Genomic DNA, 56819 nt, shown 5'->3' on the forward strand with positions numbered 1-56819 from the left:
TCAAGGCGCTGGAAGATATCGTCAACCGCGAAGTGCGCAAGAACACGCCGGTGGAAACTGAAGTTACCGATATCGAAACCGCCAAGCGCAAGGGCGCGATGGCCCTGTTCGGCGAGAAGTACGGCGATACCGTGCGCGTGCTGAGCATGGGTGGCGATTTCTCCGTCGAGCTGTGCGGCGGTATCCACGCCAAGCGCACCGGTGATATCAGCCTGTTCAAGATCATCAGCGAAGGCGGCGTGGCCTCTGGCGTGCGCCGTATCGAAGCGGTGACCGGCGCTGCTGCACTGGCCTACCTGAACGCTGCCGAAGAGCAGGTCAAGGAAGCCGCGCAGCTGGTCAAGGGCAACCGTGACAACCTGATCGACAAGCTGTCGGCTGTGCTCGAGCGCAACCGTCAGCTTGAGAAGCAGCTGGAACAGCTGCAGGCCAAGGCCGCCAGCGCCGCAGGGGACGATCTCTCCAATGCGGCTGTTGAGGTCAAGGGTGCCAAGGTCCTCGCCGCCCGCCTGGATGGGCAGGATGGCAAGGCCCTGTTGGCCCTGGTCGATCAGTTGAAGAACAAGCTCGGCCACGCAGTGATCCTGCTGGGCAGCGAGCATGAGGGCAAGGTCGTGCTGGTGGCCGGCGTGACCAAAGACCTCTCCAGCCAACTCAAGGCTGGTGACCTGATGAAACAAGCCGCTGCGGCAGTGGGTGGCAAGGGCGGTGGCCGTCCGGACATGGCTCAGGGCGGTGGCGTCGACGTCGCTGCGCTGGACCAGGCCCTGGCGCTGGCCGTGCCGTTCGCAGAGCAGGGACTTTGAGATGGAGGGGCCGATGGTCTAGTCATCGGCCCCTCCATGTTGGATGGTTTTTTTGAGGCCCGGTATGGGCTGAGGCACCATTGAAATGGCGTTGATCGTACAGAAATTTGGCGGTACCTCTGTCGGTTCCATCGAGCGGATCGAGCAGGTTGCCGACAAGGTCAAGAAACACCGTGAAGCGGGCGACGACCTGGTGGTTGTGCTGTCGGCCATGAGTGGCGAAACCAATCGCCTGATCGACCTGGCCAAGCAGATCACCGATCAGCCGGTTCCGCGTGAGCTGGACGTGATCGTGTCCACCGGCGAGCAGGTCACCATTGCCCTGCTGGCCATGGCCTTGATCAAGCGTGGTGTGCCGGCGGTGTCCTACACCGGCAACCAGGTGCGCATCCTCACCGACAGCGCGCACAATAAAGCACGCATCCTGCAGATCGACGACCAGAAGATTCGCGCCGACCTCAAGGCCGGGCGCGTGGTGGTTGTAGCCGGTTTCCAGGGCGTCGACGAGCACGGCAGCATCACCACCCTGGGCCGCGGCGGCTCCGATACCACGGGCGTGGCCCTGGCGGCCGCGCTCAAGGCTGACGAGTGCCAGATCTACACCGACGTCGATGGCGTTTACACCACCGACCCGCGCGTCGTGCCACAGGCGCGCCGCCTGGAGAAGATCACCTTCGAAGAGATGCTGGAAATGGCCAGCCTCGGCTCCAAGGTGCTGCAGATCCGCTCGGTGGAGTTCGCCGGCAAGTACAACGTTCCGCTGCGCGTGCTGCACAGCTTCAAGGAGGGTCCAGGTACCCTCATTACCATTGATGAAGAGGAATCCATGGAACAGCCGATCATTTCCGGTATCGCCTTCAACCGTGATGAAGCCAAGCTGACCATTCGCGGCGTGCCGGACACCCCGGGCGTCGCTTACAAGATCCTCGGCCCGATCAGCGCTTCGAACATCGAAGTGGACATGATCGTGCAGAACGTTTCGCACGATAACACCACCGACTTCACCTTCACCGTGCACCGCAACGAGTACGAGAAGGCTCACAGCGTGCTGGAAAACACCGCACGTGAAATCGGTGCCCGCGAAGTGATCGGTGATACCAAGATCGCCAAGGTGTCGATCGTCGGTGTTGGCATGCGTTCCCATGCTGGTGTTGCCAGCCGCATGTTCGAAGCCCTGGCCAAGGAGAGCATCAACATCCAGATGATCTCCACGTCCGAGATCAAGGTGTCGGTCGTCATCGAAGAGAAGTACCTGGAGCTGGCCGTTCGCGCGCTGCATACCGCGTTCGAGCTTGACGCTCCGGCCCGACAGGGCGAGTAAGGCGTTGCCTTGAGGGGCGCGGCTTGCCGCGCCCTTCGCGTTTCTGCGCGTCACGCAGGCCCTGTCCTGCCAGCGTGACGCGCTCCGGAGCCCTGTGTCGTCGTCCACGGCCAGGCCCTGTTGTTCCCAGACTGTTATCCCTGAATGTCTTGCGTAAGGAGAAAGCTATGTTGATTCTGACTCGTCGGTGCGCCGAGAGCCTGATCATTGGAGATGGCGAGATCACCGTGACGGTGCTCGGCGTCAAAGGAAACCAGGTGCGTATCGGCGTCAGCGCGCCCAAGGAAGTGGCCGTTCACCGCGAGGAAATCTACCTGCGGATCAAGAAAGAGAAGGATGAGGAGCCAAGCCTTTAATTTTTTTGAAGTTTTTTTCAAAAAAAGGGTTGCAAACGAGGAAGAGCCTGTTTAATATTCGCCTCGTGTTGCGGTGAGGTGGCCGAGTGGCCGAAGGCGCTCCCCTGCTAAGGGAGTATACCTCATAAGGGTATCGGGGGTTCGAATCCCCCCTTCACCGCCATTATTCGCTTAGGGCGCTGTAATCGGTAAGAACGCTAAGTCGTTGAATTTAAACGAAAAAGTTCTTGCAAAAATGTTTCAGCGACCTATAATGCGCGGCAAGACACGGACTCATAGCTCAGCTGGATAGAGTACTCGGCTACGAACCGAGCGGTCGGAGGTTCGAATCCTCCTGAGTCCGCCACTTTTGAAGTGGCTTTGCTTACAAAGCTGCTTCAAGCAACCAGTGGTAATCTGGTCTAAAACTACCAACTACGGACTCATAGCTCAGCTGGATAGAGTACTCGGCTACGAACCGAGCGGTCGGAGGTTCGAATCCTCCTGAGTCCGCCACTTTTGAAGTGGCTTTGCTTACAAAGCTGCTTCAAGCAACCAGTGGTAATCTGGCCTAAAACTACCAACCACGGACTCATAGCTCAGCTGGATAGAGTACTCGGCTACGAACCGAGCGGTCGGAGGTTCGAATCCTCCTGAGTCCGCCACATATCAAGAAGCCCGCTCAATTGAGCGGGCTTTTTGTTGTGCGCCGTTCACTGATTTATCAGTGATGCCCGCTAGACTGAAAATCAACCCGCCCGACACTTCTTTGCGCCGCATGTGTTTTTTCGCTGGCTCGTGCCGTCGCACACATGGCTTCGAGCGTTGTCATAGCTTTATCGCGCAAACGATTGTTCTGGCCAAAAATTTAAGCGATCTGACAGCTTAGGCAGTGTATGATTGCGCCCGTCAGCCCCGCCGGGGCTTGTGGAATACCACCATGGACTTACCCAGTAGTTACTCGTTAACAAGATTCTTACAGCCTGATCTGACCGATTGATTCCCCCGGCGTGCTCCGCTGCTGGGAGTGGAGTTCGCCTATGACTGAAGTAGAAGTAAAGAAAGCGCAAGAGAGCCTGCAGGATCGCCTGGCCCAGGTGGTCGAGCTGTTGCAGCGCCAGCGCGTCGTTGAAGACCTGACCCATCGTCAGGAAGGTCATCACCACGACCTGGTGGAAAACCTCGTCCACCGTCAAAACCTCGTCGAGTTGCAGCGTAAGCTCGACGACCTGCACCCCGCAGATATCGCCTATATCCTCGAAGCTTTGCCCCTGGAAGACCGCCTGACGGTCTGGCAGCTGGTGCGCTCGGATCGTGACGGCGACATCTTGCTTGAGGTTTCCGACTCGGTTCGTCAATCGCTGATCGCTGACATGGACGATCACGAGATCCTCGCTGCGGCCAAGGAAATGGACGCCGACGAGCTGGCGGACCTGGCGCCGGAATTGCCGCGTGATGTCGTCCACGAGCTTATGGAAAGCCTCGATGCCCAACAGCGTGAGCGCGTGCGCTCGGCGTTGAGCTACGACGAGGAGCAGGTCGGTGCGCTGATGGACTTCGAGATGGTGACCATCCGTGAAGACGTCAGCCTGGAAGTGGTTCTGCGTTACCTGCGCCGCCTCAAAGAGCTGCCCAACCACACTGACAAACTCTTCGTGGTCGACTACGACGGCATCCTCAAAGGTGTGTTGCCGATCAAGCGCCTGTTGGTCAACGACCCGGACAAGAAGGTCGCGGAGGTCATGGCGGTTGATCCGGTGTCCTTCCACCCCGACGAAGATGCCTACGACGCTGCGCAGGCTTTCGAGCGTTACGACCTGGTTTCGGCGCCAGTTGTGGACAAGAGCGACCGCCTGATCGGCCGTTTGACCATCGATGAGATGGTCGACCTGATTCGTGAAGAGAGCGAGAGCGAAGTGCTCAACATGGCGGGTCTGCGCGAGGAGGAAGACATCTTCGCCTCGGTCTGGCGTTCATTGCGCAACCGTTGGGCCTGGCTGGCGATCAACCTGATAACTGCGTTTCTGGCCTCGCGGGTGATCGGCCTGTTCGAGGGCTCGATCGAGAAGCTCGTGGCCCTGGCGGCGCTGATGCCGATCGTGGCGGGTATTGGCGGCAACTCCGGCAACCAGACCATTACCATGATCGTTCGCGCCATGGCGTTGGACCAAGTGTCGCCAGGCAATACCAGCCGCCTTATGCGCAAAGAGCTGGCGGTGTCGCTGCTCAATGGCCTGATCTGGGGTGGGGTGATCGGTGCTGTGGCGTTCTGGCTGTATGACAGCTGGTCACTGGGGTTGGTCATGACTGCGGCCATGACATTGAACCTGTTGCTGGCAGCGCTCATGGGGGTATTGATCCCGATGACCCTGACGCGCCTGGGGCGCGACCCTGCCATGGGGTCCAGCGTGATGATCACGGCCGTGACCGACAGTGGTGGCTTCTTCATCTTCCTGGGGCTGGCTACGCTGTTCCTGCTGTGATGGTGCAGGTGTATGCGCCGCCCGTGCGGCGCTGGATACCCAGGCCGCCAGGGCGATCAAGGCATGTGCCCGGCCGGATCGCCACCGACCAGTGAACAACCCAAAAAAAAGCCAGCTTACGCTGGCTTTTTTATTTTTGCTGCGCGCCTCAGGAGGCGTCGGCTGCCATTTCCACATCGTGAGCGATGAGGGCGACCAGCGCGTTCTGCTGTCGGTGGGACAACTGGCGGAAGCGTTGCAGCAACTCGCGCTCATGCAGGGACAGTTCGGGGCTGTCCAGGCGCATGCTCAGCTCGTCGCCCAGCGCACCTTCCTGGATAAGACTCTGCTCCAGGCGTGCGATGATCTCGGAGTTCATGCTGCGGTGATGATTGCGCGCTACCTCGGCAATGCGCTCACGCATTCCGTCTGGCAGGCGGACGACAAACTTGTCAGCGGTGCGGCTCGAATAAATAGCCTGTTTCATTGGGCGCATATAAATTAACCGGTTTTTGGTTCAGGGGAAGCGGTTCACAAATTGGCCGCACGGGATGCTGGTACGACCGTGGCGACGACAAAATGTTCAACCGCCTGGAAAATTTGGTGCTCATCTTGCCTCAAGGTCGCCGTTTCCTTGGCGTCAATTCTGTGACAAATAGTGATCTCGGTAAAGGCTTTTTGCCAGTACCAATTATCAGAAATGAGTACTGGTTGGAAAAGTTTTGCATTTCCAGGATCGCCTTACCGTCAGCCCTCTGCCGTCAAAAACCCGTAAAACGCGGCAAAGGGTAGAGAAAACCCTTAAAATGCGCGGGTTTCCTTCCATAGAGCATAGTGGCTATGCAACATGACGCAAGCTCCCACGATAAAGCCTCGGGTCGCCTGATTTATTTGATAGGCCCTTCCGGTTCGGGAAAAGATTCTCTGATCGAGGCCGCTCGCTCACAACTGGCTGCCGCCGGTGTGGAAATCGCCCGGCGAGTGATCACACGCTCTGCAGAGGCCACCGGTGAGGCGGCGCAGAGCGTCACGCCACAGCGCTTCGAAGCGATGCGTGCGGCAGGCGAGTTTGCCATGCATTGGCAAGCTAACGGCCTGGAGTACGGCATACCCAAGCAAGTGGACATTTGGCTCGCGCAAGGGCGATCGGTGCTGGTCAACGGTTCCCGTGGCTATCTGCCCGAGGCGCGCAGGCGCTACCCCAGCCTGCTGGCAGTGCGCCTGGAGGTTGACCCAGCGGTGTTGCGCGCGCGCCTGGTTGCCCGGGGCAGGGAGGCAGCGCAAGAGATCGATCAGCGCCTGGCGCGCAGCGCCAGGCTCCAGTCCTGCCCCGATCCCCGCGTGCATGTGCTGGACAATTCAGGGCCACTGGCCACGGCGGTCAGCACATTGATGGACCTGCTGCGTCAGCACGGGGTGCCCGTTTGACACAAGCCTCCGAAAAGCCCTACGTGCAAAAAGCCCGATAGATGCATGACAAACGGCTGCCCGCTGGTTAACATGCTCGCCGTCCAGCTGTGCAGCGTTCGCTGCCGGTTCTCGTGTCTCAGTAGCTCAATTGGATAGAGCATCCCCCTCCTAAGGGGAAGGTTGCAGGTTCAAATCCTGCCTGGGACGCCATATCTTCTCTCGCTCCATACGCCTACTTGCAGTTCCCTGCCTTGCGGTATCCTGCACGCTGCGCTTCTGCTTCACTGCCAAAGGCTACCTGGTTTTTCTGAGCGACCTGGCTGTAGCTGGGGCAACCGCTGGCCAGGTGGTACACGTGACTGTTACGGTTGCCAATGATCGCACCGTCAGCTGGCGCATTCGCCAGGGTCGGCTTGCCGACATCTCTCCCAGCCGTTTTCGCGGGAGCCGAAGCTACCACGTCCATCGCCCCGACAGGCTTGTAGCCCAGCGTCCATTTACGCTCGCCGGTGACGAAGGGGTTCGAGTGCCCCATGATCGCGGCGATGCGCTGATTGCGCTGCTTTTCCCATGCCGACACCGGGTGCTGTTTATCCCAGGCCATGAGCACCTGCTGCTGCTGGCGCGACATGCTCAACTTGTACCGGTCGAACATGTAGAACGTGGTACGCGCAACCAGGCCTTTGACTTCGTCACGCGGCTCGGCGGTTTTTTGCTGGAAGTCGACCTTGGTGGTGCACTGTCCATACTGGCGCTCAACGCCGGAAACCATGCCGTAGTTGAAATTGCTGCGGTCACCGTTCACTTCACCCACAGACGGGTAAAGGTTGAACAGGTCCGCCTCCATGGCGCGGAAGGTCGGGTCTTCATTGACGCAATGCTCGCGACCACCGTTCTGCCAGCATTTGCGCTGGTGGCCAAACGTCCAGGCCGGCACGATGTGCTCCCATTCGGTACGTTCGGCGCGGGTCTGCACTTTGCGGGTTTCGTAGCCGCAGGACTTGGCGTCGACACGGCCACCGGACTTGCCGACCCACTTCCATTTGCAGCCACAGTACAGTTCGCCCATTGGGCTGTTTGCCTGGTCGAGGAAGATCTTCTGTTTGGCGACAACCTTGGCTTCGGTAAACGTTGCGGGGGGATTGGCGAAGGCGGCGGGGATGGCAGCGAGGGCGAGGGTTACGACGTACAGCAGTTTCTTCATGAGAAAGCATCATCGGATTTCTGGGAGGCGCGATTATACGGCGTGCCAGCGTCGATTGATGCCCTATCATTTTGGCACCACGCCTACAGACCCAGATACTTCAACACCCATAGCGTCGCCATGCCAACGCCCAGGGTCAGCAACGTGCTGCGCGTGCGCCAGGCCACCAGGCCGGCGACGACTGCGGCGGGTATTTGCGGGTTGCTCCAGTCGACCCCGGCCTGCGCGTCCGGCAACACTCCGAGCCGCGCCGAGGCTTCGAGCGGGTGGTGGCAATCGGTCAGCCGGTGCCGCTCGGCTTGACCATCGCGGCATCGCGGCATCGCGGCATGGCGGCAGCCGGGTGCGGTGGGCAACCCACGGGTGGTTGCGGTGGAAGAGGCGCTGTTGCTGCTGGCGTGAGGCCACCCCGGTCACGGGTGGCCTTGTACTCAGCGTTGGACGGCCTCCAAGGCCTTCTCGCGTTCATCCTTGCCCTGTGAAGCGGCAATGTCCGTGCCCTGGCGAACCTGCTGGGCACGCACTGCCTGTTCCTCCACTTTAGCCTGGGTCTTTAGCGCGATATCTTCCTTGATGCGCTGCGCTATTTGCGCGATGACTTTTTCTTTCTGTTCCGGTGGCAGCGCCTCGAATTCCTCTGGCGTCATGCCCAGTTCAGCGAGCACTTTTTCCTGCATTTTCTGCTCGGGGGTCTTGGCCATGTAGTCGCGGAAGTCCTGCGTGGCGCTGCTGGTTTCCTGGGTGCTGGCGCCGGCCTGCTGGCGTGCGGCAAGGTCAGGGTTCTGTAGCAGCACCTTGAGCTTGGCGAAGGCTTCTTCGCGGGCGTCCTCGGCATTCTGCTGTGACGTGCTGCCTTGGCTGTTCTGTTGCGACGTGGTGTTGCTGGCGGCCAGCGGCGCACGCAGGGGCAGCACCTGCGCCAGAGGCTGTTCAATGTTGATACGGTTCTGCTGCTGGAGCGCGGGCCCCCAGCCTGAGCCATTGAGTGTGATCACGGTGTTTCCTCCTTCTCCCTGGAAGTCTTGAAAGCGCCAGGGACAGGGGCAAAAGCCATGCCAGTCAACTAAACCGGGAAAATAGGGCGTCTGGGCTATTCCGGTAACCGGGCGCACGGCATAAGCTCGCCCGGCAGGGGAACGATCTTGCCGCTTACGGCAATTACGAGCACAGTCGGCAGCACCTTGACCGGGGCGCAGTTGCTGGACACCAGGGAGAGCGTCCATGAGTCAGGAATCAAGGCCGGTGCCGCCCGGCTTCAGTGAGCAACAGTTGCACATGCTGTTCGAATTGATCAGCGATGGTATCTGGGACTGGAATGCCAATACCGGCTACGTCTATCGCAACCCCGGCTGGTACGCCATGCTCGGCTACGCCAGCCATTCCATGGCCAACAGCGTGCTGACCTGGGAGAGCGTGATCCACCCCGAGGATTACCCGCGGGTGATGGCGCATTTCGAGGCTTACATCAACCAGCGCAATGAGCGCTACCTCATCGAATACCGTTGCCGCTGCCAGGATGGCAGCTACCTGTGGATCGAGGACAGCGGCCACATCATCGCCCGCAACGAAGATGGCTCGGTGGCGCGCATGCTGGGTGCGCACCGCAACATCGATGCCGGCAAGCGCCTGGTGGCCCAGCTCGAGCAGAAGAACCAGTCGCTGGAGGCCCAGGTGGCCGAGCGCACGCGCGAGCTGTCCTGGGTCAACCAGCAGCTACAGCGCCAGCTGGACGAAAACCGCGAGCTGGCCGAGCGTGATGCATTGACCCGTATCGCCAATCGCTACCGGCTGGAAAAGGCGCTGCAACAGGAGTGCAGGCGTGCCCAGCGCTTCCGTGAGCCGTTGGCGGTGATCGCCATGGACGTAGATGACTTCAAGCCGATCAACGATCGGTTTGGCCACGCTCAGGGCGATGCGGCCCTGGTTCACGTCGTCGAGTGCTTGCGTACGTGCCTGCGCGACCAGGACCTGCTGGCGCGCTGGGGCGGTGACGAGTTCGTCATGGTGTTGCCGCAGACCACACTGGGTGAGGCACTGGAAGTGGCAGCCCGGTTGCGCCAGGCGATGGTGCAGGTCGAGCAGGTTGGCGCGTGCCGCCTGACCCTGAGCTACGGCGTGGTGCAGTGGCAGGAGGGTGAAGATCCGCATGACCTGCTGGGGCGTGCTGACCAGGCCTTGTACCGAGCCAAGGGGGCGGGCAAGAACAGCATCTGCGAGTGAGCCGGTAGCGGCGCTGAATGAAAAAAGACCCGTGGCGCCTTGGGGGCGCGACGGGCCAAATCGGCCTTGGCCGCTTCAGTGTCAGATGTGCAGGGCGTGGCCCAGCGCCCGCAATGCCGCTTCCTGCACCGCTTCGCCCAGGGTCGGGTGGGCATGGATGGTGCCCGCGATATCTTCCAGGCGTGCGCCCATTTCCAGAGACTGGGCAAAGGCCGTGGACAGTTCCGAAACCGCCACGCCCACCGCCTGCCAACCCACGATCAGATGGTTGTCACGGCGTGCCACCACGCGCACGAAGCCGGTTTTCGACTCCAGGCTCATGGCCCGCCCGTTGGCGGCGAACGGGAACTGCGCGACGATGCAGTCCAACCCTTGCTCACTGGCCTGTTCCGGCGTGGTGCCGGCCACCACCACTTCCGGGTCGGTGAAACACACTGCGGCAATTGCACTGGGCTCGAAGCGCCGCGCCTTGCCGGCAATGATTTCGGCGACCATCTCGCCTTGCGCCATCGCGCGGTGGGCCAGCATCGGTTCGCCGGCCACATCACCGATGGCCCAGACGTTGCGCATGCTGGTCTGGCAGCGTTCGTCGATGGCGATGGCGGCACCGTTCATTTTCAGTTCCAGGCTTTCCAGGTTGTAGCCCTGCGTGCGCGGGCGACGCCCCACCGCTACCAGAACCCGGTCGGCCTCCAGCCGCAACTGCCCGCCCTGGCCGTCGCGGGCCAGCAGGCAGCCGTTGTCATAGCCCTCGACGCTGTGCCCCAGGTGCAGGGCGATGCCCAGCTTCTTCAGCGATTCGGCCACCGGTGCGGTCAGCTCGCTGTCATAGGTCGGCAGGATGCGCTCGCGCGCTTCCACCACGCTGACCCGCGCGCCCAGCTTGCGATAGGCGATGCCCAGTTCCAGGCCGATGTAGCCGCCGCCCACCACCACCAGGTGCTTGGGCAGCGTCTGCGGGGCAAGGGCTTCGGTGGAGGAGATGATCGGGCCGCCCAGCGGCAGCATCGGCAGTTCGACGCTGTTCGAGCCGGTGGCCAGCAGCAGGTGTTCGCACTGGATGCGCTGGCCGTCGACGTCGACATGCTTGCCGTCGATGATCTTCGCCCAGCCGTGGATCACCTTGACCCCGTGCTTTTTCAGCAGCGCGGCGACGCCGGTGGTCAGGCGATCGACGATACCGTCCTTCCAGGCCACGCTCTGGCCGATGTCCAGGCGCGGCGAGGCGACGCTGATGCCCAGGGGCGAGGGTTCGGTAAAGCGCGAAGCCTGGTGGAACTGCTCAGCCACATGGATCAGCGCCTTGGACGGAATGCAGCCGATGTTCAGGCAGGTGCCGCCCAGCGCCTGGCCTTCCACCAGTACGGTGGGGATGCCCAGTTGCCCGGCGCGGATGGCGGCCACGTAGCCACCGGGGCCGCCACCGATGATCAGCAGGGTGGTGTCGATAGTCTGTTGCATGCTTACTCCACGAACAGGCAGGCGGGTTGTTCAAGCAGGCCACGTACAGCCTGGATGAACAGCGCGGCATCCATGCCATCGACCACCCGGTGGTCGAACGAGCTGGACAGGTTCATCATCTTGCGGATCACGATCTGGCCGTCGACCACCATTGGCCGCTCGACCATGCGGTTGACGCCGACGATCGCTACCTCCGGGGTGTTGACCACCGGTGTGCTGACGATACCGCCCAACGCACCGAGGCTGGTCAGGGTGATGGTCGAGCCGGACAGTTCCTCGCGGCTGGCCTTGTTGTTGCGCGCTGCATTGGCCAGGCGGCCAATCTCGCTGGCATTGCCCCACAGGCTGCCGGCCTCGGCGTGGCGCAGCACCGGCACCATCAGGCCGTTGTCGCCTTGGGTGGCGATGCCCACGTGCACCGCGCCATGGCGGGTGATGACCTGGGCTTCATCGTCATAGGTGGCGTTGATCTGCGGGAAGTCGCGCAGCGCCACGACCAGGGCGCGCACCAGGAACGGCAACAGGGTCAGCTTGCCGCGGCTGTCGCCGTGCTTGCTGTTGAGTTGCTGGCGCAGGGCTTCCAGCGCCGTGACGTCGATTTCCTCGACATAACTGAAGTGCGCCACGCGGCGCTTGGCATCCTGCATGCGCTGGGCGATCTTGCGGCGCAGGCCGATCACCTGCACCTGCTCGCTGTCGGTGCGCTTGGCATAACCGCCAGGTGCCTGGCCGGCAGGGCTCTGCGGTTTGCTGATGAAGGCATCGAGGTCTTCGTGCAGGATGCGCCCGGCCGGGCCGCTGCCATGCACGTAACGCAATTCGATACCAGCATCCAGGGCGCGCTTGCGCACAGCGGGGGAGGCCAGCGGCTTTTCGTCGGCCTGGCGCGGCACGATAGGGGCGGCACTGTGCGACGTGGTGGCCGGGCAGGCAACCGGTTGTGCGTCGACACGGGGTTCCGGCTTGGCGGCGACCGGTGCGGCCTGCGGCTCGACCGGCTTGGCCTGCGGCACATCCACGTGGTTGCCGCTACCTTCCACTTCGATGCGGATCAGCTCGCTGCCGACCGCCATCACTTCACCCGGCTGGCCACCCAGGGCCAGCACCTTGCCACTGACCGGCGAAGGGATTTCCACGGTGGCCTTGTCAGTCATGACATCGGCGACCACCTGGTCTTCGGCGATCACATCGCCGACCTTGACGAACCATTCGACCAGCTCGACTTGCGCGATGCCTTCGCCAATGTCCGGCATCTTGATGACGTGCGTGCCCATTCAGACCTCCATGACCCGTTTCAATGCCGCACCAACACGAGAAGGGCCTGGGAAATAAGCCCACTCCTGTGCGTGAGGGTAGGGCGTGTCCCAGCCGGTGACGCGCTCGATGGGCGCTTCGAGGTGATGGAAGCAATGCTCCTGCACCAGCGCTACCAGTTCGGCGCCGAAGCCGCAGGTCCGTGTGGCTTCATGCACGACCACGCAGCGGCCGGTCTTCTTCACCGACGCGACGATGGTGTCCAGGTCCAGCGGCCAGAGGCTGCGCAGGTCGATCACTTCAGCATCCACACCGGTTTCCTCGGCGGCCACCTGGGCCACGTAGACCGTGGTGCCGTAGGTCAATACGGTGACGTCGTTGCCTGGGCGAGTGATGGCCGCTTTGTCCAGCGGCACGGTGTAGTAACCGTCCGGCACGGCACTTTGCGGGTGCTTGGACCACGGGGTCACCGGGCGGTCGTGATGGCCGTCGAACGGGCCGTTGTACAGGCGCTTGGGCTCGAGGAAGATCACCGGGTCATCGCATTCGATCGAGGCGATCAGCAGGCCTTTGGCATCGTACGGGTTAGAGGGCATCACCGTGCGCAGACCGCACACCTGAGTGAACATCGCTTCGGGGCTCTGGCTGTGGGTCTGGCCACCGTAGATGCCGCCACCGCAGGGCATGCGCAGGGTCAGTGGGGAGATGAATTCGCCGGCCGAGCGGTAGCGCAGGCGCGCCATTTCCGAAACGATCTGGTCGGAGGCAGGATAGAAATAGTCGGCGAACTGGATTTCCACCACAGGCCGCAGGCCATAGGCACCCATGCCCACGGCGGTGCCGACGATACCGCTCTCGGAGATCGGTGCGTCGAACACGCGCGATTTGCCGTACTTGGTCTGCAGGCCCTCGGTGCAGCGGAACACGCCGCCGAAGTAGCCCACGTCCTGGCCGTAGATCACCACGTTGTCGTCGCGCTCAAGCATGACATCCATGGCCGAGCGCAGGGCCTGGATCATGGTCATGGTAGTGGTGGCCATGGCGGTTTCCGGTTTGATGCTGTTGTTGTGGTCGTTCATCTCAAACCCCCAGTTCCTGGCGCTGACGGCGCAGGTGGTCGGGCATTTCCTTGTACACATCCTCGAACATCGAGGCTGCACTCGGGATGTGGCCGTTGGCCAGGGTGCCGTATTGTTCGGCTTCCTTTTGCGCGGCGATGACGGCCGCTTCGAACTCGGCGGTGACGGCCTGGTGTTCTTCCTCGGACCAGTGGCCGATCTGGATCAGGTGCTGTTTCAGGCGGGCGATCGGGTCGCCCAGCGGGAAGTGGCTCCAGTCGTCGGCAGGGCGGTATTTGGACGGGTCGTCGGAAGTGGAGTGGGGGCCTGCGCGGTAGGTGACCCACTCGATCAGGCACGGGCCCAGGCCGCGGCGGGCGCGTTCGGCGGCCCAGCGCGAGGCGGCATAGACAGCGACGAAATCGTTGCCGTCCACCCGCAGAGACGCGATACCGCAACCCACGCCACGGCCGGCGAAGGTGGTCGATTCACCGCCGGCGATGGCCTGGAAGGTGGAGATCGCCCACTGGTTGTTGACCACGTTGAGGATCACCGGGGCGCGGTATACGTGGGCGAAGGTCAGTGCGGTGTGGAAGTCTGACTCGGCCGTGGCGCCGTCGCCGATCCAGGCCGAGGCGATCTTGGTATCGCCCTTGATCGCCGAGGCCATGGCCCAGCCGACCGCTTGCACGAACTGCGTCGCCAGGTTGCCGCTGATGGTGAAAAAGCCGGCTTCGCGCACCGAATACATGATCGGTAGCTGGCGGCCCTTGAGCGGGTCGCGCTCGTTGGACAACAACTGGCAGATCATTTCCACCAGCGACACGTCGCGGGCCATCAGGATGCTTTGCTGGCGGTAGGTGGGGAAGCACATGTCGGTGCGGTTCAGCGCCAGCGCCTGGGCGCTGCCGATCGCTTCTTCGCCCAGGCTCTGCATGTAGAAGGACATCTTCTTCTGGCGCTGGGCAAGCACCATGCGGCTGTCGAAAATCCGCGTCTTGAGCATGGCGCGCATGCCTTGGCGCAGCAGTTGCGGATCGATGTCTTCGGCCCATGGGCCAAGAGCATCGCCATGCTCGTCGAGCACGCGGACCAGGCTGTTGGACAGGTCGGCAGTGTCGGCAGCATCGACATCGATGGGCGGTTTACGGACTTGACCCGCGTCGTTCAGGCGCAGGTAGGAAAAATCGGTCTGGCAGCCTGGCCGGCCGGTAGGCTCGGGCACATGCAAACGCAGGGGGGCGTACTCGTTCATGCTTTTTACGCTCGCTCGGATGTTGTTTTTGTGAGCTTTGAAGCGGCCGCCGCTGACTACCGGCTTGTGACTGGCAGGTCAGCGTCAATTACATAGTAGTGACACCCTGGGAGAATTTTTCTCTCAAGTTGATTGCCTTTAGCGAGCGGGCCGGATAAACATTCTGCATAAACACAAAAAACCGGTGAATTTGTCTCATGCGCAAACTCGATCGTACCGATATCGGCATTCTCAACAGCCTTCAGGACAACGCCCGCATCACCAACGCAGAACTGGCGCGGTCGGTGAACCTGTCGCCCACCCCTTGCTTCAACCGGGTCAAGGCCATGGAAGAGCTGGGTGTGATCCGTCAGCAGGTGACCCTGCTGTCGCCGGAGGTGCTGGGGCTGGATGTCAATGTGTTCATCCATGTCAGCCTGGAGAAGCAGGTAGAGCAAGCGCTGCACCGCTTCGAGGAAGAAATCGCCGAGCGCCCGGAGGTGATGGAGTGCTACCTGATGACTGGCGACCCCGACTATTTGCTACGGGTGCTGTTGCCGAGCATTCAGGCGCTGGAGCGGTTTCTCGATTACCTGACGCGACTGCCGGGGGTAGCGAACATACGCTCGAGTTTTGCCTTGAAGCAGGTCCGGTACAAAACGGCGCTGCCATTGCCTGCCAACGGCATGACCCTGCGCGAGTGAGGGGCAAGAACTACGTAGTCGTGGATGCAGGTGCTTGATATTTTAAACACCCCCAGCCTATGTTGTTGCCAGCCCATAACAACAAGGACAAGCGTCATGACCACCGCAGCCCCGCGCTCGCTCGCCGAGCATCTTCAGGGCATCGACCAGATCGAATGTGTCACTCCCGACCTTAACGGCGTTCCCCGTGGCAAGGTCATGACTGCCGATGGCTTCCTCGAAGGCCGGCGCCTGCAGATGGCACGTGGCGTCTTGTTGCAGTGCATCATGGGCGGCTACCCGCCAGCGAAATACTACGGCAGCGACGATGGTGACCTGGCCTTGGTCGCGGAGCCTGCGCAGATCCACCGCTTGCCCTGGAGCGAGGAGGGCCTGGCGCTGGCGATCTGTGATGCCAATGAGCTCGATGGCCGCCCGTCAGGGCTGTCCACCCGCGGGCTACTCAAAGGGGTGATCGCCCGCTATGCCGCGCTGGGCCTGGCGCCGGTGGTGGCCACCGAGCTGGAATTCTTCGTCTTTGCGCCCAACAGTGACCCTGTACAACCGTTTGTGCCGCCGCTGGGCAAGGACGGCCGCCGTGAGCTCGGCCACTCGGCATTCAGTGTCAGCTCCAACAACGGCCTGCGGCCGTTCTTTCAGGAGGTTTACCGGTGCATGGCAGCGCTTGGCCTGCCGCGCGACACCTTCATGCATGAAATGGGCGTCAGCCAGTTCGAAATCAATCTGCTGCACGGCGACCCCTTGCTGCTGGCCGACCAGACGTTCCTGTTCAAGCACTTGCTCAAGGAAGTCGCGCTCAAGCATGGCCTGACGGTGGTGTGCATGGCCAAGCCCCTGGCGCATACGCCGGGCAGCTCGATGCATATCCACCAGAGCCTGGTAGAGACAGCCACGGGGCGGAACGTGTTCAGCGATAACCAGGGGCAGCCGAGCGAGACCTTCCATCATTTCATTGGCGGCCTGCAGGCGTGCATGGCCGATTTCACTGCGCTGTTCGCGCCCAATGTCAACTCGTACCAGCGGCTGTGCCATCCCTATGCGTCGCCGAACAATGCCTGCTGGTCGCATGACAACCGCGCTGCCGGGCTGCGTATTCCGGCCAGCGGCCCCGCGGCGCGGCGCGTCGAGAACCGCCTGCCGGGCGCGGATGCAAACCCCTACCTGGCCATTGCCGCCAGCCTGGCAGCTGGCCTGCACGGCATCGAGCAACGCCTGGCGCCTGCACCGGCCATCCAGGGTGAGTTCCAGGTCCCTGAGCACCTGAGCCTGCCCTGCACCCTGCATGCGGCGCTGGAACGTCTCAAGCGCAGCGCCTTGGCCCGGGAACTGTTCGGGGCTGAGTTCATCGAAGGTTACGCTGCCAGCAAGACGCTTGAGTTGACTGATTTCTACAACGAGATCACGCCGTGGGAGCGGCGCGTGTTGGCGGCACAAGCCTGATCGCGACACGAACGCTACTGCATGCGCCCCTGTTCTGCTATTTCGCAGGCAGGGGACTGCGCCGCGGCTGATTTGCTTTTATGCTTGCCAGCAAGCCAACGCCACCAGACCAGGGAGCCCTACGGGACGTATGCGAAACATCTGGAAGCCGTTTCAGTCGTTGTATTTCGCTGCCTTGATGATGCTTATCGGCTCGGGTCTGCTCAGTACTTACCTGGCTTTGCGCCTGGCGGCCGACAATGTCGACAGCCTGTGGGTCGGTGCGTTGATGGCGGCCAACTATTTCGGCCTGGCTGTCGGCGGCAAGGTTGGCCACCGACTGATCGGTCGGGTAGGGCACATCCGGGCCTATACCACCTGCGCCGGCATCGTCTGTGCGGCGGTGCTGGGCCATGGCATGACCAACTGGCTGCCAGTCTGGGTCGGGCTGCGGATGCTCGTTGGCCTGGGCATGATGTGCCAGTACATGGTCATTGAGAGCTGGCTGAACGAGCAGGCTGACGCCAAGCACCGCGGCGCTGTGTTTGGCGGGTACATGATCGCCTCTTACCTGGGGCTGGTGCTCGGTCAGCTGATTCTGGTGGTGCATCCCGAACTTGGCCCTGAACTGTTGATGCTGGTCGCGATGTGCTTCGCCCTGTGCCTGGTGCCGGTGGCGATGACCCGGCGCATTCACCCGGCGCCGCTGCGCCCGGCACCGATGGAGCCGAAATTCTTCATCAAGCGCGTGCCGCAGTCGCTGAGCACGGTGCTGGGGTCGGGGTTGATCGTCGGCTCTTTCTACGGCCTGGCGCCGCTGTATGCGTCCAGCCAGGGGCTCTCCACCGAGCAGATCGGCTTGTTCATGGGCAGCTGCATCTTTGCCGGGCTGCTGGTGCAGTGGCCGTTGGGCTGGTTGTCCGACCGCTATGACCGGGCCGTGCTGATCCGCAGCGTGGCTGTGGGGCTGGCGCTGGCGGCGGCGCCGCTGGCGGTTCTGCCCAATGTGCCGTTGGAGTTGCTGTTCGGCATCGGCTTTCTGATTTCGCTGTTGCAGTTCTGCCTTTATCCGCTGGCTGTGGCATTTTCCAACGACCACGTGGAAAGCGAGCGGCGTGTCTCGTTGACCGCCATGCTGCTGGTCACCTACGGCGTGGGGGCGTGCATCGGGCCGCTGGCGGCGGGGGTACTGATGAAGGTGCTGGGCGCGCAGATGCTGTATGCCTTCTTCGTGTTCTTCGCCCTGGTGCTGGTGTGGCGGATTCGGCCGAAGGCGGTCACCGGGTTGCACCAGGTACAGGACGCGCCGTTGGGTCACGTGGCCATGCCGGCGGCGGGCTCGCCATTGTCGGCGGCGCTCGACCCGCGGGTGGATGAACAGACCGTGCAGGAGGTAATGCAGGCGCCTGTGGCGGCTGAGGATACCGAGGCTGAAGAGAAGGCCGAACCGGCTGATCCGGGCGAGGTCAGCAAGCCGGTTTGAGGCGGGCCCAGGGTAGGCACAAACGAATAGCCAGTCTCAGGTCAATGCCCGTGAGTACGCTTCATCAGGGCTTCATTAGGGCCGCAAAGCGGCCCTGATCGTTCAAAAGACTGGCATCAGCCTTCAGGGGGGCGTTCTAAGCAGACGATCAATAATCGTCTTTATCGAACCGCCGCGCTTCGCGCTGCAGCTGGTACACGAAGCTCTCTATCTTGCGTTGCGCCTGGCCATTGAGGTTATGGAAGCGTACGCCGGCAAAGGTGGTGTTGATCCGCTCTTCGTAATGCAGGTGGCGCAACTCGACCATCATGTCCACCAGGCCCAGCGGGTTGCTGGCCTTGAAGCGCTCGTAAACCTGGCCCAGTTGCAGACGCGCCTCGACGTCGCCGTCGAACCGCAGCTTGCAGCCAGTGGCGGAGATGTCGAGCAACTTGCCGCGCAAGGCGCCATTACCCTTGAGATGGGTGCCGTCGAGAATCACATCGACCAGCTGCGACAGCTTCAGCGCAGCGCGAAATGCATTGCGCCGCTGGTGGTAGGTCACCTCGTCCGGCAAGGCACCGCGGTAGGAGCGATGGCCATCGACCTCGGTGATCCTCAGTTCGTGGTTGCACTCCCACGCAATGCGTACGCCGTCGTGAAACCCTTCAACGCGGAACGGCTCGCCGTTCTCGATGAATTTTTCGCCATCGCGCGGGATCATCTCGTCCAGCGCCAAAGTATTGCTGTCACGGTCCACATGAACCACGTAGCTCTGGAAACGCTGGCTGCGCTCATGGAAGGTGATGATCAAAGGATCATGGCTCTCCAGCAACTGGCGCAGGTTGGCCGCAATCTCCAAAGGAGTGTTCAGCACCTTTGGCGGTTGCGGAGCATCGGTTTCATTGAACACGGGTTATCAATCTCCAGGCAAAAACGACACACGCAAGTAAAGGCATTTTGCCAGTATGTTCCGTGCCTTGATAGAACTAATCACACTTGGCTGAGCGCCCGAGGCTTGGCCAGTGGCGAAGTGGCGCCACGGCTGTCGTAGAGCGACGGAGAATCGCCGCCCATGAGGATTCTGATCTGGTTGGCCGTGACGTGCTGCTGTACCTGGATGATCCGGCCATTGGTCTCGTTGACCTTCTGGCAGGCGTCCATCAGCTGGGTCAGCACATTGAGCTGCTGCATGATCACTTCACCGTTTGGCGACTGCGCAGCGACGGCCTGAACCCCAGCACGGTCGGCGCTCAGGCCTAGGCTGGTGAGCAGGTGATTGCGCCGCAGGCCTTGCTGCTCGAGCAGAACGATCAGCGATTGCTTGCGGGCCAGGATGCCCTCCAGCGGTGCCATATCGCGCCCATGCAGGGCGACTGCCTCCTGCTGAAGCAGGTCGAGCAGCTCCTGGGTGGGGGCGATGTCGTCTTCGATCAGTTGCAGCAATGTGATGTCGTGCATGGCTAACTCTTGGCTTTTCAAGCGTCCGTGAAGTCAGCGCGCCGAACGGTCAGCGCTGGGCTTCGAAATCGAGCAGTTTGCTGGCGACCCGGCCGGCATCGACCTGGTAGCTGCCATCTGCGATCGCCTGTTTCAACTGTGCCACGCGGGCATTGTCGACAACGGGCTGGTCGCGCAGCTTGTCGCTGACCTTTTGCAACTGCTGGGCCTCTTGGCTGAGGTGTACCGCTTCTCCGCTGGCGCTTGCGCTATTCGGCGCGGTGGTTTCGCCGGACTTGTCGGCGTTGCCGGGCGCGGCATTGCCGCGAACGCCGCCCGTGATGGACGGAGAGTTATTCAAACGACTGAAGTCGATGACCATGATCAGAAACCCCTGGGTATTTGGACGCTTGCCATGTTTTCGGCCATTGCGAAAGAAACTTTAGGCGTAAATGCTCAGCCGCCTCTCGGCAAGCCCGCGAACCCGTTCCTGATACAGTTTAGAAAAAGCGGTAATACACTGCCAGCCCAATCTACATGGCGACCTCCACCTGGCCGGGGGCCGTGACCCGGGCCTTCACTATCCTCTGCGAGTTCAGGTTGCGCACCCGGATCTGTTCGCCCTGGCCGCCTTTGCTGAGGGCCTCGCCGGGCATGCGTACGGCCAGGCTGCCGCTGCGGGCGATGATCACCACATGGTCGCCCTTGCGTACCACCTCGGCCTGCTCCAGGTGCTGTGGGGTCAAAACCTGGTCGATCACCGTCGGGCGCAGCATCTTCATGCCAACCACCTGATCAAGGTCGGTGAGAAAACCTTGGGTGAGGGTGCCAACGTCACGTTCGCGCAGGGCCACGTCACCTTCACCCACGATATTCTGGCGCTTCAGCGGGCGGGTAACCACCACCACATCGCGGAACAGCCGCACCGTGGCCGGCACGAAGACGGTCCACGGCGCGGCGCCGTCGCAGCGTACACGTACCGTGACACGCCCCAATGGCTGCGCCGGGCTTTCCAGCGAAGCGTCCAGTTGCTGGCTGCACAGCGGCATGCGCAGGCGCGGGTCGAGCGAGTTGACCTGTATTTCGTAGCGGCCCGGTGTCTGCGTCGTGGCCAGGTAATCCTCTACGGTGAATTCAAGAAACCCTTGGGTGACACCGATAAGCTGTTCAGGCAAGGTAACCGCGTCCGCCAGCGTTCGAGTGCCGGGTGCCAGCAGGCACAGTGCAGCCAGCGAGCCGCTCAGCAGGTGCGTCAGTCGTCGGAAAATTGTCGTTTTCGTGTACATGACGCTCAAAAAAGCAAAGCCCGTGCCGACTCGCTGTAGGAGTGGCTACGATATGGCAGAAAGAAAAAGGAGTCAGGCATGGCGGGGGTTATGGATTCAGTCAACCAGCGCACACAGCTGGTTGGGCAGAATCGCCTGGAATTGCTGTTGTTCCGCCTCAATGGCGCGCAGCTTTACGGCATCAATGTGTTCAAGGTCCGCGAGGTGCTGCAATGCCCTGAGCTGACCGTGCTGCCCAAGTCCCACCCAGTGGTGCGTGGTGTGGCCAACATTCGTGGGGCGACCATTCCGATTCTCGACCTGTCGATGGCCACCGGCTTGCCCGGGCTGCAGGAAGAGACTCGCAACAGCTTCGTGATCATCACCGAGTACAACACCAAGACCCAAGGTTTTCTGGTGCACTCGGTCGAGCGCATCGTCAACATGAACTGGGAAGAAATCCACCCGCCACCCAAGGGCACCGGCCGCGACCATTACCTGACTGCGGTTACCCGGGTGGACAACCGCATGGTTGAAATCATCGACGTGGAAAAGGTACTGGCCGAGGTGGCGCCGTCGTCCGAGTCGGTGTCAGCCGGTGTGGTCGATGCCGACACCCAGGACAAGGCCGTGCTGCTGCGTGTGCTGACCGTTGACGATTCGTCGGTGGCGCGCAAGCAGGTCAGCCGCTGCCTGCAGACGGTCGGTGTCGAGGTGGTGGCGCTCAATGACGGGCGCCAGGCCTTGGACTACCTGCGCAAACTGGTGGAGGAGGGCAAGCGGCCGGAAGAAGAGTTCCTGATGATGATTTCGGACATCGAGATGCCGGAGATGGACGGTTATACGCTGACCGCCGAAATCCGCAGTGACCCGCGCATGCAAAAGCTGCATATCTGCCTGCATACTTCGCTGTCCGGGGTGTTCAACCAGGCGATGGTCAAGAAGGTCGGTGCCGATGACTTCCTGGCCAAGTTCAGGCCGGACGACCTGGCCCAGCGCGTGGTCGACCGGATCAAGGCAACGCATTGAAGTAGCCGGGAGGCGACTCCCGGTACCTGTGATTGAAAAGAGGCCGCAGTAGTGTCTACGGGTAATTTGGATTTCGAACAGTTCCGGGTATTCCTGGAGAAAGCCTGTGGCATCCTGCTGGGTGAGAACAAGCAGTACCTGGTCTCCAGCCGTCTTAACAAGCTGATGGAGCAGCAGGGCATCAAGAGCCTGGGCGAACTGGTGCAGCGCATCCAGGCTCAGCCGCGTGGAGGGCTGCGCGAGCAGGTGGTGGATGCGATGACCACCAACGAAACCTTGTGGTTTCGCGATACCTACCCATTCGAAGTGCTGAAGAACAAGGTCATTCCCGAGTTCATCAAGAACAACCCCGGCCAGCGCCTGCGCATGTGGTCGGCGGCCTGCTCGTCGGGCCAGGAGCCGTACTCCATTTCGATGGCCATCGATGAGTTCGAGCGCAGCAACCTGGGCCAGTTGAAGATGGGCGCGCAGATCGTTGCCACCGACCTGTCCGGGTCGATGCTGAACAACTGCAAGACCGGTGAATACGACAGCCTGGCGATCGCCCGCGGCTTGTCCCAGGAGCGCCTGCAGCGCTACTTCGACACCAAGGGGCCGGGGCGCTGGGCGGTCAAGCCGGCGATTCGCAGCCGTGTCGAGTTCCGCTCGTTCAACCTGCTCGACAGCTACGCGGCGTTGGGCAAGTTCGACATCGTGTTCTGCCGGAATGTGTTGATCTATTTCTCGGCTCAGGTGAAGAAAGACATCCTGCTGCGTATTCACAGCACCCTGAAGCCAGGTGGGTACCTGTTCCTGGGGGCGTCCGAGGCGCTCAATGGGTTGCCGGACCACTACCAGATGGTGCAGTGCAGCCCCGGGATCATTTACCAGGCCAAGTGACCGGCTGCGAGCGCCCGCCGGTCTGTTTCGGGCAGGCCTGAGCGCGAACGCCGCCCACGCGGCGCTCGCGCTCAAAAGGCTGATGTTCCAAGCAGCGTGTTGCCCCCCCCCAGCGCCACCCCCGCCTGTTGACGTCAATTTTTTGTTTTGCCGCTTTTGCCGCCCGGCAATTGCCGCTTTGCGTTGTTCAGGCGGAAGCCTTTTGCCGCTTTTCTGGCATCGCGCCATCAGCCATCTCCGCCCCAGCCCAGTGTTTCTGGCCTTTCCGAACATTGGCACAGCCCTTGCTATAGCTTGGCCAACGATATTCCGGTCAACCTTCGAAGGTTTCCCCGACATGAGCATCAGTTTCGACAAGGCGCTTGGCATCCATGAAAAGGCACTGGGCTTCCGCGCCCAGCGCGCCGAAGTGCTGGCCAACAACATCGCCAACGCTGACACGCCCAATTACAAGGCGCGTGACATGGACTTCTCTTCGGTGCTCGCCGCCGAAAGCCAGAAGCAGCAGAGCGGTGGCCGCTTTGCCATGGACCGAACCAACAGCCGTCACATCGAGGCCGAAGGCCTGGCCATGGCCGACGACACGCTGCAGTACCGCACACCGACGCAGCCGTCGATCGACCAGAACACCGTGGACGCCCAGATCGAGCAATCGAACTACACGGAAAACGCCATTGGCTTCCAGGCCAGCTTCACCCTGCTCAACAGTAAATTCAAAGGGCTGGTTTCTGCCCTGCGAGGAGAATGACCATGTCCCTGTCCAGTGTCTTCAACATTGCCGGTAGCGGCATGAGCGCGCAGAACACCCGCCTCAACACCGTTGCTTCCAACATTGCCAACGCCGAGACGGTTTCGTCGAGTATCGATCAGACCTACCGCGCGCGGCACCCGGTGTTCGCCACCACCTTCCAGAATGCGCAGGCCGGCGGCAGCCAGTCGCTGTTCGAAGACCAGGGCGAGGCAGGGCAGGGTGTGCAGGTCAAGGGCATCATCGAAGACCAAAGCAACCTCGAGGCACGCTACGAGCCCAACCACCCGGCGGCGAACAAGGACGGTTACGTCTACTACCCGAACGTCAATGTGGTCGAGGAGATGGCTGACATGATCTCCGCCAGCCGCGCGTTCCAGACCAACGCCGAGCTGATGAACACCGCCAAGAACATGATGCAGAAAGTGCTGACCCTGGGTCAGTGATAAGGAATCCGGACCATGGCAGTCGATAGCACCAGCGGTGTGAACCTCAATGATGTCCTGACAGCGTCGGGCGTCGGTGGTACCACCAAGAAAACCACCGATACCGTGTCCAAGACCGGTACCGATACGCTTGGCAAGGACGCGTTCCTGCAGTTGCTGGTTACCCAGATGCAGCACCAGAACCCGCTGGATCCGCAGGAGAACGGTGAGTTCGTGGCCCAGCTGGCGCAGTTCAGCAGCCTGGAAGGCATCACCTCCCTGAACGAATCGGTCAGCAGCATTACCAATGCCATGGCGTCGTCCCAGGCCCTGCAGGCCTCCTCGCTGGTCGGCCGTTCGGTGGTGGTGCAGAACGACAAGGCGGTGGTCGATACCACTGAAAGCTTCAATGCACAGTTCGTCGTGCCGCAGGCAATCAGTGAAGCGAAGATCACCATCAAGGACAAGGACGGCAATACCGTCAAGACCATCGAGCTGGGCGAGCAGAAAGCCGGCTATGCCGACTTCATCTGGGACGGCACCAACGACAGCGGCGAGAAGGTCGACCCGGGCACCTACACCTTCGCCGCCAGCACCACCGTGGATGGCCAGTCAGTGCAGATGAGCACGCTGCTGCCGGCCAAGGTGACCAGCGTCAGCTTCAATGCCACCGGCGAAATGGTGCTCAACCTTGCTGGCGTCGGCAAGGTCTCCCTCTCTGACATACAAACCATCGGTATCTAAGGCCCGCCAGCGCGGCGCAGGAGCGAATTCATGTCTTTCAATATCGGCCTTAGCGGTCTGTACGCAGCCAACAAACAGCTGGACGTTACCGGCAACAACATCGCCAACGTCAATACCACAGGCTTCAAATCCTCGCGTGCCGAGTTCGCCGACGTCTATGCCGGTGCCAACCGCCTGGGTGTGGGCAAGAACCAAGTCGGCAACGGCGTGCGCCTGGCGGCGATCTCGCAGCAATTCACCCAGGGTGATGTCAACAACACGGGTAATGTGCTGGACATGGGTATCCAGGGCCAGGGCTTCTTCGTCCTGTCCGACAACGGTTCGCGGGTCTACACCCGTGCCGGTGCGTTCCAGGCCGACAAGAACAACTTCGTGGTCACCTCGGACGGCCTGCGCCTGCAAGGCTACGCGGCCGATGCGAACGGTAAGATCCAGAAGGGTGTGCTGACTGACCTGCAGATCGACACCTCGGCGCTGCAGCCAAAAGCCACCTCGCTGATTGACCAAGGCATCAACCTGAACTCCTCGGCCACCGATATTCCACTGGAAATCGATGATGGCACGGGTGCGATGGTGCCTAATCTGCCGTTCGACCCTACCGACGAGACGACCTACACCAAGTCGTTCCCGACCAAGGTGTACGACAGCCAGGGTAACGAGCACACCATGGAGCAGTTCTACCGCAAGACCGGTACGAACGAATGGACCATGTACACGTTGGTCGACGGTCGAAACCCGTTCGATCCTGCTTCCACCACCCCGCTGACCGGCACCATCAGTTTCAGCAGCGATGGTTCTGTGAGCAGCATGACTGCCGATAACACGGGCCATCCGGCGGGTGCGTCGTTCACCGTGACCAACAACACCTTCACCATGACCGGTTGGGTGCCAGCGGTCGAGGATTCGGCAGGCAACTGGGCGTCCAATGGCGCTGCGGGTAACGCCGATGGCATGAAGCTGTCGATGAACAGCACCACGTCCTACAACACCGAGACCGCGCGCATGTCGCAGTCCCAGGATGGTTACGCCACCGGTATCCTGTCGAGCCTGAGCATCGACTCCACCGGCGTGATGTTCGCCAGCTTCAGCAACCAGCAGTCGCGCGCCATTGGCCAGGTGGCGCTGGCCAGCTTCGCCAATGAGCAGGGCTTGCAGCAGATCGGCGGCACCCGCTGGACCGAAACCTTCTCTTCCGGAATTCCCGGCATCGACGAGCCCAAGACCGGTACTCTGGGTAGCGTCGAGTCCAATGCCCTGGAGGCTTCGAACGTCAACCTGACCCAGGAGTTGGTCGAGCTGATCAAGGCGCAGAGCAACTATCAGGCGAACGCCAAGACCATCTCCACCGAAAGCACCATCATGCAGACCATCATCCAGATGACCTGATGGTCGCGGGTTGATTGTGTGAAGACGAACCCCTTTGCCATGAAGGGGTTCGTCGTTTTTGTGGGAGGGCTTATGAAAAAGTGGCTTGTCGCCGCGCTTGCCGTGTTCTGCCTATATCAGGCTCATGCGGGTACTGCGCCCTGGTGGCGCTGGGAAAGCCAGGTGGATGGGCGCCTGGTGTGCTCGCAGTGGTCGCCGGGGGAGGGCTGGAAGCGTTTTGCCGGGCCCTACAACAATGGCGGTTGCCGCGATCGGTGATTGCCTGCGCCGGCTTTGCCGCTACCGGCAACCCCGCGCCGGATAACCGGCGTTCTCCTGCCTGGTAGCACCCTTCAAAGCCCGTATTTACGGGCTTTTTCAGCATTTCAAAAAGTTGGTTCGGAACTTGCTTTAGTGCCTGCACAGCAACGGCGAGCGGCAAACGATCGCCAGTGCAGCGGAGGATGACTGTGGACAAGATGCTTTACGTGGCCATGACCGGCGCCAGCCAGAACGCGCTGGCGCAGAAGGCCCACGCCAACAACCTGGCGAACATTTCCACCAATGGTTTCCAGCGTGACCTGGAGCAGGCGCGCTCGATGCCGGTGTTCGGTGACAGCTTTCCGTCGCGGGCGTTTGCCATGACCGAGCGTCCGGCCACCGACTTCAGTGAAGGGCCCATGGTCGAGACCGGGCGTGACCTGGACGTGGCGGTGGCGGGGCAGGGCTTCATTGCCGTGCAGGCCCCCGATGGCAGCGAAGCCTACGTACGTACCGGTAGCCTGAACATCGATGCACTCGGCGTGCTGCGCGCCGGTAATGGCATGCCGGTGATCGGCAACGGCGGGCCTATCGCCATTCCGCCAGAGCAGAAAGTCGAAGTCGGCGCTGACGGCACCATCAGCATCCGCTCCATGGGTGAAGACCCGCGGGTAATGGCTGAGGTCGACCGGATCAAGCTGGTCAACCCGGACACCAAGGGCCTGACCAAGGGCCTGGACGGGCTGATCCACACCACCAGCGGCCAGCCGGCAGCTGCCGATGTCAACGTCAAGGTCGTATCTGGCTTCCTCGAAGGCAGCAACGTCAATGCCGTCGAAGAAATGACGTCGGTGCTGGCGCTGTCTCGCCAATTCGAACTGCACGTGAAGATGATGAACGCGGCCAAGGAAGGCGATGAAGCCATGGCGCGTGTTTTGCAACTCGGCTAACCACACTTGAACGGGTGCCGTAAAACAGGCGCACGAGGAGAATACTGATGCTTCCGGCTCTTTGGGTCGCTAAAACCGGCCTGTCCGCCCAGGACACCAACCTGACGGTCATTTCCAACAACCTGGCCAACGTTTCGACCACTGGCTTCAAGCGCGACCGCGCCGAATTCCAGGACCTGCTGTACCAGATCAAACGCCAGCCAGGCGCGCAGTCCACCCAGGACAGCGAACTGCCGTCGGGCCTGCAGGTCGGTACCGGTGTGCGCATCGTCGGCACCCAGAAAAACTTCCAGACCGGCAGCCTGCAGACCACCGAAAACCCGCTGGACATGGCGGTCAACGGCCGTGGTTTCTTCCAGGTGTTGCAGCCGGACGGTACGGTTTCGTACACCCGTGACGGTACCTTCCACCTGAACTCCGACGGCCAGATCGTCACCGCCAACGGCTTCGCGCTGGAGCCTGCGGTGGTCGTGCCGAACGACGCCCAGACCTTCACCGTAGGCCAGGACGGCACCGTGTCGATCACCACCGCTGGCAACCCGGCAGCGCAGGTGATCGGCAACATCCAGACCGCCGACTTCATCAACCCGGCCGGCCTGCAGGCGATCGGCGACAACCTGTTCCTGGAAACCGCTGCCAGTGGTGCCCCACAGGTCGGTACCCCAGGCCTGAACGGCTTCGGCACCACCCTGCAACAGACCCTGGAAAACTCCAACGTCAGCACCGTGGAAGAGCTGGTGAACATGATCACCACGCAGCGCGCCTACGAGATGAACTCCAAGGTCATCTCCACTGCTGACCAGATGCTGTCGTTCGTCACTCAGCAGCTGTAAGCCCAAGTCCCTGTTACACCGTGAGGTAAGCGTCATGAATCGTCTGTTGTCCCTGTTCGCCCTGGGGGGGGCGGTGTTGCTGGCTGGTTGCGTCGCGCCGACGCCCAAGCCCAACGACCCGTACTACGCGCCGGTTTTGCCGCGCACCCCGTTGCCGGCAGCGGCCAACAACGGTTCGATCTACCAGGCCGGCTTCGAGCAGAACCTGTACAGCGACCGCAAGGCGTTCCGCGTGGGTGACATCATCACCATCACGCTCAACGAACGTACCTCGGCCAGCAAGAATGCCGGTTCGCAGATCCAGAAGGACAGCAGCGCCAACATCGGCCTGACCTCGCTGTTCGGTGCCACGCCGAACACCAACAACCCGTTCGGCGGCGGCGACCTGTCGCTGGAGGCGGGCTACAGCGGTGAGCGTGCCACCAAGGGTGACAGCAAGGCCACCCAGGGCAACACGTTGACCGGCTCGATCACCGTCACCGTCGCCGAAGTGCTGCCCAACGGCATCATCGCCGTGCGGGGTGAGAAGTGGATGACCCTGAACACCGGCGAAGAGCTGGTGCGCATCGCCGGGCTGATCCGCGCCGACGACATCGCCACCGACAACACCGTGCCGTCCACCCGTGTGGCCGACGCGCGCATCACCTATTCGGGTACCGGTTCCTTCGCCGACGCCAGCCAGCCTGGCTGGCTGGACCGTTTCTTCCTCAGCCCGCTTTGGCCCTTCTGAGTACGGATGAACATGTTCAACGTCAGGCAACTGATTGCCGCAACCTTGCTTCTGTCCTGTGCGTTCGGCGCCCATGCCGAGCGCCTGAAGGACATCGCCAGTATCTCGGGCGTGCGTTCCAACCAGTTGATCGGTTACGGCCTGGTGGTGGGCCTCAACGGCACGGGTGACCAGACCACCCAGACGCCGTTCACGCTGCAGACGTTCAACAACATGCTGTCGCAGTTCGGCATCAAAGTGCCCGCCGGCTCCGGCAACGTGCAGTTGAAGAACGTCGCCGCAGTGTCGGTGCATGCCGACTTGCCGCCCTTCGCCAAGCCGGGCCAGGTGGTGGACATTACCGTGTCCTCGATCGGCAACTCCAAGAGCCTGCGCGGCGGTAGCCTGCTGATGACCCCGCTCAAGGGTATCGACGGCAACGTCTACGCCATTGCCCAGGGCAACCTGGTGGTCGGCGGCTTCGATGCCGAAGGCCGCGATGGCTCGAAAATCACCGTCAACGTTCCGTCGGCGGGTCGTATTCCAGGTGGCGCTTCGGTGGAACGTGCAGTACCGAGCGGGTTCAACCAGGGCAATACCCTGACGTTGAACCTCAACCGGCCCGACTTCACCACCGCCAAGCGTATCGTCGACAAGGTCAACGAACTGCTCGGCCCAGGCGTCGCCCAGGCGGTGGACGGCGGCTCGGTGCGCGTCAGCGCGCCGATGGACCCGACCCAGCGTGTGGACTACCTGTCGATTCTCGAAAACCTCGAGATCGACCCGGGCCAGGCCGTTGCCAAGGTCATCATCAACTCGCGTACCGGCACCATCGTGATCGGCCAGAACGTCAAGGTTTCGCCGGCGGCGGTGACCCACGGCAGCCTCACCGTGACCATCACCGAAGACCCGATCGTCAGCCAGCCGGGGCCGTTCTCCAATGGCGAGACCGCCGTAGTGCCACGCTCGCGGGTCAACGCGCAACAGGAAGCCAAGCCAATGTTCAAGTTCGGCCCGGGCACCACACTGGATGAAATCGTCCGTGCGGTGAACCAGGTGGGCGCAGCGCCCAGCGACCTGATGGCCATCCTCGAAGCCCTGAAACAGGCCGGCGCCTTGCAGGCCGACCTGATCGTGATCTGAGGACGCCACGCATGAACTCGAAAAGCCTGGTTTCCAGCGCGGCCGACAGCGGCGCCTACACCGACCTCAATCGCCTGAGCTCGCTCAAGCACGGTGATCGCGACAGCGATGCCAACGTGCGCAAGGTGGCCCAGGAATTCGAGTCGCTGTTCATCAGCGAAATGCTCAAGGCCTCGCGCAAGGCCAGTGACGTACTGGCCGACGACAACCCGATGAACAGCGCGACGGTCAAGCAGTACCGCGACATGTACGACCAGCAGCTGGCTGTGAGCATGTCCCGCGAGGGGGGCGGTATCGGCCTGCAGGACGTGCTGGTGCGCCAGCTGTCGAAGAACAAGAGCGCGCCGGTCAACACCAGCCCGTTCCCCCGTAGCGAAGGCAATGCGCCGGCGCTGTGGGGCAACAAGGTAGCCGACCCGGTACATGCCGTGCAGTCGACTGCCACCCGCAATGACGTTGCCGCGCTCAATTCAAGGCGCCTGGCGTTGCCAGGCAAGCTGACCGACCGCTTGCTGGCCGGTATCGTGCCCTCGGCGGGCAACCCGGCGGCAGCCACCAATACCGCCGCCGTACCGGCCCGCGATGGGCAGCAGGTGGCGCAGAGCTTCGCCGTGCCCGAGCGCGGGCTGCGCATCACCGGCCGTGCCGTGGCGCAGCCGCCTCTGGCGCCGAAAAAAGCGTTCACCGACAGCGACGCATTCGTCGCCACCATGCTGCCGATGGCCGAGCAGGCCGCCAAGCGCATCGGTGTCGACCCGCGTTATCTGGTGGCCCAGGCAGCCCTTGAAACCGGCTGGGGCAAGTCGGTCATGCGCAACAGCGATGGCAGCAGCAGCCACAACCTGTTCGGCATCAAAGCCACGGGCAATTGGGAAGGCGATTCGGCGCGGGCGATCACCAGCGAGTTCCGTGACGGCCAGTTCGTCAAGGAGACCGCAGCGTTCCGCTCCTACGACTCCTATCAGGACAGCTTCCACGACCTGGTCAGCCTGCTGCAGAACAATTCCCGCTATCAAGAAGCGGTGAAGGCGGCCGATAAGCCAGAACAGTTCGTGCAAGAGTTGCAAAAGGCCGGGTACGCCACCGACCCGAATTACGCCAGCAAGATCTCGCAGATCGCAAGACAGATGAAGTCGTACGAGAGCTATGCATCGCTCGGTACTACAACGAAACTTTAAGGGCATGGAACCATGGCGAGTCTGATCAACATTGGTATGTCGGGGCTTGGCGCCGCGCAGTCGGGGATGTACACCCTCGGTAACAACATCTCCAACGCCGACGTCGATAGCTACTCGCGCCAGCAGAACGTGCAGAAGACCAAAGGCGGCCAGCAGGTCGGCCAGGTCTTCATCGGCAGCGGCACCACGCTGGCCGATGTGCGCCGTGTCTACAACGCGTTCCTCGAGAACCAGTTGCGTACCACCACCTCGCTGAGCAGCGAAGCTTCCTCGTACCTGAATCAGATCACGCCGCTGGATACCGCCCTTTCCAGCAGCGACACCGGCATCACCGCGGCCCTGCAGAGCTTCTTCAGCGCCATGCAGGACGCCGCCGCCAAGCCGACCGAAGACGCCTCGCGCCAACTGCTGCTGACCAGCGCCCAGTCCCTGGCCAAGCGCTTCAATACCCTGTCGTCGCAGCTCAATCAGCAGAACAGCAACATCAACAGCAACATGGCCTCGCTGGCTGAACAGGTCAACAGCCTGACCAAGACCATTGCCGACCTCAACGATCAGATTTCCCGCGTCGCCTCCATCTCCGGCCAGCCCAATGACCTGCTCGACCAGCGCGACGGTGCGGTGCGTGAGCTGAGTGCTTTGATCGGCACCGATGTGGTCGAGCGTGACGGCAACTACGACATCTACCTGAAGAACGGCCAGGCGCTGGTGCTGGGCAAGACCACCCAGACCCTGGGCGTGGAGCCCAGTGCCACCGACCCGACCCGCATGAGCCTGATCCTCAACCGCGGTTCGACCAAGATGGACATCACCAACAGCACCACCGGTGGTGAGATGGGCGGCCTGATCCGCTACCGCAAGGAAACCCTCGACCCTGCGCTCAACGAGCTGGGCCGTGTGGCGCTGGTGGTGGCCGACGCGATCAACAGCCAGCTGGCCCAGGGCATCGACAAGAATGGTGAGTTCGGCAGCAACCTGTTCGCCGACATCAACAGCGCCAAGGCCATCAGCGAGCGCAGCATCGCCAAGTCGGGCAACAGTGCCGGGTCCGGCAACCTGGATGTGACCATCAAGGACACTGGCAAGCTGTCTACCAGCGACTACCAGGTGACCTTCACCAGCGCCACCGGCTACAACGTGCGCAAGCTGCCTGAAGGCACCGACATGGGCAGCTTCGATCTGACCGACACCCCGCCACCGGTGATCGACGGTTTCACCCTGTCGCTCAATGGCGGCGCGCTGAGTGCCGGCGACAGCTTCAAGATCACCCCGACGCGCAATGCAGCGGCTGGCATCGAGGCGACGCTGACCGACCCCAAGCGTCTGGCCATGGCCTCGCCACTGACCGGTACCAGCGGTTCGGGCAACAAGGGCACCGGCACCATCACCCAGCCGACCCTGACATCCCAGCTGGACATCTACGACGCTGCCCAGCGCGCCGACCTGCAGACTGGCCTGAAGTATTCCACGCCGGTCAAGCTGGTGTTCGGTGACGACACCGCCTCGCCCCAGGCGTACACCCTGTACGACGCCAAGGGCAACTCCATTGGCAGTGGCACCATCGTGCCCGGCCAGGACAACAAGTTGCAGCTGTCGGTGCCGATGGTCGATGCCAGTGGCAACCCGATCATGGATGGCGCGACCCAGAAGACCTTCACGTTCGAAATGGATGTCTCGGGTGCACCTAAAAATGGCGACAGCTTCACCGTCGGGCTGACTGCAGCCGGCTCTGCCGACAACCGCAACGCCCAGTCGGTGATTGATCTGCAGACCAAGTCGACTGTCGAAGTAGGTGCCGACGGCAAGGGCATCAGTTTTAGCGACGCCTACGCCAAGCTGGTATCGAACGTCGGCGGTAAGGCTGGCCAGGCACAGATGGACAGCGATGCCACTACCGCGCTGCAAACCTCGGCGCTGGACAGCCGTAACGGCTTGTCCGGCGTGTCGATCGACGAAGAGACTGGCAACCTGATCAAGTTCCAGCAGTACTACACCGCGTCGTCGCAGATCATCAAGGCGGCCCAGGAAACTTTCGCCACCCTGATCAACAGTCTTTAAGGAGCCGTAGATCGTGAGCGTACGCATCTCAACTTCGCAGTTCTACAACACCAACAGTGCCAACTATCAGCGCAACTTCGCCAACACGGTGAAGACTCAGCAGGAAGCCACCGATGGTATCCGCGTGCGCACGGCCAAGGACGACCCGGTAGGCGCATCGCGCCTGCTGCAGCTCGAACAGCAGCAGAACATGATCGACCAGTTCAACGGCAACACCACCAGCGTGCGCAACGCACTGGGCACGGCCGAGAGCACGCTGAACGCTATCGGCAACATCCTGCAGCGGGTCAACGAGCTGGCGGTCAGTTCCGGTAACGCAAGTTTCACCGACGAAGACCGCAAGGCCAACGCCGCCGAGCTGGATTCGCTGGAGCAACAGCTGTTCACCTTGATGAACAGCAAGGATGAGAACGGCAAGTACATCTTCTCCGGCTCCAAAGGTGACACCCAGCCGTACGTGCGCAACGCCGATGGTACCTACACCTACCAGGGCGACCAGAGCCAGCTGAAGCTGCAGGTCGGCGACATGCTCAGCCTGGCGGCCAACGAAACCGGTTATGACGCCTTCGAGCAGGCCCTGAACACCAGCCGCAGCGAGACACGCCTGACCAGCCCGGCGGTCGATGATGGCCGTGTCACCCTGTCCAATGGCCAGGTGTCTGGCAGCTCCACCTACAATGATCGTTTCCGCAGTGGTGAGCCCTACAGCATCGAATTCACCAGCAGCACGGAATTCAAGATCACCGACGCCAGTGGCAATGACGTGACTCTGGAAGCTACACAGGGCGGCAAGTTCGACCCCAATGGCGAGAACACCTCGATCAGCTTCCGCGGCGTGGACCTGCGCCTGGATATCACCTTCCAGACCGGTGACGAAGCCGATCCGGATGCTGCCATCGCCGGCCATACCTTCAGCCTCAGCTCCAAGGCCGATGAGATTTCCGGTACCCGCAGCCCGGGTAACCCCTCGTCGACCCAGGTGACCGGCGCGACGATCACCGACCAGGCCGCCTACAAGGCTGCGTTCCCCGAAGGCGCAGTGCTGAAGTTCACCAGTGCCACCGACTTCGAGCTGTATGCTTCGCCGGTCAGCGCCAACAGTCGGCCGATTTCCACCGGCACCCTCAGCGGCACCACCGCGACCGCGATGGGCGTGGAGTTCGAGCTGTCGGGCGCACCGAGTGCCGGTGATTCGTTCGCCATCAAGGTCGATACGCACCAGACGCAGAACGTCCTGGACACCATCAGCCAGCTGCGCGCTGCACTCAGCACGCCGATCGATGGTGACCCGGCGGCGGCGCAGGCGTTCAAGTCGGCGCTGGATTCGGCGATTGGCAATATCGGCAGCGCGACCAACCAGGTGACCTCGTCGATCGCCTCGATTGGCGGCCGTGGCCAGGCACTGGACGTTCAGGCTGAAACCAATGCTGCGCTGAGTGCGGAAAACACCAAGACCCAGAGCTCGATCCGCGAGAGCGACCCGGCCGAGGTGATGATCCGCCTGCAGATGCAGACCAACATGCTGCAGGCTTCGCTGCAGGCGTATGCCAAGGTCGCCGGCCTGTCGCTGGTCAATTACATCTGATAACGCCCTGTGCGTAGTCAAACGTGCGCCGCCACCGTCAGGTGCGGCGCACTTTTTTTTCCAAGGTCGTCAACGTGAACGAAAAGCCTCTCGTCAGTATTGTCATCCCTGCGTACAACCCTCGCTTTTTCGCCCTGGCGTTGCACAGTGCCTTGAGCCAGACCTGCGAAGACCTCGAAGTGCTGGTCTGCGACGATAGCGGCGGCGATGAGATCGAGGCAATCGTTCGGGCGGCCCAGACGGAGCAGGGGCCGCAGCTGCGCTACCTGCGCAACGTGCAGCGCAAGGGGTTCATCGACAACCTGTTGCACGGCCTGACGCAGGCGAACGGGACGCTGGTCAAGGTGCTGTGCGACGACGATCGCCTGTTCCCCCAGTGCGTCCAGCGCCAGGCAGAGGTGTTGCTGGCGCACGACGAAGTCGGGCTGGTGTTGTCGCAGCGTGTGCTGGCCGACGAGAACAACTTCATTCTGCCGATGCGCCTGTGCAATGCCCGTTTTGCCAACGTCGACAGCTTGTTCAAGGGCGAGGACATGCTGGCGTTGCTCGACGGGCGGCCCGTCAATTTCCTTGGAAACTTCTCGGCCGCGCTGATGCGTCGCGAGCAGGCATTGCAGTGGATGCAGGCGTTGACTGCTGAAGGGCAGAGTTTTGTCGCGCTGCTGGACCTTGCGCTGTTCGCCTGCCTGATGCGCCGTGCCAACATGGTGATGCTGAGCGAGCCCGGCCTGCTCGAACGCCTGCACCCCGAGCGCCTGAGCAAGCAACCGGCGCAGGTGCTGGGGGCACCGCAGGAGTGGCGCTGGTTGTTGCAGATGATTGCCGCGCGCAGCGGTGAAGCGGCGCCGGCCAGTGGCTGGGTGCGCTATGTGCCGCTGGCTGATGTCGAGCAGCAGCCGCGCCAGTGGCAGGAGCTATGCGTGGCGCGCATCCTCAGCAACTGGGCCACGCGCTTGAGTGGCCGGGTTGGCAGTGACAGTGAAAGCTATGCCGAGCTGTACCAGCAGTGGTTGGCGGCCCGTCAGTTCAGTGCAGTGCAGCGGCGCTTGTTGCCGCAGACCGTGGCCGCCTGGCCGCGCCAGCCGCGTGTCGTACCGGTGGTGCTGGACACCGAAGGCGATGCCCAGGCAGTGCGTCAGACATTCGACAGTTTGGCCGGCCAGCTGTATCCGGCGCATGCCTGCGTACTGTTGGGCGACCAAGTGCCGCAGACCGACATCCCGCTGGTCAATCAGCCGCTGCAGGCAGACTGGCCACGCCAGCTCAACCAACTGCTGGCGTCGTTGCACGACGCCGACTGGATCTACCTGCTGCGCGCGGGTGATCACTTGAGCGAGTCGGCATTGCTGCTGCTCGCCGAGCGCGTGGCGGTGTTCCCCGATGTGGCCTGTGCCTACAGCGATGAAGGCGCCTGGCTCGATGGCAAGCCGGGCGAGCCGGTGTTCAAGCCTGGATTCAACCTGGACTTGTTGCGCAGCTATCCCTATGTCGGCCGCACGCTGGCGTTCGCCCGTGAGGCCATGCTCGACCTTGGCGGGCTGGACTCAACGTTCGCCGAGCTGGCGCCGCACGATCTGCTGTGGCGCCTGGTCGAAAGCCGCGGGCCCCAGGTCATCGAGCATATTGCCGAGATCCAGGTGCAATCGGCGCTGAGCTTTGCCCAGTGGCTGTCGTTGCCGCAGGTGATCGCGCAGAGCGAGCCGGTGCTGGCCGCCCACTTGAATCGTCTCGGGGTTGCTCACCGGATTCGTCACGATGAGCTGGCACTGCTCAATCGGGTCGACTATGTGCACCACGGTCAACCGCTGGTGTCGATCATCCTCCCGGTGGGAGAAGACCTCGAGCAGTTGCAGCGCTGTGTCCAAGGGCTGATCGAGCGCACTGCCAACAGCCACTATGAGTTGCTTCTGGTCGCCGGCGCGCGGGTCGAGGCTGGCATCGCGCAATGGCTGCAGGGCATGGCCGAGCTGGGCGCCGGCATGCTGCGGGTGCTGCGACAGGGCGATAGCCAGCGCGCACAACTGATCGATGCGGCGGCGGCCCAGGCCCGCGGCGAATACCTGCTGCTGCTCGATGCATCGCTGCAAGTGCTCGACGGCCAGTGGCTCAACGAGCTGCTGCAGCACGCCCAGCGCCCGGAAGTGGCCGTGGTCGGTGCCAAGCTGGTCGATGCCCAAGGGCGTGTGGTCGAAGCCGGGCGCGTGCTGGGTGTGTCCAGTGGCGCCGGGCCTGCGTTCGCCGGGGAAGAGGCGCACGCGCGCGGTTACCTGCAACGCTTGCAGGTGGTGCAGGACTGGAGCGCCGTTGGTGGTGATTGCCTGATGGTGCGCAAAGCGGTGTTCGAGGATGTTGGCGGGCTGGCGGCACAGCCGCTTGGGCAAGGGCTGGCAGAACTTGACCTGTGCCTGCGGGCCGGCCGTCAGGGCTATCTGGTGGTCGGCACGCCCTATGCAGTGATGCTCAAGGCCGAAGGCGTGCAGGCCCAGCCAGAGTTCAGCCATGAACAGCTGCTGGAGCAGCAACAGCTGTTCTGCGACCGTTGGTTGAGCAAGGTGATTCGCGACCCGGCCTACAACCCAAGCCTGAGCCTGGCCAGTGCCGACTTCAGCCTCGAGCCTAGCCTGCGGGGTAGCTGGAACCCTTTGTGCGCCCGGGCGCTACCTGCGGTACTGGGGCTGCCGTTGAACGACACTGCGGTGGGCCATTACCGGGTCAGCGAGCCGTTCAGGCAGCTGGAAGCTGCCGGGCGAGTGGTCGGGCGCATTGCCTTCGAGTCGCCCAGCGTGGTCCAGCTGGCGCGCATGGACCCGGACGTGATCATTCTGCAGTTGCGCCACGCCGAAGATTCGGTGCGTGATATCGAGCGCATCAAGCGTTTCTCCAATGCCCGTCGGGTATTCGAGATCGACGATTACGTGCTCAGTGCGCCGAAGAAGAATACCCACGCACGCAACAAGCCAGCCGATATCGAACAGCACCTGCGCCGTGGCATCGGTCTGTGCGACCGCCTGGTGGTGACCACCCAGGCCTTGGCCAATGCGCTGTCGGACATGCACCACGACATTCGTGTCGTGCCAAACATGCTCGCACCGCGCATGTGGGGCGATCTGCCGAAAAGCCGTCGCGGCACCTCCAGCAAACCGCGGGTCGGCTGGGGTGGGGGCACCAGCCACAGTGGTGACCTGGAAATCATTGCCGAGGTGGTGCGTGAGCTTGCCAACGAGGTGGAGTGGGTGTTCTTCGGCATGTGCCCCGAAGCGCTCAAGCCTTACATTCATGAATACCATCCGGGCGTTCCGCTGCACCTGTATCCCGCGAAGCTGGCAAGCCTGAACCTCGACCTTGCCCTGGCGCCGCTGGAGTTCCATATCTTCAACGACTGCAAGAGCAACCTGCGGCTGCTGGAGTACGGCGCGTGCGGCTACCCGACCATCTGCACGGATACCGAAGCCTACCGGGGTTACCTGCCGTGCACGCGCGTGTACAGCAACAGCACCGAGGAATGGTTGTCGGCGATCCGGTCGCACCTGGCCGACCCGGCTGCGAGTTACCGCATGGGTGACCAATTGCGCGAAGCGGTGATGCGGGACTTCGTGTTGCGTGACGACAACCTGCGGCACTGGGAGTGGGGCTGGCTGGCGGACTGACGTCAGCTTGTACGTGACTGGGGCCGCTTCGCGGCCCTTGTTTTTTCTGGCTCGCACAGATTGGCGCATTTCCTGCAATGCCCCCTGCATATCGCCATAAATCCTTCACCCTGGCGGTTACCGGGGGGCGAAGTACATGAGGAAATCGATGAAGGCAGTCATTCTGGCGGGTGGGCTCGGCACCCGCATCAGCGAAGAGTCGCACCTCAAGCCAAAACCGATGATCGAAATCGGCGGCAAGCCAATTCTTTGGCACATCATGAAGCAGTATTCGGCGCACGGTATCCACGACTTCGTGATCTGCCTGGGCTACAAGGGATACGCGATCAAGGACTTCTTCGCCAACTACTTCCTGCACACCTCGGACGTGACGTTCGACATGCGCGCCAACCGCATGGACGTGCATCAGAACTACAGCGAGCCGTGGCGTGTCACCCTGGTCGATACCGGTGACGAGAGCATGACCGGCGGCCGCCTGCGCCGGGTCGCCCGTTATCTGGAAGACGACGAGGCATTCTGCTTCACCTACGGTGATGGTGTTTCAGACATCAATATCGGTGCGTTGGTCGATTTCCATCTTGGCCACGGCAAGCTGGCCACCGTGACTGCCGTACAGCCACCCGGGCGCTATGGCGCCTTGCAGCGCGAAGGCAGCCTGGTGCATGGCTTCAGCGAGAAACCGCGTGGTGATGGTGGCTGGATCAATGGCGGTTTCTTCGTGCTGTCGCCCAAGGTCATCCCCTACATCGCCAACGATGCCACGCCATGGGAGTCGGAGCCCCTGACCACCCTGGCCGAGCAAGGGCAGCTGATGTCGTTCGAGCATGACGGCTTCTGGCACCCGATGGATACGCTGCGTGACAAGAACCACCTTGAGCAGCTCTGGGCCAGCGGGGAGGCACCATGGAAGCAATGGGACTGAGCCCGGCATTCTGGGCCGGCAAGCGGGTACTGGTCACCGGCCATACCGGGTTCAAAGGCAGCTGGCTGGTGCTCTGGCTACAGCAGCTGGGCGCCCAGGTCACAGGCTTCGCCCTCGATCCATCCACCGAGCCCAGCCTGTTCGAACTGGCCCGTGCTGGTGAGGGTATCGATGACCGCCGTGGCGATGTGCGTGACCTGGGCGTGCTGTTGGAGCTGATCGCTGAAGTGCAGCCTGAAATCGTTCTGCACCTGGCGGCCCAGCCGCTGGTACGCGAGGGTTACCGTGACCCGCTGGGTACTTACTCGAGCAACGTCATGGGCACGCTCAACCTGCTCGAGGCGATGCGCCTGGTGGGTGGCGTGCGTGCCTGTGTGGTGGTCACCACGGACAAGGTCTATGCCAACCAGGAGTGGGCCTGGCCCTATCGTGAGAATGAAGCACTGGGCGGGCATGACCCGTACAGCAGCAGCAAGGCGTGCTGCGAGCTCCTCGCACAATCCTACGCAGCGTCCTTTTTCCCGGCCGAACGCTTTGCCGAACATGGCCTGAGCCTGGCCACGGCCCGTGCCGGCAATGTTTTGGGTGGCGGCGATTTTTCACCGGAGCGCCTGATCCCCGACGTACTCAAGGCGTGGTCCGCAGGCGAGCCGGTGACCCTGCGCCTGCCCCAGGCCGTACGCCCCTGGCAGCATGCGCTGGAGCCCTTGGCGGGCTACCTGCAACTGGCTGCCGGCTTGTATGAGCAGGGCCAGCGTTTTGCCGGCGCCTGGAACTTCGGGCCTGGTGAGGACGACATGTGCAGCGTCGGTGAAGTGGTGCAGTTGCTCGCCGACCAGTGGCCGCAAAGCCCCGGGGTGGAGTTTCAGAAGAGTGACATGCACGAAGCAGGGCTGTTGCGTCTGGACAGCTCGCGCGCGCGCCATCTGCTCGGCTGGCGCCCGCGCTGGTCACTGCACGAGTGCCTGGAGCGGACCTTGGGTTGGCACCTGGCCTGGCGCAAGGGCATGGACATGCGCGCGGTCAGCCTGACGCAGCTGAGCCTGTACCAGGAGTCGCTGTGAGCCAGTATGCCTTGCACCCCTTGCCGCTACCGGGCCTTGCCCGGGTCGAGCACCGTCGCCACGCGGATGCACGCGGCGCCTTCTCGCGGTTGTATTGCGAAGACAGCCTGACGCGCTTTGGCGCGCCGTTTCACATCCGTCAGATCAATCGCTCGCTGACCCGTGAGCGCGGTAGCGTGCGTGGCCTGCATTACCAGGCCGGGCCGCAACCGGAAAGCAAGTACATCACCTGCCTGCGGGGTGAGGTGTGGGACGTGGTGGTCGACCTGCGTGCCGATTCCCCGACCTTTCTGCAATGGCACGGCGAACGGCTCAAGGCCGGAGACGGCAGCAGCCTGCTGGTGCCTGCCGGGTTTGCCCATGGTTTCCAGGCGCTGAGCGACGACGCCGAATTGCTCTACCTGCACAGCGCCGATTACGCGCCGGAGCACGAGGGTGGCCTGTTCGTTCGCGATCCGCGCCTGGCAATCGACTGGCCATTGCCTGTGATCAACCTCTCGGCCCGGGATGAGCTGCATCCTTGGCTGGATGACCGTTTTACCGGAGTGACCCTATGAATTGCCGAGGCTGTGGCAGTGCCGTGCACCTGCCGTTGATCGACCTGGGAACCTCGCCGCCCTCCAATGCCTACCTGGTGCCCGCGCAATTGGCCGAGGCCGAGCAGTGGGTGCCACTGAAAGTGGCGGTGTGCGAGCAGTGCTGGTTGGTGCAGACCGAAGACTACACCCGTGCCGAGCAGTTGTTCGATGCCGACTATGCCTATTTCAGCTCCTACTCCAGCTCCTGGCTGGCCCATGCCCAGGCCTATGTGGCGAGCATGGTAGAGCGCTTCGGCCTGAACACCGAAAGCCGAGTGGTGGAGATTGCCGCCAACGACGGCTATCTGCTGCAGTATGTCGCGCAGCGTGGCATTCCTTGCCTGGGCATCGAGCCGACCCGCAGCACCGCAGACGCGGCGCGTGCCAAAGGCCTGGACATCCGCGAGGTATTCTTCGGCCGGCAAGTGGCAGCGGGCCTGGTGGATGAAGGCTGGAGTGCCGACCTGATGGCGGCGAACAACGTGTTGGCCCACGTGCCGGACATCAATGACTTCCTCGGTGGCTTCGCCACCTTGCTCAAGCCGGGCGGCGTCGCGACGTTCGAGTTCCCCCATCTGCTCACCCTGATGGCCGAGCACCAGTTCGACACGCTGTATCACGAGCATTACTCGTACCTGTCGCTGACAGCCGTGCAGACGCTCTGCCAGCGCAACGGCCTGGAGATCTTCGATGTGCAGCAGCTGCCGACCCACGGTGGTTCGCTGCGGGTCTTCGTGCAGCGTGCCGACGGCGAGCGCCGCGCGACAAGCCCTGCGGTGGAGGAGCTGCTGGCCATCGAAAACGGTGTTGGCGTGCGCACTGCGGCGTTCTATTCGACCCTGGCCCCAGCCGCCGAGCGCATCAAGCTGCAATTGCTGCGCTTCTTGCTCGACGCCAAGGCTGCCGGCAAGCGCGTGGTCGGCTACGGCGCAGCCGCCAAAGGCAACACCTTGCTCAACTACGCCGGGGTCAAGGCCGACCTGCTGGCTTGGGTAGCCGATGCCAACCCGCACAAGCAAGGCAAGTTTCTCCCGGGCAGTCGCATTCCGGTGGTGGCGCCCGAGCGCCTGGCCATGGAGCAGCCCGACTATGTGCTGGTGTTGCCGTGGAACCTGCTGCGCGAGGTCAGCGAACAGCAGGCGGGGATCCGTGAGTGGGGCGGGCGGTTCGTCATTGCCGTGCCCGAGTTGACCATACTGTGAGCGCGCCGCATGTGCTGGTGACCGGCGCCACCGGTTTCGTCGGCCGCCATCTGGTGGCTGAACTGCTGGCGCGTGGCTGCCGTGTGCGAGCCCTGGCGCGTGATGCGCAGCGGGCCCAGCTGATGCCCTGGTTCGATCAGGTACAGTTCGTGGCCGCCGACCTGCAGCAGGCCACGCCCGAGCAGGTTGCCATCTGGGTCGAAGGCATCGATGCATTGGCTCACCTGGCATGGCCAGGGTTGCCCAACTATCAGGCGCTGTTCCATCTAGAGCAGAACCTGATGGCCGACTACCGCTTCATCAAGCAGGTGGTGCTGGCTGGGGTGCCCCAGGTGCTGGTGACCGGTACCTGTTTCGAGTACGGCATGCAGAGCGGCCCTCTGGACGAGCAGGCCCCGTCACGCCCCGCCAACCCTTACGGGTTGGCCAAGCACAGCCTGCACCAGTTTCTCCAGGCACTGCAGCAGCATCACCCGTTTGCATTGCAATGGGCGCGGCTGTTCTACCTGCATGGCGAGGGGCAGAACCCTAACAGCCTGCTGGCCGCGCTCGACCGTGCCATCGACATCGGTGCGGCCACTTTCGACATGTCCGGCGGCGAGCAGTTGCGCGACTTCCAGCCGGCCACCCAAGCCGCGCGCCAGCTTGCAGCAGTGCTGCACTGCCGGCGTTTCTCGGGCGTGGTCAACTGCGCAAGCGGCCAGCCAGTCGCTGTGCGCAGCCTGGTCGAGCAACGCCTGCGCGAGCGCGGTGCCAGCCTGCAGCTCAATCTTGGCCATTACCCTTATCCGACCCACGAGCCCATGGCGTTCTGGGCGGTTACCGACCGTTTGCAACACCTACTGCAATCCACTACCGAGCCTGTGCGCCGCTAGGGCGGCCGGGTCAACACTTTCAAGAGGCTTCACATGAGCGACAAGACGCCAGAGCAGGTATTTGCCGAAGAGTGCCAGGCCGAGATCCGCGACCAAGGCAACAATACCGAACTGTGCAATCTGGCCCAGACCTTCTACAACGAGTCGGCCAAGCATAAGTACACCTACCATTTCAGCTGGATGGGCCGCCCGATCATCCAGTTGCCGCAAGACATGGTGGCCATGCAGGAGCTGATCTGGAAGATCAAGCCCGACCTGATCATCGAGTGCGGCATCGCCCACGGCGGCTCGATCATCTACTACGCGTCGATGATGGAGCTGGTGGGCCATGGTGAGGTGCTTGGCATCGACCTGGACATCCGTGCGCACAACCGCGAGGCCATCGAAAGCCATCCGATGTTCAAGCGCATCAGCATGATCCAGGGTTCGAGCATCGACCCTGAGGTGGTCGAGCGCGTGAAGGCCCTGGCCGAAGGCAAGAAGGTCATCGTCGTGCTCGACTCCAACCACACCCATGAGCACGTGCTCGCCGAGCTGCGCGCCTATGCCCCTCTGGTATCGCAGGGCAGCTACTGCGTGGTGATGGACACCGTGGTCCAGGACATGCCCGAAGATGCCTTCCCTGACCGCCCGTGGGGTGTCGGCGACAACCCGCGCACAGCGGTCTGGGCTTACCTGAAGGAAACCGAGGACTTCGTCATCGACGCCGAGGTCCACGACAAGCTGCTGATTACCGTGGCCCGTGACGGCTACCTGCGCCGCGTGCGCTGAACCCTAGAACCAGCCGGACAACGGGCAGGAACACATATGCAGGCTCATGCACAGCACCCGGGCGATGCGTCGCTCAAGGACCGCCTCACCCTCGTGGTGATCACTCACAATCGTCCGGCGTTCTTGCGCCGGACCTTGTACTACTACCGCAATTACCCGGCGACCATCCTGGTGCTGGACTCCTCGTTGCAGGCCGACGATGAAGTCGTGCGCGACTACCCGCATGTGGATTACCGCCACCTGCCGCAGTTTTCCTATACGGGGCTGCAGGAGAAGCTGACCTATGGTGTCAATGCGGTACGCACGCCATTCATGACCTTTGCGGCCGTGGATGATTTCCTGCTGTGCGACGGCATGACCCAGTCGGTGGAGTTTCTCGAGCAGAACCCCGATTACGGCGTCTGCCACGGCTACGGCATGATGTACCTGGGGCGCGGTACCCAGGTGGACTTCTACAAGCGCGACAATCGGGTGCAGGAAGATTACTGCGCCGCACCCGAGCAGCGCCTGATCGAGTTCATGGGGCAGTTCCTTCCGCCGTTCTACGCGGTGACCCGCACGGACCTGTTGCAGCAGTGGTACGCCTTGCTACCGCCGGGCACCAGCTTCGAGTGGCAGGAAATCGGCCATACCTTCTACCTGCTGGTCAACGCTAAAGCGCGTATCCTGCCGATCCCCTATGCGGTCCGGGAGATCAATTACGGGGGCTCGGAGCACAACACCAACGTACTTACCGTGTTGGCCCTGCAGGATGAGAAGTCGCGCCAGGACCGTGAAGCGTTTGCCGAGTTTCTCGCCTCGATCCCGACCGCGCTGAGCGGGCAGGGCGCCGAGGCGGTCAAGCGGGTCGCCCTGGAGAGCTTCAAGGCGATGGCCGAGGGCCTGCTGACCGGCGTGGCGCTGCAGGGGTGCCTGATCGTGCGTTCGCACTGGAAGCTGGCCGAGCCCGAGCCGCGTCGCGTATTCGGCGAGCAGCAGTTCGTCGAGATGCCGTTCTACAACAAGCCGATGTTCGACTTGCTGGCTGAGTGTGAATTCCTCATCCATACCATGCCTGCCGGTCGCCAGCAGCTCATCGAACTCGAGCCGATCCTGCTGCGCCAGGCGCAACTGATGCAGGTTCATGCCAATGACGATGCTCGCACCCAGCGCAGCCGCCTCTGGGAGGCGTTGACCCTCAGCCCGTTCAACCGCACGGTGGTCGAACGCCTGGTGGCCTCGTTGGAAGAGGCCGGTGACGAGGCCGAGGCCGCGCCGCTGCGTGGCTGGCTGCGCCGCCTGCAGTCGGTACCGTGCTACGACAGCCAGGCACTGCTCGATAGTTTGCCCTCTGGCCAGTTGATGAAGTGGCTGCAGGCGCGCGAGCCTGACGCCGAACAGGCGCGTCAAGCTGCTGCACATCTGGCGCAGCATCAGGGCGGCCCGACGTTCGGTATTCTGTTGCTCGACCTGGAAGCCGATACGGTCAAGTTACAGGCAACCTTCGACAGCCTCATGGGCGGGCACAGCCGCGCCTTCAAGGTCGTGGTGCTGACCACTGGCGAGTTGCCAGCTGTCACCCGGGCGCAGCAGACGGTGCACTTCGTTCAGGTCACCGCGCAGGATTACATCCAGCGCATGAACGAGGCAGCGCGGCACCTGGACACCGACTGGATCATGCTGGCCGAAAGCGGTGACCGCTTCACGGGCACCGGCTTGCTGCGTGCGAGCCTGGAATTGCTGAACGTCGAGGGTGTGCGCGCGGTGGCGATGGATGAGCTGCAGAGCCAGGCCGATGGTTCGCTGCGCGAAGTGTTGCGCCCGGGCGTCAACCTCGACTTGCTGCAGAGCGTGCCGGGCACTATGGCGCGCCATTGGTTGGTGCGTCGCGACCTGTGGCTGGAGGCTGGCGGTTTCGATGCCCGCTACCCGCAGGCGCTGGAGTTCGATCTGTTGCTGCGCCTGGTCGGCGAGGCCGGCCTGGCCGGCTTGGCTCACCTGGCCGAGCCCTTGCTGATCTGCAATGCCCCGGGTGCCGAGAGCCATGATCAAGCGCGTGCCGTACTCGCCCAGCACATTGCCCAGCGTGGCTATGCCGCCTCGGTCGGTTCGGCGCACCCCGGCACGCTGCAGATCGATTATCGCCACCAGGAGCGCCCGGCAGTCTCGATCATCCTGCATTGCCAGGATAACTTCGAAGAGATTCAGGCGTGCATGGTCAGTGTGATCCAGCGTACCCGCTACCAGAATCACGAGATTCTGATCGCCGACAATGCCAGCCGCTCGCCCGCGTTGCGCGATTGGTTGGGCAGCTTGCAGGCGGCCGGCAGCCGCGTGCGGGTGATCCGCAGCGAGCAGGTGATTGCGCCTACAGCCATGATCAATCTGGCCAGTCGTGAGGCCCGTGGCGAGTATCTGGTGATGCTCGACAGTTCGGCTGAAGTGCTCAATGCCAACTGGCTGGAAGGGTTGCTCAACCAAGCCCAGCGCCCGGAAGTCGGGGTGGTCGGTGGCAAGCTGCTGAGCGCCGAGGGCAAGGTCGTCGAGGCGGGCTTGGTGCTCACGGCCCAGGCGGGTGTGCGTGCAGCGTTCGCGGGCCAGGGCAAGGATGCTCCGGGCTACCTGCAGCGGCTGCAGGTGGAGCACGGTGTTTCGGCGGTATCGGGGTGCATCATGCTGCGTGCCGAGCTGCTGCGTACAGTCGGCGGCCTCGATGAGCAGGCGCCGAGCGTACGTGCAGCCCAGGTCGATCTGTGCCTGCAGGCAGCTGCAGCCGGCTTGCTGGTGGTCTACACGCCCCAGGCGCAAGCCGTGCGGCATGCCCAGGCCAGCGATGATGCGATGGGCTGCGCGGCCCTGCGTGAACGCTGGACGCACATGCTGGCCCAGGACCCCTGTTATAACGCAAGCCACAGCCTTGAAGGCGAGCTGTTCAGCCTGGAGCTGGCGCGTGGGGTCGATTGGCAGGCACTGACCGCCTGAGGCCTGCTCGCAGGCTGTTCCGAGCCATGATCGCTTCGCGGTGGTCATGGCTTTTTTGTGGGTGATGCAGTGTGCTTTGTCGATTCGACAAAAAGAGCGTGACTTGAGAGTCAGAACGCGCATCTTCACTGTATATTGTCGAAACCGGGAACCGCCGCGTCGCCCCGGACAAACCGTCAGGGATCGGAAGCCCCCGTATCGCCTGGCGTTTTGCCGTTTATGCCGTGGCGGGTATTTCGCTGTTACTGAATTGGGAAGCCATATGATTGGCATTAAAAGCATCGCCAGTTACGTGCCGACTGAAGGCGTAGACAACTACGCACAGGGCGCGAAATTCGGCAAGGACCAGGATTTCATCTTTGGCAAGATCGGTTCGACCTTCTTGCCGCGCAAGGAAGCCGCCCAGGAAACCTCCGACCTTTGCGTCGAGGCCGCCAGGAATCTGTTCGCTGCCAATCCATCGCTGGACCCGGCAACCATCGACGCAGTGATCGTCATTACCCAGAACGGTGACGCCGAAGGCTTGCCGCATACGGCGGCGATCGTCCAGCACAAGCTGGGGCTGCCCACCGCCATCGCTGCTTTCGATATCTCCCTGGGCTGCTCTGGCTATGTCTACGGCCTCTACGCGATGAAGGGCTTCATGGAAGCCGCCGGCCTGAAGAATGGCCTGCTGATCACTGCCGATCCCTATTCGAAGATCGTCGACCCTGAGGATCGCAACACCACCATGCTGTTCGGTGATGCGGCCACCGCCACCTGGATGGGCGAGGATGCCACCTGGCAGCTGGGCAAGTCGCTGTTCGGCAGTGATGGTGCCGGCGCCGAGCACCTGCGCACCACTGATGGCAAGTTCTTCATGAATGGCCGTCAGGTGTACAACTTCGCCTTGGTCAAGGTGCCTGCGCACCTGCAGCAACTGCTTGAAGCCAGCCAACTGCAGGCGCATGACATCGACCTGTACTGCCTGCACCAGGGCAGCGCGGCAATCGTCGATGCCGTGTCGGCGCGCTTCGTCGAGGGCGAGCACAAGCAGAAGTTCGTCAAGGACATGGTCGAGACCGGCAATACCGTGTCGTCCAGCATTCCATTGCTGCTGGAAAAGCACGTGCTCGGTTCGCAGCACAAGCGTGTAGCGCTCAGTGGCTTCGGTGTGGGCCTGTCGTGGGGCTCGGCCATCATCGAGCGCCGTGACTGACCGTACGTGCTGGTGAAAGACGCCGCCCTCGGGCGGCGTTTTCTTTTCTGAGCCACGGGCGAGGGCGCCTGTAATCTGGCGCCAACTCCTTGAATTCATTGGGCTGGCAGGATGCCAGTAAATTTTTTCGAAAATGCCCTAAAGCAACACGCCCTGACGACGATAACTATTACGAAGGTTCTCTGTGCCACACCCGGCGAATTGCCAAGGCCGGAAGCCGTAGTACCCAATCCAACGAGGAATTCGTCATGGCTTTGACCGTTAACACCAACACCACCTCTCTGGGCGTTCAGAAAAACCTGAACCGTGCTTCCGATGCACTGAGCACCTCGATGACTCGTCTGTCCTCCGGCCTGAAAATCAACAGCGCCAAAGACGATGCCGCCGGCCTGCAGATCGCTACCCGTATGACCTCGCAGATCCGCGGTCAGACCATGGCGATCAAAAACGCCAACGACGGTATCTCCATCGCCCAGACCGCTGAAGGCGCGATGCAAGAGCAGACCAACATCCTGCAGCGTATGCGTGAACTGGCAGTCCAGTCGCGAAACGACACCAACAGCACCGAAGACCGTGAAGCGCTGAACAAAGAATTCGCGCAGATGTCCGACGAGCTGAGCCGTATCGCCAACTCCACCCAGCTGAACGGTAAAAACCTGCTGGACGGTTCCGCTGGCGTTCTGACCTTCCAGGTCGGCTCCAACTCCGGTAGCAACAACCAGATCAGCATCAGCCTGGACAGCGGTTTCGACGCTGCTACCCTGAGCGTTGACTCGGCTACCATCGCCATCACCGGTTCCACCAGTGACGAAGCCGAAGCCAGCATGAACGCTGCGCTGGACGCCATCGACGCCGCTCTGCAGACCATCAACTCCACCCGTGCTGACCTGGGTGCTTCGCAGAACCGTCTGACCAGCACCGTCAACAACCTGCAGAACATCAACGAGAACGCCGAAGCCGCTCGTGGCCGTGTACAGGACACCGACTTCGCTGCTGAAACTGCCCAGCTGACCAAGCAGCAGACCCTGCAGCAAGCTTCGACCTCGGTTCTGGCCCAGGCTAACCAGCTGCCATCCGCTGTACTGAAGCTGCTTCAGTAATCGCCGATGGTGACCGGCGGGGAAGTGCATAATGAGGCGCTTCCCCGCCTTTTCGTTGCGAGGTGGTAAGTCATGGACATGAGCGTCAAGTTGAACCTGTCCTACCCGACTGCTCGATCGGCCGAACAGGTCGGCGACAAGCCGGTTTCCCGGTCGGCCGATGCGCCCCGCGGCAGTGACACGCTTGAACCCAAGGCAGTCAGCGCTGCCGAAAAAGGAACCGATGCCGAAAAGGTCAAAAGCGCCGTATCGGAAATCGAAAAGTTCCTCAGTTCGACCCGACGCAACCTGGAATTCTCCACGGACGAAGAATCCGGCAAGATCGTGGTCAAGGTCATCGCCAGTGAAACGGGTGAGCTGATCCGCCAATTGCCCTCCGAAGAGGCGCTGCGGATTGCCCACAGCCTGAGCGATGTAAACAGTCTTTTGTTCGACGCCAAGGTCTGACCGGCGGCGAATGCTTCAAGGCGAGTTCATGTCAGTCTTGCAGGAGCAGGTCTGACGTTGCGAAGAGAGGGATTACTGTATGGCGAGTACCATTGTCTCCAGTATCGGCCAGGGTACCGGGCTGAACATTACCGAGATGGTCGAAGCGTTGGTGTCAGCCGACACTGCGGCGAAAAAGGCGCAGATTACCCGGCAGACCAGCAACAACACCGCGATGATCTCCGGCGTGGGCTCGCTGCGCAGTGCCCTTACGGCGTTCCAGGACGCCATGAAAAAGCTCAACGACTCAACTGCACCGGCGTTCAACGCCTATGCGGCGACCTCCGCGAACGAAGCGGTGGTCAAGGTCACCTCGAGCAATACTGCCGTGGCTGGCAGCTACAGCATCGTGGTCGACAAGATGGCCACCGGTTCCAAGGTCGCCAGCCAGCCGTTTGCCGGCGGCTCTGCCTCGGCCATCAGTGAAGGTCAGTTGACCGTCAGTCAGGGCGGTAATAACTGGACGCTGGATATCGCCAGCGGCGCCACCCTGGAAAGCGTGCGCGACCAGATCAACAAGGAGCTTGGTGTTCAGGGCGTATCGGCCAACATCATCAATGGTGAGGGCGGCGCACGCCTGGTGCTCAGCTCTACCACTACCGGTGAGGGCACTGACCTTTCGCTCAGTGGTATCCCTGAGCTGGAGATCGACGGCACGGCGAAAATGTCCGACACGGGCGCCGGCTATATCACAGCCCTTGCCCAGGATGCGGAACTGACCATCGATGGCCTGAAAGTCACCAGTGCGACTAACACCATCGACAATGCCATCAGTGGCATGAAGCTGGAGTTGACCGGTGTCAGCGCTTCCCCGACCAGCCCCACTCAGATCACCGTGGCGGCGGACAACGACGGCCTGCAGAAGTCTATCCAGTCGTTCGTCGATGCCTACAACACCCTGCAGAAAGCGATCACGTCGCTGACCACCACCAGCCGTGATGCCAATGACAACCTGGTACTCGGCCCGCTGACCAACGACCCGACCACGCGTTCGTTGCTCAACGATGTGCGCAAGGTGCTCAGCGAGGTGGGGGCTGGCGACCAGCTGACCAGCTTGAGCCAGTTGGGTATCAACACCACCAAGGACGGCACCTTGGAGTTCAACACCACCAAGTTCACTGCCGCCATGAACGACAAGAAGCTTGGCGCCGAGGTGCAGGAGCTGTTTACCGGTACCAACGGTATCTTCGAGCGCATGAACAAGGCGATCGACCCGTACAATGCCACCGACGGCAGCCTGGCTACGCGCAAGGCCAGCCTGGACAAGGTCGCCAAGAACCTGGCTGACCAGCAGACCGCGCTGGATCGGCGCACCGAGTCGCTGACCGAGTCGCTGACCAAGAAGTACGTGGCGATGGACACCGCGGTGGCCAAGCTCAACGCTCAGGCCAACCAGATCAAGGCGGTCTTCGATGCCCTCAACGCTCAGGCCAAGAATTCCTGATCGGCCCTGAGTGATGAAAGCCCGGCAGCGTCTTGCGACGCGCCGGGCTTTTTGTTTTGGGCCTAAAGTTTTTTGACGTACCGGCGATACACAGGGTACAAGCAACCTTTTTCGCAGCAACGAGGTAGATCCATGAACCCGATGTTGGCCCTTCGGCAGTATCAGAAAGTCAACGGCGTGGCCCAGACGTCCGAAGCCAGCCCGCACCGCCTGGTACAGATGCTCATGCAGGGCGGTCTTGATCGCATGGCTCAGGCCAAGGGCGCGATTGCGCGCAACGATGTCGCCCAGAAGGGTATCCTCATCGGCAAGGCCATCGACATCATCGGTGGCCTGCGTGAAGGCCTGGACCTGGACAATCATGCCGACACCCTTGCCGAGCTCGACAGCCTGTACACCTACATGAGCCGGCGCCTGATCGAAGCCAATGTGAAAAGCGACCCTGCCATCATCGATGAAGTGGCGCGTTTGCTGATCACCGTCAAGGAAGGTTGGGACGCGATCGGCGATCCGTCGGCGGCTTCCTGAGCAAGGAGGATGACATGAGCGAAGTAATCACCCGTATCGAGCAAACCCGTGAGCTGCTGCTGTCTGCGCTGGCCAGTCGGGACTGGGATGCGGTGGGGGAGCTGGACCTGGAGTGCCGTCTGCGCATCGGTGACTTGCTCGACGACGCTCAGGGCAAGGAGGCCGAAGTGCGTGACAGCCTGGAGCAGTTGCTGGGGGTCTACCGGCAACTAATCGAAGTTGCAAGCGGTGAACGTCAATCGGTAGTCGACGAGATGGTGCAAATCCGTCAGGCGAAAAACGCTGCTAAGGTATACCATCTGTTCACTTGACCACAGATGTCCTAAAAGCCGTGCGCCATTAATTTGACTGCATGCTTTTTTTTGACTTTACTAGTGGCTGTTTTCGAATTTCAGACGTCCGAACACTGACCATTCAGTCTGAATGATGTCGCGCACGCCTTCGGGCGCCGATATGACTAGGGAAGTTGCTATTGCATGTGGCGTGAAACCAAGATTCTCCTGATCGATGACGACAGCGCCCGCCGCCGCGATCTGGCGGTGGTCCTGAACTTTCTCGGCGAAGAAAACCTGCCCTGCTCCAGCCAGGATTGGCAGCAGGTGGTGGGGGCGTTGTCTTCCAGTCGTGAAGTGCTCTGCGTGCTCATCGGAACCGTGAATGCTCCAGGCAATGTGCTTGGGTTGCTTAAGACAGTGGCTGGGTGGGATGAGTTCCTTCCGGTGTTGCTGATCGGCGAAATTTCTTCTGCGGAGTTCCCGGAAGAGCTTCGTCGTCGCGTGCTGTCCAACCTCGAGATGCCGCCCAGCTACAGCCAGCTGCTCGACTCCCTGCACCGGGCTCAGGTCTATCGCGAGATGTACGACCAGGCCCGTGAGCGCGGCCGTCAGCGCGAGCCTAACCTGTTCCGCAGCCTGGTTGGCACCAGCCGCGCCATCCAGCATGTTCGGCAGATGATGCAGCAGGTCGCCGACACCGACGCCAGCGTACTTATTCTTGGTGAGTCCGGTACTGGCAAGGAAGTGGTCGCGCGCAACCTGCATTACCACTCCAAGCGCCGCGAAGCGCCGTTCGTGCCGGTCAATTGCGGGGCGATCCCGGCCGAGTTGCTGGAGAGCGAACTGTTCGGCCACGAGAAGGGTGCGTTCACGGGCGCCATCACCAGCCGTGCCGGGCGTTTCGAGCTGGCCAACGGCGGCACGCTGTTCCTCGACGAGATCGGCGACATGCCGTTGCCGATGCAGGTCAAGCTGCTGCGTGTGCTGCAGGAGCGTACCTTCGAGCGGGTTGGCAGCAACAAGACCCAGAGCATCGATGTGCGCATCATCGCCGCGACCCACAAGAACCTTGAGACCATGATCGAGGGTGGGACCTTCCGTGAAGACCTGTACTACCGCCTCAACGTGTTCCCGATCGAGATGGCGCCGTTGCGTGAGCGTGTGGAAGACATTCCGCTGCTGATGAACGAGCTGATTTCGCGTATGGAGCATGAGAAGCGTGGCTCGATACGTTTCAACTCGGCTTCGATCATGTCGCTGTGCCGGCACGGTTGGCCGGGTAACGTCCGGGAGCTGGCCAACCTGGTCGAGCGCATGGCGATCATGCACCCGTACGGGGTGATTGGTGTGTCGGAGCTGCCGAAGAAATTCCGCTACGTCGACGATGAAGACGAGCAGTTGGTCGACAGCCTGCGCAGTGATCTGGAAGAGCGCGTGGCTATCAACGGCCATGCGCCGAGCTTTGCCAGCCATGCCATGCTGCCGCCTGAGGGGCTGGACCTCAAGGATTACCTGGGCAGCCTGGAGCAGGGGCTGATCCAGCAGGCGCTGGACGATGCCAACGGTATCGTGGCGCGGGCGGCTGAACGTTTGCGTATTCGCCGCACCACCCTGGTGGAGAAGATGCGCAAGTACGGCATGAGTCGCCAGGGCGGTGAGGAACAGGCGGAAGATTGACTTCGCCTGTACCGCCCATATCGCCGGCAAGCCGGCTCCCACATGGATGTGCGCCGGCTTTAAGAAATGTGCTTGCACAGGTAAAGCGCAGGCCTGAAGAACTGCGCGGTCGCGGTGGGAGCCGGCTTGCCGGCGATAGGGCCCGAGCAGGCAGCACAAACCCCCAGCCCCGGCACGGCTATTGCTACACCGCTGGCATCACACCGTTTTTATGACGGTCAGCCACGCGAGAGAGCACGATGCCCCAGGCCGCCCACTTTTCCCGAGTCCCTGATCCGCAGGGGCCTACCCCCGTCGAACAGGAGAGTCGACAGGGGCTGGAGCAGGCGTTCGCCCTGTTCGACCAGGTCTCCACCCAGCTCAACCAGTCCTACAGCATGCTCGAGGCCCGCGTCAGTGAGCTCAAGGGTGAACTGGCGGTAGTCGGCGCCCAGCGCATGGCCGAGCTGAACGAGAAAGAGCGCCTGGCCAATCGCTTGCAGAACCTGCTGGCCCTGCTGCCCGGCGGGGTGATCGTCATCGATGACCAAGGCCTGGTACGCGAAGCCAATCCGGCGGCCTGCGAACTGTTGGGTGAGCCCTTGCTCGGCCAGTTATGGCGCCAGGTGATCGCCCGCAGCTTCGCCCCGCGCAAGGATGACGGGCATGAGGTGTCCCTGCGCGATGGCCGCCGTTTGTCCATTGCCACGCGTTCGCTGGATGCCGAGCCAGGGCAGTTGGTGCTGCTCAATGACCTGACCGAAACCCGTCGCCTGCAGGACCAGTTGGCACGCCATGAGCGCCTGTCGTCATTGGGGCGCATGGTCGCTTCGCTGGCCCATCAGATACGCACACCGCTGTCGGCAGCCATGCTCTATGCCAGCCACCTGGCCGAAGACGAGCGTGAGCTTGCGCCAGAGACCCGCCGGCGTTTCGCCGGCAGCCTCAAGGAGCGTCTGCACGAACTGGAACACCAGGTGCGCGACATGCTGGTGTTCGCCCGCGGCGAGCTGCCACTGGGTGACCGGGTGAGCCCAAAGGGCCTGTTCCAGGCCTTGCAGCAAGCCGCCCAGCCTCATGTCCAGGGCCATGCCGTGCGTTGGCAGTGTGACAGCCACTTGGGTGAGTTGCTGTGCAATCGCGACACCCTGGTCGGCGCCATCCTCAACCTGATCGAGAATGCTCTGCAGGCCAGCGTTGGCGCTGCGCGGCTCAAAGTGCACCTGTATCGGCGCGAACACACCCTGCACCTGTGCATCAGTGATGCCGGCAGCGGCATCGATGCCGACCTCCTGGGGCGGCTCGGTGAGCCGTTCCTCACGACCAAGGCTACCGGCACCGGGCTCGGCTTGGCCGTGGTCATGGCCGTGGTGCGGGCGCACCACGGTAAGTTGCAGCTGCGCTCCAGGGTCGGGCGCGGCACCTGTGTGAGGGTGGAGTTGCCATTGATCGGCGGGCAGCCTGCGGAGGTCGCATGATGCTCATCAAGGTGTTGTTGGTCGAGGATGACCGGGTACTGCGCCAAGCGCTTGGCGATACCCTGGAGATCGGCGGTTTTGCCTATCGCGCTGTGGGCAGCGCTGAAGAAGCGTTGGAGGCGGTGCAAAGCGACGGCTACAGCCTGGTCATCAGTGACGTGAACATGCCGGGCATGGATGGGCATCAGTTGCTGGCGCACCTGCGCCGCCAGCACCCGCAATTGCCCGTGCTGCTGATGACTGCTCACGCTGCCGTGGAGCGCGCTGTCGAGGCGATGCGCCAGGGCGCTGTGGATTACCTGGTCAAACCCTTCGAGCCCAAGGCGCTGCTGAGCCTGGTCGAGCGTCACGCCGCCGGGCGCCTGAGTGCGGCCGAGGACGATGGGCCGGTGGCCTGCGAAGCTGCCAGCCGTCAACTGCTGGAGCTTGCCGCGCGTGTGGCGCGCAGCGATTCGACCGTACTCATCTCGGGTGAGTCGGGCACGGGCAAGGAAGTGCTTGCGCGGTACATTCACCAGCAGTCGCCGCGTGCGGCGCAGCCATTTGTCGCGATCAACTGCGCGGCCATCCCGGACAACATGCTCGAGGCCACTTTGTTCGGCCACGAGAAAGGCGCGTTCACCGGCGCCATTGCCGCGCAGGCCGGCAAATTCGAGCAGGCTGAGGGCGGCACGCTGCTGCTCGATGAGATTTCTGAAATGCCTCTGGGCCTGCAGGCCAAGCTGTTGCGTGTGTTGCAGGAGCGTGAGGTTGAGCGGGTAGGGGGGCGCAAGCCGATTACCCTGAACATCCGCGTGCTGGCAACCAGCAACCGCGACATGGCCGGTGAAGTGGCGGCCGGGCGTTTCCGTGAGGACCTGTTCTATCGCCTGTCGGTGTTCCCGTTGGCCTGGCAGCCGTTGCGCGAACGTGCCGGCGACATCCTGCCCTTGGCCGAGCGCCTGCTGGCGCGGCACGTGGCGAAGATGAAGCATGCGCCGGTGCGTCTGTCGGCGGCGGCGAAGGCCTGCCTGCAGGCCCATGCCTGGCCGGGCAATGTGCGTGAGCTGGACAACGCGTTGCAGCGGGCGCTGATCCTGCAGCAGGGTGGGGTGATCGAAGCGGCGGATTTTTGTCTGGCCGGCGCCATTCCCTTGTCGGCGGTTGCACCCGCCACGCCGCTGCCCGTCGCGGTCGAGCCGGCAGCTGATGCCGGTGGCCTGGGCGATGACATGCGCCGCCACGAGTTCCAGATGATCATCGACACCTTGCGCGCCGAGCGCGGTCGCCGCAAGGAGGCTGCCGAGCGACTCGGCATCAGCCCGCGTACCTTGCGCTACAAGCTTGCGCAAATGCGCGACGCCGGACTGGACGTGGAAGCCAGCCTTTTTGGGTGAGCTACAAGCTACAAGCTACAAGCTACAAGCAAGAGCAAGAGCGCCGCAGTCCAGCTTGCAGCTTGCAGCTTGCAGCTTGCAGCTTGCAGCTTGAAGCTTGCAGCTTGCAGCTAGCTGGCACTGTTGTTGCTTTAGAAGGGCTATCCGCCGCATGAGTGTCAAAAAAATGCGGCAGCCGGAGAGAGAAGTTCATGAGCCAAGGTGTTGAATTCAATCGTCTGATGCTGGACATGCGTGCCATGCAGGCCGATGCCATGTCGCTGCCCAAAGCCACTGCCGCGCCCGAATTGGCAGAA

54 protein-coding genes and 5 tRNA genes (2 of these 59 cut by a window edge) are annotated in these 56819 nt (G+C 62.3%); 47 read left to right on the plus strand and 12 right to left on the minus strand.

Annotated elements, in window-relative coordinates:
• The 8 genes from alaS to mgtE all read left to right on the plus strand — a co-directional run.
• Positions 1–806 carry the 3' portion of an alanine--tRNA ligase gene (alaS, locus tag ACIPZC_RS13445; RefSeq protein WP_400627420.1) on the plus strand. It extends 1819 nt beyond the left edge of the window, so the window shows 806 of its 2625 coding nt (coding positions 1820–2625); its start codon lies beyond the left edge, outside the window; it ends in the stop codon at positions 804–806.
• An 85-nt stretch (positions 807–891) separates the two neighbouring features.
• A complete protein-coding gene (locus ACIPZC_RS13450; RefSeq protein WP_400627422.1) occupies positions 892–2127 on the plus strand; it encodes an aspartate kinase in 1236 nt (411 codons plus the stop codon).
• 167 nt (positions 2128–2294) lie between these two features.
• Entirely contained in the window at positions 2295–2483 is a 189-nt protein-coding gene (csrA, locus tag ACIPZC_RS13455) for a carbon storage regulator CsrA (protein ID WP_003254503.1), read from the plus strand.
• A 72-nt stretch (positions 2484–2555) separates the two neighbouring features.
• A tRNA-Ser gene (locus ACIPZC_RS13460) sits at positions 2556–2646 on the plus strand.
• Between the two features lie 106 nt (positions 2647–2752).
• Positions 2753–2829: transfer RNA gene (locus ACIPZC_RS13465), tRNA-Arg, on the plus strand.
• A 72-nt stretch (positions 2830–2901) separates the two neighbouring features.
• Positions 2902–2978: transfer RNA gene (locus ACIPZC_RS13470), tRNA-Arg, on the plus strand.
• Positions 2979–3050: 72 nt separating this feature from the next.
• Positions 3051–3127: transfer RNA gene (locus ACIPZC_RS13475), tRNA-Arg, on the plus strand.
• Between the two features lie 375 nt (positions 3128–3502).
• Positions 3503–4945 (plus strand): magnesium transporter, encoded by a 1443-nt coding sequence (gene mgtE, locus ACIPZC_RS13480; RefSeq protein WP_267817799.1) that lies wholly within the window; start codon positions 3503–3505, stop codon positions 4943–4945.
• Positions 4946–5093: 148 nt separating this feature from the next.
• On the opposite strand, the gene ACIPZC_RS13485 is transcribed toward mgtE, so the two are convergent.
• The gene (locus ACIPZC_RS13485) at positions 5094–5420 is read right to left on the minus strand and encodes an Arc family DNA-binding protein (protein WP_003254499.1); all 327 of its coding nucleotides are present in this window, start codon (positions 5418–5420) and stop codon (positions 5094–5096) included.
• An 83-nt stretch (positions 5421–5503) separates the two neighbouring features.
• Between ACIPZC_RS13485 and ACIPZC_RS13490 the strand changes: the two genes are divergently transcribed.
• The 3 genes from ACIPZC_RS13490 (at position 5504) to ACIPZC_RS13500 (ending at position 6544) form a co-directional block, all read left to right on the plus strand.
• Positions 5504–5716, plus strand: coding sequence for a hypothetical protein (locus tag ACIPZC_RS13490; RefSeq protein WP_349976548.1), 213 nt, complete (start codon positions 5504–5506; stop codon positions 5714–5716).
• 48 nt (positions 5717–5764) lie between these two features.
• Positions 5765–6352, plus strand: coding sequence for a phosphonate metabolism protein/1,5-bisphosphokinase (PRPP-forming) PhnN (gene phnN / locus ACIPZC_RS13495; RefSeq protein WP_400627425.1), 588 nt, complete (start codon positions 5765–5767; stop codon positions 6350–6352).
• Positions 6353–6467: 115 nt separating this feature from the next.
• Positions 6468–6544: transfer RNA gene (locus ACIPZC_RS13500), tRNA-Arg, on the plus strand.
• A gap of 22 nt (positions 6545–6566) precedes the next feature.
• Here ACIPZC_RS13500 and ACIPZC_RS13505 read toward each other — a convergent pair.
• The 3 genes from ACIPZC_RS13505 to ACIPZC_RS13515 all read right to left on the minus strand — a co-directional run bounded on the left by ACIPZC_RS13505 (position 6567) and on the right by ACIPZC_RS13515 (position 8533).
• Positions 6567–7538, minus strand: a complete 972-nt coding sequence (locus ACIPZC_RS13505; protein WP_400627427.1) for an endonuclease — start codon at positions 7536–7538, stop codon at positions 6567–6569.
• A gap of 83 nt (positions 7539–7621) precedes the next feature.
• Positions 7622–7861, minus strand: coding sequence for an AzlD domain-containing protein (locus ACIPZC_RS13510; protein WP_400627429.1), 240 nt, complete (start codon positions 7859–7861; stop codon positions 7622–7624).
• A 108-nt stretch (positions 7862–7969) separates the two neighbouring features.
• The gene (locus ACIPZC_RS13515) at positions 7970–8533 is read right to left on the minus strand and encodes a hypothetical protein (protein ID WP_400627431.1); all 564 of its coding nucleotides are present in this window, start codon (positions 8531–8533) and stop codon (positions 7970–7972) included.
• A gap of 226 nt (positions 8534–8759) precedes the next feature.
• Here ACIPZC_RS13515 and ACIPZC_RS13520 point away from each other — a divergent pair, with 226 nt between their 5' ends.
• On the plus strand, positions 8760–9758 hold the full coding sequence (locus ACIPZC_RS13520; RefSeq protein WP_400627433.1) for a diguanylate cyclase domain-containing protein: 999 nt from the start codon (positions 8760–8762) through the stop codon (positions 9756–9758).
• Between the two features lie 81 nt (positions 9759–9839).
• Here the strand turns inward: ACIPZC_RS13520 and lpdA are convergent, their stop codons facing one another.
• The 4 genes from lpdA to ACIPZC_RS13540 are packed head-to-tail and all read right to left on the minus strand — an operon-like array spanning position 9840 to position 14786.
• The gene (gene lpdA / locus ACIPZC_RS13525; protein ID WP_400627435.1) at positions 9840–11219 is read right to left on the minus strand and encodes a dihydrolipoyl dehydrogenase; all 1380 of its coding nucleotides are present in this window, start codon (positions 11217–11219) and stop codon (positions 9840–9842) included.
• Between the two features lie 2 nt (positions 11220–11221).
• Positions 11222–12493 carry a dihydrolipoamide acetyltransferase family protein gene (locus ACIPZC_RS13530; protein ID WP_400627437.1) on the minus strand — a complete coding sequence of 424 codons (1272 nt, stop codon included), beginning with the start codon at positions 12491–12493 and terminating at the stop codon, positions 11222–11224.
• Positions 12494–13552, minus strand: coding sequence for an alpha-ketoacid dehydrogenase subunit beta (locus tag ACIPZC_RS13535; protein ID WP_012315573.1), 1059 nt, complete (start codon positions 13550–13552; stop codon positions 12494–12496).
• Position 13553: 1 nt separating this feature from the next.
• Complete coding sequence (locus ACIPZC_RS13540) at positions 13554–14786, minus strand: 3-methyl-2-oxobutanoate dehydrogenase (2-methylpropanoyl-transferring) subunit alpha (protein WP_400627439.1); 1233 nt, start codon at positions 14784–14786, stop codon at positions 13554–13556.
• 197 nt (positions 14787–14983) lie between these two features.
• On the opposite strand from ACIPZC_RS13540, the gene bkdR reads away from it, so the two are divergent.
• From bkdR to ACIPZC_RS13555, 3 genes are all read left to right on the plus strand, one after another.
• Positions 14984–15469, plus strand: a complete 486-nt coding sequence (gene bkdR / locus ACIPZC_RS13545; RefSeq protein WP_008098689.1) for a Bkd operon transcriptional regulator BkdR — start codon at positions 14984–14986, stop codon at positions 15467–15469.
• Between the two features lie 198 nt (positions 15470–15667).
• Positions 15668–16909 (plus strand): glutamine synthetase family protein, encoded by a 1242-nt coding sequence (locus ACIPZC_RS13550; protein WP_400627590.1) that lies wholly within the window; start codon positions 15668–15670, stop codon positions 16907–16909.
• Between the two features lie 130 nt (positions 16910–17039).
• Positions 17040–18371, plus strand: coding sequence for an MFS transporter (locus ACIPZC_RS13555; protein ID WP_400627442.1), 1332 nt, complete (start codon positions 17040–17042; stop codon positions 18369–18371).
• Between the two features lie 148 nt (positions 18372–18519).
• Here ACIPZC_RS13555 and ACIPZC_RS13560 read toward each other — a convergent pair whose 3' ends face one another.
• From ACIPZC_RS13560 to flgA, 4 genes are all read right to left on the minus strand, one after another.
• Positions 18520–19263: a flagellar brake protein gene (locus tag ACIPZC_RS13560; RefSeq protein WP_400627444.1), complete on the minus strand. Its 744-nt coding sequence runs from the start codon at positions 19261–19263 to the stop codon at positions 18520–18522.
• A gap of 80 nt (positions 19264–19343) precedes the next feature.
• Positions 19344–19811, minus strand: a complete 468-nt coding sequence (locus tag ACIPZC_RS13565) for a flagella synthesis protein FlgN (RefSeq protein ID WP_115274169.1) — start codon at positions 19809–19811, stop codon at positions 19344–19346.
• 49 nt (positions 19812–19860) lie between these two features.
• Positions 19861–20172: a flagellar biosynthesis anti-sigma factor FlgM gene (gene flgM / locus ACIPZC_RS13570; RefSeq protein ID WP_241804607.1), complete on the minus strand. Its 312-nt coding sequence runs from the start codon at positions 20170–20172 to the stop codon at positions 19861–19863.
• A gap of 151 nt (positions 20173–20323) precedes the next feature.
• Complete coding sequence (gene flgA / locus ACIPZC_RS13575) at positions 20324–21076, minus strand: flagellar basal body P-ring formation chaperone FlgA (protein ID WP_400627447.1); 753 nt, start codon at positions 21074–21076, stop codon at positions 20324–20326.
• Between the two features lie 78 nt (positions 21077–21154).
• Here flgA and ACIPZC_RS13580 point away from each other — a divergent pair, with 78 nt between their 5' ends.
• From ACIPZC_RS13580 to fliE, 32 genes are all read left to right on the plus strand, one after another.
• Positions 21155–22084 (plus strand): chemotaxis protein CheV, encoded by a 930-nt coding sequence (locus ACIPZC_RS13580; protein WP_241804605.1) that lies wholly within the window; start codon positions 21155–21157, stop codon positions 22082–22084.
• 51 nt (positions 22085–22135) lie between these two features.
• Positions 22136–22963, plus strand: a complete 828-nt coding sequence (gene cheR, locus ACIPZC_RS13585; RefSeq protein ID WP_012315563.1) for a protein-glutamate O-methyltransferase CheR — start codon at positions 22136–22138, stop codon at positions 22961–22963.
• Between the two features lie 337 nt (positions 22964–23300).
• Entirely contained in the window at positions 23301–23711 is a 411-nt protein-coding gene (gene flgB / locus ACIPZC_RS13590) for a flagellar basal body rod protein FlgB (RefSeq protein ID WP_012315562.1), read from the plus strand.
• A 2-nt stretch (positions 23712–23713) separates the two neighbouring features.
• Complete coding sequence (gene flgC, locus ACIPZC_RS13595) at positions 23714–24157, plus strand: flagellar basal body rod protein FlgC (RefSeq protein WP_012315561.1); 444 nt, start codon at positions 23714–23716, stop codon at positions 24155–24157.
• 15 nt (positions 24158–24172) lie between these two features.
• Positions 24173–24880 (plus strand): flagellar hook assembly protein FlgD, encoded by a 708-nt coding sequence (gene flgD, locus ACIPZC_RS13600; protein WP_241804604.1) that lies wholly within the window; start codon positions 24173–24175, stop codon positions 24878–24880.
• A 30-nt stretch (positions 24881–24910) separates the two neighbouring features.
• The gene (flgE, locus tag ACIPZC_RS13605; protein ID WP_267817763.1) at positions 24911–26266 is read left to right on the plus strand and encodes a flagellar hook protein FlgE; all 1356 of its coding nucleotides are present in this window, start codon (positions 24911–24913) and stop codon (positions 26264–26266) included.
• Between the two features lie 72 nt (positions 26267–26338).
• Complete coding sequence (locus tag ACIPZC_RS13610) at positions 26339–26524, plus strand: hypothetical protein (protein WP_349976555.1); 186 nt, start codon at positions 26339–26341, stop codon at positions 26522–26524.
• A 191-nt stretch (positions 26525–26715) separates the two neighbouring features.
• On the plus strand, positions 26716–27456 hold the full coding sequence (gene flgF, locus ACIPZC_RS13615; protein WP_042111635.1) for a flagellar basal-body rod protein FlgF: 741 nt from the start codon (positions 26716–26718) through the stop codon (positions 27454–27456).
• A gap of 47 nt (positions 27457–27503) precedes the next feature.
• Positions 27504–28289 (plus strand): flagellar basal-body rod protein FlgG, encoded by a 786-nt coding sequence (flgG, locus tag ACIPZC_RS13620; protein ID WP_012315556.1) that lies wholly within the window; start codon positions 27504–27506, stop codon positions 28287–28289.
• 34 nt (positions 28290–28323) lie between these two features.
• Entirely contained in the window at positions 28324–29019 is a 696-nt protein-coding gene (gene flgH / locus ACIPZC_RS13625) for a flagellar basal body L-ring protein FlgH (protein WP_241804601.1), read from the plus strand.
• Between the two features lie 12 nt (positions 29020–29031).
• Positions 29032–30141 carry a flagellar basal body P-ring protein FlgI gene (locus ACIPZC_RS13630; RefSeq protein WP_241804600.1) on the plus strand — a complete coding sequence of 370 codons (1110 nt, stop codon included), beginning with the start codon at positions 29032–29034 and terminating at the stop codon, positions 30139–30141.
• Positions 30142–30152: 11 nt separating this feature from the next.
• Positions 30153–31319, plus strand: coding sequence for a flagellar assembly peptidoglycan hydrolase FlgJ (gene flgJ / locus ACIPZC_RS13635; RefSeq protein WP_400627452.1), 1167 nt, complete (start codon positions 30153–30155; stop codon positions 31317–31319).
• Positions 31320–31331: 12 nt separating this feature from the next.
• Positions 31332–33377, plus strand: coding sequence for a flagellar hook-associated protein FlgK (gene flgK / locus ACIPZC_RS13640; protein WP_400627454.1), 2046 nt, complete (start codon positions 31332–31334; stop codon positions 33375–33377).
• A gap of 13 nt (positions 33378–33390) precedes the next feature.
• Positions 33391–34962: a flagellar hook-associated protein 3 gene (locus ACIPZC_RS13645; RefSeq protein ID WP_400627456.1), complete on the plus strand. Its 1572-nt coding sequence runs from the start codon at positions 33391–33393 to the stop codon at positions 34960–34962.
• A 74-nt stretch (positions 34963–35036) separates the two neighbouring features.
• On the plus strand, positions 35037–38609 hold the full coding sequence (locus ACIPZC_RS13650) for a glycosyltransferase (RefSeq protein WP_400627458.1): 3573 nt from the start codon (positions 35037–35039) through the stop codon (positions 38607–38609).
• Between the two features lie 148 nt (positions 38610–38757).
• Positions 38758–39531, plus strand: a complete 774-nt coding sequence (rfbF, locus tag ACIPZC_RS13655; RefSeq protein ID WP_400627460.1) for a glucose-1-phosphate cytidylyltransferase — start codon at positions 38758–38760, stop codon at positions 39529–39531.
• Positions 39513–40595: a CDP-glucose 4,6-dehydratase gene (rfbG, locus tag ACIPZC_RS13660; RefSeq protein WP_400627462.1), complete on the plus strand. Its 1083-nt coding sequence runs from the start codon at positions 39513–39515 to the stop codon at positions 40593–40595. Before rfbF ends, rfbG begins: the two co-directional genes overlap by 19 nt.
• On the plus strand, positions 40592–41152 hold the full coding sequence (locus tag ACIPZC_RS13665; protein ID WP_400627464.1) for a dTDP-4-dehydrorhamnose 3,5-epimerase family protein: 561 nt from the start codon (positions 40592–40594) through the stop codon (positions 41150–41152). The genes rfbG and ACIPZC_RS13665 overlap by 4 nt, the downstream gene beginning before the upstream one ends.
• Positions 41149–42375, plus strand: a complete 1227-nt coding sequence (locus ACIPZC_RS13670; RefSeq protein WP_400627466.1) for a methyltransferase domain-containing protein — start codon at positions 41149–41151, stop codon at positions 42373–42375. Before ACIPZC_RS13665 ends, ACIPZC_RS13670 begins: the two co-directional genes overlap by 4 nt.
• The gene (locus ACIPZC_RS13675; RefSeq protein WP_400627468.1) at positions 42372–43250 is read left to right on the plus strand and encodes an NAD-dependent epimerase/dehydratase family protein; all 879 of its coding nucleotides are present in this window, start codon (positions 42372–42374) and stop codon (positions 43248–43250) included. The genes ACIPZC_RS13670 and ACIPZC_RS13675 overlap by 4 nt, the downstream gene beginning before the upstream one ends.
• 33 nt (positions 43251–43283) lie before the next feature.
• Complete coding sequence (locus ACIPZC_RS13680) at positions 43284–44021, plus strand: cephalosporin hydroxylase family protein (protein WP_400627470.1); 738 nt, start codon at positions 43284–43286, stop codon at positions 44019–44021.
• 36 nt (positions 44022–44057) lie between these two features.
• Complete coding sequence (locus tag ACIPZC_RS13685; RefSeq protein ID WP_400627472.1) at positions 44058–46982, plus strand: TIGR00180 family glycosyltransferase; 2925 nt, start codon at positions 44058–44060, stop codon at positions 46980–46982.
• Between the two features lie 262 nt (positions 46983–47244).
• Positions 47245–48180, plus strand: coding sequence for a ketoacyl-ACP synthase III (locus tag ACIPZC_RS13690; RefSeq protein ID WP_400627473.1), 936 nt, complete (start codon positions 47245–47247; stop codon positions 48178–48180).
• 248 nt (positions 48181–48428) lie between these two features.
• Positions 48429–49280, plus strand: a complete 852-nt coding sequence (locus ACIPZC_RS13695; RefSeq protein ID WP_387527626.1) for a flagellin domain-containing protein — start codon at positions 48429–48431, stop codon at positions 49278–49280.
• Between the two features lie 72 nt (positions 49281–49352).
• Positions 49353–49727 carry a flagellar protein FlaG gene (locus tag ACIPZC_RS13700; protein WP_400627475.1) on the plus strand — a complete coding sequence of 125 codons (375 nt, stop codon included), beginning with the start codon at positions 49353–49355 and terminating at the stop codon, positions 49725–49727.
• A 79-nt stretch (positions 49728–49806) separates the two neighbouring features.
• Positions 49807–51210: a flagellar filament capping protein FliD gene (gene fliD / locus ACIPZC_RS13705; RefSeq protein ID WP_400627477.1), complete on the plus strand. Its 1404-nt coding sequence runs from the start codon at positions 49807–49809 to the stop codon at positions 51208–51210.
• 132 nt (positions 51211–51342) lie between these two features.
• A complete protein-coding gene (gene fliS, locus ACIPZC_RS13710; protein WP_400627479.1) occupies positions 51343–51738 on the plus strand; it encodes a flagellar export chaperone FliS in 396 nt (131 codons plus the stop codon).
• Between the two features lie 14 nt (positions 51739–51752).
• Positions 51753–52049 carry a flagellar protein FliT gene (gene fliT / locus ACIPZC_RS13715; protein WP_400627481.1) on the plus strand — a complete coding sequence of 99 codons (297 nt, stop codon included), beginning with the start codon at positions 51753–51755 and terminating at the stop codon, positions 52047–52049.
• Positions 52050–52214: 165 nt separating this feature from the next.
• Entirely contained in the window at positions 52215–53690 is a 1476-nt protein-coding gene (gene fleQ / locus ACIPZC_RS13720) for a transcriptional regulator FleQ (RefSeq protein ID WP_241804581.1), read from the plus strand.
• 239 nt (positions 53691–53929) lie between these two features.
• Complete coding sequence (locus ACIPZC_RS13725) at positions 53930–55147, plus strand: sensor histidine kinase (RefSeq protein WP_400627483.1); 1218 nt, start codon at positions 53930–53932, stop codon at positions 55145–55147.
• Positions 55147–56523 carry a sigma-54 dependent transcriptional regulator gene (locus ACIPZC_RS13730; RefSeq protein WP_267824047.1) on the plus strand — a complete coding sequence of 459 codons (1377 nt, stop codon included), beginning with the start codon at positions 55147–55149 and terminating at the stop codon, positions 56521–56523. Before ACIPZC_RS13725 ends, ACIPZC_RS13730 begins: the two co-directional genes overlap by 1 nt.
• Before the next feature lie 191 nt (positions 56524–56714).
• Positions 56715–56819 carry the 5' portion of a flagellar hook-basal body complex protein FliE gene (gene fliE, locus ACIPZC_RS13735; protein WP_012315525.1) on the plus strand. It continues 228 nt past the right edge of the window, so the window shows 105 of its 333 coding nt (coding positions 1–105); its start codon is at positions 56715–56717; the stop codon falls past the right edge of the window.

This window comes from Pseudomonas sp. NPDC089743, assembly GCF_044748785.1.
Lineage (GTDB): Bacteria > Pseudomonadota > Gammaproteobacteria > Pseudomonadales > Pseudomonadaceae > Aquipseudomonas > Aquipseudomonas putida_X.

Bases quoted from the DNA above. Each gene is read 5' to 3' on its own strand.
- rfbG (WP_400627462.1), top strand. From the start codon at position 39,513: ATGGAAGCAATGGGACTGAGCCCGGCATTCTGGGCCGGCAAGCGGGTA.
- ACIPZC_RS13520 (WP_400627433.1), top strand. From the start codon at position 8,760: ATGAGTCAGGAATCAAGGCCGGTGCCGCCCGGCTTCAGTGAGCAACAG.
- flgH (WP_241804601.1), top strand. From the start codon at position 28,324: ATGAATCGTCTGTTGTCCCTGTTCGCCCTGGGGGGGGCGGTGTTGCTG.
- flgE (WP_267817763.1), top strand. From the start codon at position 24,911: ATGTCTTTCAATATCGGCCTTAGCGGTCTGTACGCAGCCAACAAACAG.
- flgG (WP_012315556.1), top strand. From the start codon at position 27,504: ATGCTTCCGGCTCTTTGGGTCGCTAAAACCGGCCTGTCCGCCCAGGAC.
- ACIPZC_RS13610 (WP_349976555.1), top strand. From the start codon at position 26,339: ATGAAAAAGTGGCTTGTCGCCGCGCTTGCCGTGTTCTGCCTATATCAG.
- ACIPZC_RS13685 (WP_400627472.1), top strand. From the start codon at position 44,058: ATGCAGGCTCATGCACAGCACCCGGGCGATGCGTCGCTCAAGGACCGC.
- phnN (WP_400627425.1), top strand. From the start codon at position 5,765: ATGCAACATGACGCAAGCTCCCACGATAAAGCCTCGGGTCGCCTGATT.
- csrA (WP_003254503.1), top strand. From the start codon at position 2,295: ATGTTGATTCTGACTCGTCGGTGCGCCGAGAGCCTGATCATTGGAGAT.
- ACIPZC_RS13670 (WP_400627466.1), top strand. From the start codon at position 41,149: ATGAATTGCCGAGGCTGTGGCAGTGCCGTGCACCTGCCGTTGATCGAC.
- flgC (WP_012315561.1), top strand. From the start codon at position 23,714: ATGTCCCTGTCCAGTGTCTTCAACATTGCCGGTAGCGGCATGAGCGCG.
- flgD (WP_241804604.1), top strand. From the start codon at position 24,173: ATGGCAGTCGATAGCACCAGCGGTGTGAACCTCAATGATGTCCTGACA.
- bkdR (WP_008098689.1), top strand. From the start codon at position 14,984: ATGCGCAAACTCGATCGTACCGATATCGGCATTCTCAACAGCCTTCAG.
- ACIPZC_RS13630 (WP_241804600.1), top strand. From the start codon at position 29,032: ATGTTCAACGTCAGGCAACTGATTGCCGCAACCTTGCTTCTGTCCTGT.
- lpdA (WP_400627435.1), bottom strand. From the start codon at position 11,219: ATGCAACAGACTATCGACACCACCCTGCTGATCATCGGTGGCGGCCCC.
- ACIPZC_RS13485 (WP_003254499.1), bottom strand. From the start codon at position 5,420: ATGCGCCCAATGAAACAGGCTATTTATTCGAGCCGCACCGCTGACAAG.
- flgM (WP_241804607.1), bottom strand. From the start codon at position 20,172: ATGGTCATCGACTTCAGTCGTTTGAATAACTCTCCGTCCATCACGGGC.
- flgB (WP_012315562.1), top strand. From the start codon at position 23,301: ATGAGCATCAGTTTCGACAAGGCGCTTGGCATCCATGAAAAGGCACTG.
- ACIPZC_RS13580 (WP_241804605.1), top strand. From the start codon at position 21,155: ATGGCGGGGGTTATGGATTCAGTCAACCAGCGCACACAGCTGGTTGGG.
- mgtE (WP_267817799.1), top strand. From the start codon at position 3,503: ATGACTGAAGTAGAAGTAAAGAAAGCGCAAGAGAGCCTGCAGGATCGC.
- ACIPZC_RS13565 (WP_115274169.1), bottom strand. From the start codon at position 19,811: ATGCACGACATCACATTGCTGCAACTGATCGAAGACGACATCGCCCCC.
- ACIPZC_RS13510 (WP_400627429.1), bottom strand. From the start codon at position 7,861: ATGCCGCGATGCCGCGATGGTCAAGCCGAGCGGCACCGGCTGACCGAT.
- ACIPZC_RS13725 (WP_400627483.1), top strand. From the start codon at position 53,930: ATGCCCCAGGCCGCCCACTTTTCCCGAGTCCCTGATCCGCAGGGGCCT.
- ACIPZC_RS13535 (WP_012315573.1), bottom strand. From the start codon at position 13,552: ATGAACGACCACAACAACAGCATCAAACCGGAAACCGCCATGGCCACC.
- fliT (WP_400627481.1), top strand. From the start codon at position 51,753: ATGAGCGAAGTAATCACCCGTATCGAGCAAACCCGTGAGCTGCTGCTG.
- ACIPZC_RS13555 (WP_400627442.1), top strand. From the start codon at position 17,040: ATGCGAAACATCTGGAAGCCGTTTCAGTCGTTGTATTTCGCTGCCTTG.
- ACIPZC_RS13505 (WP_400627427.1), bottom strand. From the start codon at position 7,538: ATGAAGAAACTGCTGTACGTCGTAACCCTCGCCCTCGCTGCCATCCCC.
- fliS (WP_400627479.1), top strand. From the start codon at position 51,343: ATGAACCCGATGTTGGCCCTTCGGCAGTATCAGAAAGTCAACGGCGTG.
- flgK (WP_400627454.1), top strand. From the start codon at position 31,332: ATGGCGAGTCTGATCAACATTGGTATGTCGGGGCTTGGCGCCGCGCAG.
- ACIPZC_RS13550 (WP_400627590.1), top strand. From the start codon at position 15,668: ATGACTGCCGATGGCTTCCTCGAAGGCCGGCGCCTGCAGATGGCACGT.
- ACIPZC_RS13450 (WP_400627422.1), top strand. From the start codon at position 892: ATGGCGTTGATCGTACAGAAATTTGGCGGTACCTCTGTCGGTTCCATC.
- ACIPZC_RS13530 (WP_400627437.1), bottom strand. From the start codon at position 12,493: ATGGGCACGCACGTCATCAAGATGCCGGACATTGGCGAAGGCATCGCG.
- flgJ (WP_400627452.1), top strand. From the start codon at position 30,153: ATGAACTCGAAAAGCCTGGTTTCCAGCGCGGCCGACAGCGGCGCCTAC.
- flgA (WP_400627447.1), bottom strand. From the start codon at position 21,076: ATGTACACGAAAACGACAATTTTCCGACGACTGACGCACCTGCTGAGC.
- ACIPZC_RS13695 (WP_387527626.1), top strand. From the start codon at position 48,429: ATGGCTTTGACCGTTAACACCAACACCACCTCTCTGGGCGTTCAGAAA.
- fleQ (WP_241804581.1), top strand. From the start codon at position 52,215: ATGTGGCGTGAAACCAAGATTCTCCTGATCGATGACGACAGCGCCCGC.
- ACIPZC_RS13690 (WP_400627473.1), top strand. From the start codon at position 47,245: ATGATTGGCATTAAAAGCATCGCCAGTTACGTGCCGACTGAAGGCGTA.
- rfbF (WP_400627460.1), top strand. From the start codon at position 38,758: ATGAAGGCAGTCATTCTGGCGGGTGGGCTCGGCACCCGCATCAGCGAA.
- ACIPZC_RS13680 (WP_400627470.1), top strand. From the start codon at position 43,284: ATGAGCGACAAGACGCCAGAGCAGGTATTTGCCGAAGAGTGCCAGGCC.
- ACIPZC_RS13540 (WP_400627439.1), bottom strand. From the start codon at position 14,786: ATGAACGAGTACGCCCCCCTGCGTTTGCATGTGCCCGAGCCTACCGGC.
- fliD (WP_400627477.1), top strand. From the start codon at position 49,807: ATGGCGAGTACCATTGTCTCCAGTATCGGCCAGGGTACCGGGCTGAAC.
- ACIPZC_RS13490 (WP_349976548.1), top strand. From the start codon at position 5,504: ATGTTCAACCGCCTGGAAAATTTGGTGCTCATCTTGCCTCAAGGTCGC.
- ACIPZC_RS13730 (WP_267824047.1), top strand. From the start codon at position 55,147: ATGCTCATCAAGGTGTTGTTGGTCGAGGATGACCGGGTACTGCGCCAA.
- ACIPZC_RS13700 (WP_400627475.1), top strand. From the start codon at position 49,353: ATGGACATGAGCGTCAAGTTGAACCTGTCCTACCCGACTGCTCGATCG.